Source organism: Kitasatospora sp. NPDC058243 (assembly GCF_042882025.1).
Lineage (GTDB): Bacteria > Actinomycetota > Actinomycetes > Streptomycetales > Streptomycetaceae > Kitasatospora.
On the sequence record NZ_JBHVWW010000045.1, the window covers coordinates 1 to 57,234 of the forward strand.

Here is a 57,234-nt window from a genome sequence, read left to right on the forward strand (position 1 = left end):
TTGCCCCCGCTCTCTCGCGGCGACTCCGGAACTGTACGGGGACAGGCCCGCCACATGCAAATCGCCCCCGCCCGGGGTCCCGGGCAGGGGCGATCAGTGCGACACGGACCAGGTCAGCGGACCTCGGTGATCTCCGGACCGCGGGCGAACGGGTCGAGGGCCGCGCCGCCGAAACGGTTGTCGCCCTCGCCGGCCGCAGCCGCAGCCGCACCGCCGCCGTCGGCGACCATCTGGGCGTCCTCGGGGAGCTTCAGCACGATCGGGTCGCGGGGCGCCATCGGGCTCTCGCCCCGGACGACGACCGTCTGCTGGAAGACCTGCTCCAGGATCCCGGCCATTTCCGGCTGCACGGCGGCCTGGCCCGAGATCACACCGCGCAGGAACCAGCGCGGGCCGTCGCAACCGACGAAGCGCACCAGCTGTACGCCCTGGGTGCCGTCCGGCAGCTGCACCGGAACCTGCGCGCGGAGGTGCCAGCCGAGCGGGCCCTCCTCCTCCTCGATGAGGCCGCCCTGCGCGGTGATGCCGTTGGCGATCTCCTCGCGGACCTCCCCCCAGATGCCCTCCGACTTGGGAGCGGCGAAGGCCTGCAGCTGGATGGCGCTGTTGCCGAGGACCAGGGTCGCGGCGACGATCGCGTCACCGGCGACCTCCACCCGCAGCTCCATGCCCTCGACACCGGGGACCAGCAGACCCCCGAGGTCCACCCGCCCCTCCTCGGGGTTCTCCAGCTCGGAGTGGTCCCACGGACCGTCCGGCCGCGGGGCCGGCGGCAGGCCGACCTTGTCGGACGGGTCCAGCTCGGTCACGTTCTCGCTCTCGGCGGAACCTTCGACGTCATCGGCCGTCTCGTCGGCGCTGATGGCGTCGTCGGCGAGCTGCTCGACAGCGTCCTCGCTCTTCTGGCGACGACGGAACACGGTCACTGTCCTTCCCGGTCCAAGACCGATGCGAATACCTGCTCGGCTTCCTGCGAGGCCGCGGGAATGCTAGACCGCGGCGTGGCCGCCGGTCGACCCGAACCCGCCCTCGGCACGTGCCGACCCAGGCAGCTCGGCCACCTCGTGGAAACGGGCCTTCTCGACCTGCTGGATCACCAGCTGGGCGATCCGGTCCCCTCGGCGGAAGCTGACCCCCTCGCGCGGGTCCAGATTGACGACGATCACCTTGATCTCTCCACGGTACCCGGCATCGACCGTCCCCGGGGCGTTCACGAGGGCAACTCCGCAACGAGCTGCCAGCCCGGACCGGGGGTGGACGAAGGCCGCGTAGCCGTCCGGGAGGGCGATCGCGATGCCGGTGGGCAGGACGGCCCGCTCACCGGGGGCCAGCTCGGCGTCCACGGCGGTGCGCAGATCGGCTCCCGCGTCGCCGGGCTGCGCGTAGGCGGGCAGCGGCAACTCGGGGTCGATGCGCCTGATCAGGACGTCCAGCGGCGGGCGGGGGGTGTTGCTCAAGGGTTCACCTCAAAGGCTCGTGCGCGCTTCATCAGATCCGGGTCGTCGAGGACCTTCTCGATGTCCTCGGGACGACCGTGCGTGGTGAAGTGTTCCAGCTTCACCTGGATGAAGAGCGCCTGCGCCCGCACCGCGACCGGTCCGTCGGGGCCGCCGATGCGCGCCTCGGCGGCGCTGTAGATCTTGCGGCCGTGGACGCCGGTGACCCAGGCGCGCAGGTGCAGCACCGAGTCGACCGGGACGGGGCAGAGGAAGTCGGTCTCCAGCCGGCCGGTGACGGCGGGGGCGTGCAGCAGCCAGTTGAGCGTGCCGAGGGTCTCGTCCATGGCGGTGGTCAGCACTCCGCCGTGGGCCAGGCCCGGGCCGCCCTGGTGGACGTCCCGGACGGCGAACTCGGCGGTGACGTCGAGTCCCTCGCCGGCGACCGCGTCGATCCGCAGCCCGCCGGGGTGTTGCGGTCCGCAGCCGAAGCAGTGCTCGTAGTGGGAGCCGAGCCGGGTGCCGGGGGCGGGCGCCTCGGGGGCGCGCGGCGGCAGTACGGCGTCCGGCGGCGGGGTGGTCGGGGACGGCGGCAGCGCGGGCGCCGGCCGGTCGGCGGGGGCGGTGGGGGTGGTCGAACCGGTCACGGGGCCCCAGCCTACCCAGGGGTAGGCGCGCGGCCGGTGGGGGTGGCGTCCCGGTGCCGGCGTCAGGGCGCCCACAATGGGGGCATGTACGACGAACGCCTCACGGTGCCGCGCTCCTGGTGGCTGCTCCCGGTCGCGACCGGGCTCACGCTCGCCCTGATCCTGCTGCGGGTCGGCGGTCTGGCCGCGCTGGTCGGGCTGGTGGTCGGCATCGCCGCCGGCGCGGTCGCGATCAGCAGCTACGGCTCGGTCCGGATCCGCGTGGTGCAGGGCTCACTGGTGGCCGGGCCGGCCCGGATCCCGGTGGACGCCCTGGGCACCGCGCACCCGCTGAGCCCCGCCGAGGCGGTGGCCTGGCGCGGGCCGAAGGCCAACCCGCGCGCCTTCATGCTGCTGCGCAGCTACGTCCCGACGGCGCTGCGGATCGAGGTGACCGACCCGTCCGACCCGACGCCCTACCTCTACCTGTCGACCCGCTCGCCGATGAAGCTGGCGGAGGCGCTGGAGGAGGCCCGTCGCGGCGCCCGCACCTAGGGGCTCTCCGGCCGATCCTGCCGGACAGCACCTGGCGGAGGGACCCGCGCACGCCCGGGGGCAGCCCCGGACGCGCACAGGCCCGAAAAACGGAGAGGGACGGTTCCGCTGATGCGGGACCGTCCCTACGACTTTGTGCCGGCCGACGTGCTCATGGCCGACTCCGTCCTCCCGGTGCCGTCCGTCAGGACGACTCCCGGACCTGCCGTCCGGCCCCGCTGCCCGGGGCCGGAAGGGGCGCTGTGCCGGCCCCGCGGAAGCCGCGGGTGCCGGGCCCTGTCCGCCGCGGTGCTCAGGCGCCGCAGTCCCGGCAGATCGGGTTGCCGTTCTTCTCGCTGTACAGCTGACTGCGGTGGTGCACCAGGAAGCAGCTCATGCAGGTGAACTCGTCGGCCTGCTTCGGCAGCACCCGGACCGCGAGCTCCTCGTTCGAGAGGTCTGCGCCCGGGAGCTCCATGCCCTCGGCCGCGTCGAACTCGTCGACGTCGACAGAGCCGCCGCCCTTGTCGTTCCGCCGAGCCTTGAGTTCCTCGATGCTGTCTTCGTTGAGCTCGTCGTCGGTCTTGCGTGGGGTGTCGTAGTCCGTTGCCATTGTTCGCTCTCCCCCTCCGGGTTTGTGCGGTGTGTGCGGTATCTCCAGCGCACGTAACGCATGGGGGGTCGGTCTTGTGCCCGACCCGAGGCGGAGATTTTGCCTTACTTCAAGCCCTGTTACTCAATCGACACTCAGCCAGGGGTCCGTTGGGGTGATCCACCAGGCTGCGGGAGGCCTCACGCTGGGCCATCGCCAGCCTCCTCCAGCATCCGCTCGGCGGCCACTCACAGTGAGCACGGGCCGCGCTGACGCTCGTCCATTCCCTTGCCCACCTGGGGTGCCGACCAATCATCCGGCCGGGTACTGACCCGAAATCCGGTCACGGACTGCGATCGGCACCCCAGCTCGGACGATCACTCTCCGAGGTCGAGTGAAGTCACGGAGCGACACGATGTGAGCTTGGTCACGTTCAGAATCTTCCAGGGCAAACCACGGAAAATCCACCCACTTCGACTGCTCCGCCGAACACCCTAGTCTGCGCTCCTGCGCGCTGCCCGGCGGGCCAGGATCGCGGCCTGGCGCTCCTCGAACTTGCGCGCCTGGCCGTCCAGCCCGTCCAGGAAGACGCCGAGCTCGTTCTGCGCCAGCTGGCCCTCCGGGCCGAGGCCGCCGATCTCCATCACGCGCAGGTGGCGCAGCACCGGCTGCAGCACGTCGTCGTGGTGGATGCGCAGGTTGTAGACCCCGCCGAGGGCGATCTGCGCGGCGGCCCGCTCGAAGCCGGGGATGCCGTGGCCGGGCATCCGGAAGTCGGTGACCACGTCGGCCACGGCCCGCATGGCCTGGTCGGGGGCGATCTCCAGGGCGGCCTTCAGCAGGTTCCGGTAGAAGACCATGTGGAGGTTCTCGTCGTTGGCGATCTTCGCCAGCAGCTGGTCGCAGAGCGGGTCGCCGGCGTACTTGCCGGTGTTGCGGTGCGAGATGCGGGTGGCGAGCTCCTGGAAGGCCACGTACGCGACGGACTGCAGCATGCTGTGCGCGTTGTCGGACTCGAAGCCCTCGGACATGTGGCTCATCCGGGCCCGCTCCAGCTCCACCGGGTCGACGGCCCGGGTGGCGAGCAGGAAGTCGCGAATGGCTATCCCGTGCCGGCCCTCCTCGGCGGTCCAGCGGTGCACCCAGGTGCCCCAGGCGCCCTCGCGGCCGAACATGCTGGCGATCTCGTGGTGGTAGCTGGGGAGGTTGTCCTCGGTCAGCAGGTTCACCACCAGCGACACCCGTCCGAGCGGCGTCACGTGGGACTGCTCGACGGCCCAGGCGTCGCCGCCCAGCACGCCGTCGAAGTCGCGGCCCTGGCTCCACGGCACGAACTCGTGCGGCATCCACTCCTTGGCCACGGCGAGGTGGCGGTTGAGCTCCTTCTCCACGACCTCTTCGAGGGCCAGGATCAGCCGGGCGTCGGTCCAGCCGGTCGATCCGAGGGAGGCGCTGCTCTGCACAGGGGCGATGGTCACGGTCTTGCTCCTGGGGGACGGCACGCGCGGGACGGGCGCGTTGGGCGGGCACGTCTGCGGACGCACTTACGGTTCCGTAGGTTACGACACCGTAAGTTGCTCGGGCAGGAAATGACAAGCCGCCCCCGCCAGGCCTTATGTCGTCTTGACGGGCCTGACGGGGGCGGCGGTGAACGGTCGCTTACGGAGCGCGGCGGCGGGGAGGGCACGGCGGGGCCGGGAGGGGCCCGGCGGGCGGGGTCAGGGGTTGGGGATCCGGACCCGCATGGTGAGGCCGCCACCGGCGCGCGCAGTGGCCTCGATGGTGCCACCGTGGGCGCGCACCACCGAGCGGACGATGGACAGGCCGAGCCCGACCCCCTTGTCGCTGCGGGTGCGGTCGGCGCCCTTGACCCGGCGGAACGGCTCGAAGATGTGCTCCAGCTCGTAGCCGGGCACCACCGGGCCGGTGTTGGACACCACCAGCTCGCCGCCGCCGGGCACCTCGGCGGTGGCCAGCTCGACCCAGCCGCCGGGGGTGTTGTACCGGACGGCGTTCTGCAGCAGGTTGAGCGCCAGCCGCTCCAGCAGCACGCCGTTGCCCGCGACCACGGCCGGAGCGAGCTTGGAGCGCAGCTCGACCTCGCGCCGGTCCGCCTCGGCCCTGGTCTGCTCCAGGGCGCGGGTGGCCACCTCGGAGAGCTCCACCGGGCGGCGGTCGGTCAGCTCGTTCTCGCTGCGGGCGAGCAGCAGCAGGCCCTCCACCAGCTGTTCGCTGCGCTCGTTGGTGGCCAGCAGGGTCTTGCCGAGCTGCTGGAGGTCGGGCGAGGCGGCCGGGTCGGAGAGCTGGACCTCCAGCAGGGTGCGGTTGATCGCCAGCGGGGTGCGCAGTTCGTGCGAGGCGTTGGCGACGAAGCGGCGCTGGGAGTCGAAGGACCGGTCCAGCCGGTCCAGCATGTCGTCGAAGGTGTCGGCGAGTTCCTTGAGCTCGTCGTCCGGCCCGTCCAGCTCGATCCGCCGGTGCAGGTCGGAGGAGGCGACGTCGCGGGCGGTGCGGGTGATCCGGCCGAGCGGGCGCAGCACCCGGCCGGCCAGCGCGTAGCCGGCCGCGAAGGCGATCACGGCGAGGCAGACCAGCATCGTGAGCGACTTGCGCAGCAGGGTGTTGAGCGCCGAGTTGGAGCGCAGCAGGTAGTCGCCGGCCTGCTCCTGGTTGAACTGCGCGCTGTTCATCGGGACGCCGTTGACCCGCAGGCTGCCGTCGAACTGGAACGTGCGCGGCGCCAGGTTGTTCACGGCGTCCTGGAAGAACACGTACATCAGCAGCAGCAGGACCACGCCGGCCATCAGGAACATGCCGCCGTAGAGCAGGGTGAGCCGCATCCGGATGGTCGGCCGGAAGGGCAGCCAGGCGAGCATGCCGTCGCCGGGGGTGTAGCGACCGGGCTGGGGCGCGCGCGGGGGGTGCTGGGGCTTGGGCGGTACGGCGCGCGGGCCGCCGGCGGGCGCGCCGGAGGGCCCGCCGGCCGGGGGCGGGGTGGTCATGATGGTCCTCTCGGGGCGTCCGCCGGGGCGGGCGCGGGGTGGGTGGAGTCCGACCGGGCCCGGCGAACGGATCCGGTCCGGTCCGCTCGGATCCGGTCAGGTGGTCCGGCGGGTCCGGTCAGATCCGGTAGCCGGAGCCCGGGACGGTGACGATCACCGGCGGGTCGCCGAGCTTGCGGCGCAGCGTCATCACGGTGACGCGCACGACGTTGGTGAACGGGTCGGTGTGCTCGTCCCAGGCCTTCTCCAGCAGCTGCTCGGCGGAGACGACGGCGCCGCCGGCCCGCATCAGCACCTCCAGGACGGCGAACTCCTTGGGGGCGAGCTGGACGGTGCGGCCCTCGCGGATCACCTCGCGGCGGCCCGGGTCGAGCGAGATGCCGGCCCGCTCCAGCACCGGGGGCAGCGGGACGGTCGCACGGCGGCCCAGCGCCCTTACCCGGGCGACGAGTTCGCTGAAGGCGAACGGCTTCGGAAGGTAGTCGTCCGCGCCGATCTCCAGGCCCTCGACCCGGTCGCTGATGTCGCCGGAGGCGGTCAGCATGATCACCCGGGTGGCCAGGCCCTGTTCGACCACCTTGCGGCAGACGTCGTCGCCGTGGACCAGCGGGAGGTCGCGGTCCAGGACCACGACGTCGTAGTCGTTGACCGCGATGCGCTGGAGCGCGGCCTCCCCGTCGTACACCACGTCGACGGCCATCGCCTCGCGGCGCAGGCCGGTGGCGACAGCCTCGGCGAGCAACTGCTCGTCCTCGACGACGAGAACCCGCACGATCGTTGTCCCTTCTCCAGGCCGGCCCCGGAAGCGGACGCGCGGCTCCGACGGTGCCTCCATCCTGCCTGGTCCGCCGGTAAAGCAGCGATAAGCTGCCGCCCAGGCACGGAGCGTTGGCAGCGGGTGATGACCGTTCGTGTCGGGACCAGTCCGGTTGGACTGTGACACAGGCAACTTTCTCGGGCCGGAAGGTTTCCCCATCTCCCCGGCGGGGAGGACAGCTTCACACCCGCGATCTGGCTGTTGGCCGATCGCACCCACCCGCCGTGCGTTCATCCGCGCCGGCCCTGGGGCTGGGACGTCACCGGGAGCGGCCGAAGGCCGTCTCCGCGCTCGACCGGAGATCCACGACCTGCCGGACGGGGCGCTGCCGCTGGCCACACCTCCTCGGGGCGGAGAACGTACGACCGTGCACGTCCGACACAGTAAGGGGGCCCGTATGGACGCCTTCAAGGCCGGAATCCTGCAGCGCATAGCCAACGCCGAGCAGGATCTGCACCGCGCGATCGAGGCCGGGGACGAGTTCCTCGCCGAGGTGGAGCAGTCCGAGCTGGACGACCTCCGCCGGCTCGCCGCCGAGCACGGCGTGGACACCGTGCTGGAGCGCCACCGCACCGCCGCCTGATCCACCCGACCTTCCGACCCGACGCCGGACCTCCGGCACCAGCGGCCCTGCGGGGGTCGTGCGAAAACCCCAGGCCCTGGCATCCCCCGTATGCCAGGGCTCTTCGCTGTCCAGGACTGAGGACGCGTCCTCAGTCCGCCCAGGCGCGCAGCGCGGCCAGCCGCTCCTGCAGCGGCTGGTACACGCCCGGGGCGGCGGCCACGGTCAGCTCGCCGTCCGGGCCGTGCCCGGGGCGGCCGCCGACCAGGGCCCCGGCCTCGGCGGCGATCAGGCAGCCGGCCGCGCGGTCCCAGGGGGCGAGGCCGCGCTCGTAGTAGCCGTCCAGCCGCCCGGCGGCGACGTCGCACAGGTCCACCGCGGCGGCCCCGCCCCGGCGGATGTCCCGCACCTCGGGCATCAGGGACAGCAGCACCTCGGCCTGGCGGGTCCGCACCGACTGGACGTAGTTGAAGCCGGTGCCGATCAGCGCCTGGCCCCACGGCGGGGCCGGGCGGGTGGAGAGCGGCCGGCCGTCGAGCTGGGCGCCGCGCCCGAGGACGGCGTGGAACAGCTCGCCGCGGGCCGGCGCGTACACCACGCCGACGACCGCCCGGCCGTCCAGCTCGGCGGCCACGCTGACCGCCCAGGAGGGCAGCCCGTACAGGTAGTTGACCGTGCCGTCGAGCGGGTCGACGACCCAGCGCACCCCGCTGGTGCCGGGCCGCTCGGCGCCCTCCTCGCCGAGGTAGCCGTCCTCGGGGCGGCGCTCGGTGATCAGTTCCAGGACGAGCTTCTCGGAGGCGAGGTCCATCTCGGTCACCACGTCGACCGGACTGCTCTTGGTGCCGGCCACACCGAGGTCGGCGGGCCGGCCGTCGCGCAGCAGGGCGCCGGACTGCCGGGCCGCGTCCAGGGCGACCTCCAGCAGGTCGTCGAGGAGCCGGTCGTCGGGCAGGGCGGGGGTGGGCACGGGTCTCTCCTCCGGGGGGAACGGGACGGGCGGTCAGCGCTCGGCGGCGGCCGGGCGGGGGGCTCGCGGGTTGGGGCAGCAGGCCACCGCGCACACGTCGTGGCTGGGGCCGAGCGCGCCGAGGGCGCAGCGGGTCACCGGCTCGCCGCGCTCGGCGGCGGCCCGCTCCAGGACCAGTTCGCGCACCGCGGCGGTGAACCGCGGATCGGCGCCGACGGTGGCGGCGCGGGCCACCGGCAGGCCGAGTTCGGCGGCCTTGGCGACGGCCTCGGTGTCGAGGTCGTACTTGACCTCCATGTGGTCGGAGACGAAGCCGATCGGGACCATCACCACGGCGGGCGCGCCGTCGGCGTGCTGGGCCTCCAGGTGGTCGCAGATGTCCGGTTCCAGCCACGGCGTGTGCGGGGCGCCGCTACGGCTCTGGAACACCAGCTCCCAGGGCCGGTCCGCGACGCCGGTGCGTTCGGCGACGGCCTCGGCGATCAGCCGGGCGACGTCCAGGTGCTGGGCGACGTACGCGCCGCCGGGGCGGCCGCGGGCCGGGTCGTCCGGGGCGCCGGAGGTCTCGGCCATGGCGTCCGGGATGGAGTGGGTGGTGAACGCCAGCCGGGCGCCGGCCCGGACGTCCTCGGGCAGCCGCGCCAGGGCGGCCAGGGTGGCGTCGACCATCGGCTCGACGAACCCGGGGTGGTTGTAGAAGTGCCGCAGCTTGTCGACCCGCAGCTCGGGCAGGCCCTCCGCGGCGAGGGCGGCCAGCGCGTCGGCCAGGTTCTCCCGGTACTGGCGGCAGCCCGAGAAGCCGGCGTAGGCGCTGGTGGCGAGGACGGCGACGCGGCGGTGGCCGTCGGCGGCCAGTTCGCGCAGGGTGTCCACCAGGTAGGGCGCCCAGTTCCGGTTGCCCCAGTAGACCGGCAGGTCCAGGCCGTGCTCGGCGAAGTCCTTGCGCAGCGCGGCGAGCAGTTCACGGTTCTGCTCGTTGATCGGGCTGACCCCGCCGAACAGGAAGTAGTGCTTGCCGACCTCCTTCAGCCGCTCCTTGGGGATGCCGCGGCCCCGGGTCACGTTCTCCAGGAACGGGACGACGTCCTCGGGGGCCTCGGGCCCGCCGAAGGAGAGCAGCAGCAGGGCGTCGTACGGCTGCGGTGCTGCCGGGGCGGCGCCGGACGGTGAGGGTTTGCGCGCGTCGGACATGGCACCGATCCTGCCATTGAGGGGCCGGAGACCCCGTCAGGGCTGCGAGGATGTCCGGAAAATACTGTTTGCCAAGGTACGTAAGCTGTGTTCGCCAGCCTCGTTCCTTACCCCCGCGGAGCTCCCGTGCTGTCCAGCTACCGCCAGATATTCGCCTCCCCCGGCAGTCTGGCCTTCTCCTCCACCGGCTTCGTCTCCCGACTGCCGATCTCCATGACCGGCATCGGCATCGTGACCATGCTCTCCCAGCTGAGAGGCTCCTACGGGGTGGCGGGCCTGGTGTCGGCGACCCTGGCGATCTCCGCCGCGCTGCTCGGCCCGCAGGTCTCCCGGCTGGTGGACCGGCACGGGCAGCGCCGAATAATCGTCCCGGCCATGGCGCTCACCATCGTCGCCGTGGTCGGCCTGCTGCTGTGCGCCCGGTTCAAGGCGCCGGACTGGACGCTCTTCGTCTTCGCGGCCGGCATGGGCGTCATGCCGAGCACCGGCGCGATGGTCCGCGCCCGCTGGGCCCACCTGTACCGCGACGACGCCCCCAAGCTGCACACCGCGTACTCCTTCGAGGCCGTCGTCGACGAGGTCTGCTTCATCGTCGGCCCGATCCTCTCCATCGGCCTGGCCACCTCCGTCTTCCCCGAGGCCGGCGTCCTGCTCGCCGGGGTCTTCCTCGCCGTCGGCGTCCTGCTCTTCGCCGGGCAGCGCGCCACCGAACCGCCGGTCCACCCGGGCGCCCGGCACGCCGGCGGCTCGGTGATCCTCAACCGCGGCCTCCAGGTGCTGATCCTCACCTTCGTCGCCACCGGCGCGATCTTCGGCTCGGTCGAGGTCGTCACCGTCGCCTACTCCGAAACCCAGGGGCACAAGTCCATCGCCAGCGTGATCCTCGCGCTGTGGGCGCTCGGCTCCTGCCTGGCCGGCGTGGTGTTCGGCACCCTCAAGCTCACCGGCTCGATGGCCGGCCGCTTCTTCGCCGGCGTCCTGTTCATGGCGCTCAGCATGGCGCCGCTGCTGCTGGTCGCCGAGTCGGTGCGCGGAGTCGGCGGGCTGATCGCGGTCGGCGGCGCGCTGCTGATCGCGGGCATCGCCATCTCCCCCACCCTGATCACCGCGATGGCCCTGGTCGAACGGCTCGTCCCGGCCGCCCAGCTGACCGAGGGCATGACCTGGACGACCACCGGGCTCGCCCTCGGCGTCGCCGTCGGCTCCTCCGCCGGCGGCTGGGTGGTAGACGCCGCCGGCTCCGCCGCGGGCTACTGGGTGCCCCTGACCGCCGGGGTCTTCGGCGTGGTCACCGCGCTCGCCGGACTGGGCCGGCTGCGCGCCGGACTCGCCGTCGACGAGCCCGCCGAAGCGGCCGAACAGACCGTAGACCTCGAACGGTGAACTGACTAATCTCTCCCTACCCGCGGGCCTACCCGCGGGTAGGGCGGCCCCCACCGCCCCGGACCGCGCCGACCCCGGTCGGCCACGGAGCAGGAGGCGGCGCCATGCCCCAGGCCAGTACCGCGACCCCCACCCGGTGGACCAACTGGGCCGGGAACCAGAGCGCCCGGCCCGCCCGGGCCGCCACCCCCGGCACCGCGGAGGAACTGGCCAAGGAGATCCTGCGCGCCACCGAACAGGGCCGCACCGTCAAGGCCGTCGGCTCCGGCCACTCCTTCACCTCGATCGCCTCCGCCGGCGACGGCGTCCTGCTCCGCCCGCACGCGCTCACCGCCGTCCGCGAGATCGACCGCGAGGCCGGCACCATCACCGTCGAATCCGGCCTCCCGCTCGCCCGGCTCAACCGGATCCTCGCCGCCGAGGGCCTCTCCCTCACCAACATGGGCGACATCGAGGTGCAGACCGTGGCCGGCGCCACCAGCACCGGCACCCACGGCACCGGCCGCGACTCCGGCTCGCTCGCCGCCCAGATCCGCGCCCTGGAGATCGTCCTCGCCGACGGCAGCGTCCGGCGCTGCTCCCCCACCGAGCACCCCCGGCTCTTCCAGGGCGCCCGGCTCGGCCTCGGCGCCCTCGGCGTGATCACCGCCCTGACCTTCGCCGTCGAACCGGCCTTCCTGCTCACCGCGCACGAGCAGCCGATGGCCTTCGACGAGGTGCTGGAACGGCTGGACGACCTCACCGCGGTCAACGAGCACTTCGAGTTCTACTGGTTCCCGCACACCGACCGCTGCGCCACCAAGCGCAACAACCGCAGCCAGGGCCCGGCCGCCCCGCTGACCCGGTTCAAGGAGTGGCTGGAGGACGACTTCCTCTCCAACACCGTCTGGGAAGGCGCCTGCCGGGTCGGCCGGCGCTTCCCCGCCAGCATCCCCGCCATCGCCTCGCTGGCCAGCCGCGCCTGGTCCGACCGCAGCTACACCGACACCGCGCACCGGGTGTTCACCAGCCCGCGCAAGGTGCGCTTCGTGGAGATGGAGTACGCGGTGCCGCGCGCGGCCGTCGCCGGGGTGCTGCGCGAACTGAAGGCCCTGGTCGAGCGCTCCGACTGGAAGATCGGCTTCCCGGTGGAGGTGCGCTTCGCCCCCGCCGACGACCTCTGGCTCTCCACCGCCTCCGGTCGGGACAGCGCCTACATCGCCGTCCACCTCTACCGGGGCACCGCCGACCAGGGCTACTTCACCGGCGTCGAACAGCTGATGTGCGCCCACCAGGGCCGCCCGCACTGGGGCAAGCTGCACACCCGGGACGCCGAGTACCTGTCCGGCGCCTACCCGCACTTCGGCGACTTCACCGCCCTGCGCGACGAGGTCGACCCGCAGCGCGTGTTCGGCAACGACTACCTGCGCCGGGTCCTCGGCGCCTGATCACGGGGTGGCGCCCTGGGTCGGCGCCGCGGGCTGCGGCGGGGCCACGGAGGCGGGGGCATTGCTCGGCACCGGCGGCTGCGGGCTCGCCCCGCCGGAGGTGCCGGAGGGCTTCCCGCCGTCCGCGGTCGGCGACGAACCGGCCGACGGCGTCGCGCTCGGGCCCGCCGAGGGCGAGGCCGTACCGCCGCCGTGCTCACCGGCCCCACCGCTCGGGCTCGTGCTCGGGCCCGTGCTCGGCTCCCGGCTCGGCCGCGTCGTCGGCGGGGCCGAGGCACCGCCGGACGGCGAGGGCTCCGAGCCGTGCCCGCCGCCGGTGGAGAGCCGCTCCGCCGGCGGCGCCTCCCGCGGGGAGGGGGACTTCGGGCTCACCACGCCGCCGAAGGAGGTGCCGTTGCCCGACTCGCCCTTCACCGTCGCCGACACCGGCTGCCCGGTGGCCAGTTCGAACGCCAGGATCGGCGTCATCGCCACCACGAACACCAGCCCCGACACGGCCGCGTAGGTCTTCCAGGTCCACCGCCGACGCGCCCGGACCACCTGCGGCTCGTTCCACTCCGAGGAGATCGCCGACGGCGCCGGCTCCACCGGGCGCTCCGGCACCTGGCGCAGCCCGTTCACGGCGTGGCCGGGCCCCCGGTCCACCACCGCCTCACGCAGCTGCTCGCCGGTGCGCCGGAAGATGTGCTGGAACACCGCACCGCCGGTGGTGGCCCCGACACTGACCACCGCCGCACCCAGGATCGTTCCGTACACGCCGAGTTCGGAGGCGAACAGCGCCCCCACCACCGTGGCCAGCGCACTCGCCGCGACCTGAGCCACACTCAGATCGATCCGCCTGCGCTCCTTCTTGCCGCCCTCCTCGGCGGGGCTCCGCTCCGGCATCAACATCCCTCGGTCCGTACGACTGTTCCTCGAACAAGTCACTCCATCTTGCCCAAAGAAGGACACAAGGGACGAAAATGCGGTTCTCCGGCCCCGATATATGTGAAGATGATCACCGTTCACCCGCCGGTGGTCCGCCGTTGGGGGCATGCGCTCTTGAGATTCCCGTGAATCGCGGGAGACTTGAGCGGCGAGCCGCCCCTTCGGATGCCACGAATGGAGTACTGTTCGTAAAGCCTGAGCCTTGGGTCGACTTGTCGACTGCGCCCACACCGGCAGCTTGACGAAGAGCCACGGAACAGGCACGCACGGCGACGCCCGTCCCGGACCGTCGCGAACACTCCGCGTGCGAGGACGGCCGGGGCACCCAGGCGCGACGTCGACGGATGGCGTGGCAAAAAGGCAACCGTGCCACAGCGGCGTGACCGGGCGTATGCCCGACACGCCGGGGAACTCAGCAAGGTTGTGGCCAGTCGCGAGTGGGCAGGCCACACTCAGTACGGGAGCAGCGACGCAGGTGACGTCGGCAGGCACCACCCGGGAGGTAACCGTGCCCGAACTGCGGGTTGTGGCCGTCAGCAACGACGGCACACGGCTGGTGCTCAAGGCTGCCGACAGCACGGAGTACACCCTTCCCATCGACGAGCGGCTGCGCGCCGCCATCCGCGGGGATCGTCCGCGCCTCGGCCAGATCGAGATCGAGGTCGAGAGCCATCTGCGGCCCCGGGACATCCAGGCCCGGATACGAGCCGGTGCCTCCGCCGAGGAGGTCGCCCAGGCCGCCGGCATCTCCGTCGACCGGGTCCGCCGCTTCGAGGGTCCGGTCCTCGCCGAGCGCGCCTTCATGGCCGAACGCGCCCGCAAGACCGCCATCCGCCGCAACGGCGAATCCACCGGGCCCCAGCTCGGCGAGGCCGTCGCCGAGCGGCTCGCGCTGCGCGGCGCCGAGAAGGACACCGAACGCTGGGACTCCTGGCGGCGCGACGACGGCACCTGGGAGGTCATCCTCGCCTACCGTGCCGACGACGAGGGCCGCAGCGCCTCCTGGACGTACGACCCGCCCCGGCGCCTGGTCCAGCCCAACGACGACGAGGCCCGCGCGCTGATCGGCGAGAACGTCGAGCGCGAGGAGGAGTCGGTCTTCCCGTTCATCCCGCGGATCGCCCGGCTCCCCCAGGACCGGCCGCCCCGCCCGATGATCGACCGGCCCTCCGCCGACCGCATCATGTCCGCCCGCGAAGTCCGCGAGTCCCGCGAGGCCACCGCCGAGTCCAGGGACTCCCTGACCAGCCTGCTCGACGTGGTCCCCGCCTTCCGCGGCGACCTCGCCGTCGGCCCCGCCCCGATCGAACCGGTACCCGCAGAGGTCGCCGAGGAGAGCGAGGAGGCGGCCGCGGCCGCCGCACCGGCGGTCGGCGCGGGCTCGGCCTACGCCGACATCCTGATGCCGCGGGCCGTCGCCCCGCACCGCGAGCGCCTGGTCGGCACCACCGACCGCCAGGCCGAGGCGGACGGCGTCCGGCCCGGCCGCCGGGCCACCGTGCCCAGCTGGGACGAGATCGTCTTCGGCAGCCGGCGCAAGAAGCAGGAGTAGCAGCCCTGACGTCAGGGGCGGGAGGCCGGGCCTCCCGCCCCTGACGCACGCCCGGACTCAGCCCGGCTGGTCGGTCACCGCCACCGGGCGGGCCTCGTCGCTCGACCACTCGCTCCACGACCCCGGGTACAGCGTCGCCGACAGGCCCGCCACCTCCAGCGCCAGGATCTGGTGCGCCGCCGTCACCCCCGAGCCGCAGTACACCGCCGTCTCCCGCTCACCCGCGCCCAGCGCGCGGAACCGCGCCGTCAGCTCCGCGGCCGACCTGAACCGCCCGTCGGCCGCCACGTTCTCGGCCGTCGGCGCCGACACCGCGCCCGGGATGTGCCCGGCGCGCGGGTCCACCGGCTCGCTCTCGCCCCGGTAGCGGTCCCCCGCCCGGGCGTCCAGCAGCAGCGCACCGCGCGCCCAGGCCGCCGCGCCGTCCGCGTCCACCACGGGCAACTGCCCCGGGACCGGCTTGAAATCACCCTCCGCCGGCGCCGGAACCTCCGCCGTCACCGGCAGTCCGGCCGCCGACCAGGCCGCGTAACCGCCGTCCAGCACCCGGACGTCCCGGTGCCCGGCCCAGCGCAGCAGCCACCAGGCGCGGGCCGCCGCCAGCGAGGCCGCGCCGTCGTACACCACCACCGGGCGGTCGGAGTCCACCCCCAGGCGGCGCATCGCCGCGCCGAACTCCTCCGGGTCCGGCAGCGGGTGGCGGCCGCCCCGGCCGGGGGCGCCCGGCGGGGCCGCGAGGTCCCGGTCCAGATCGACGAAGCGGGCGCCGGGCAGGTGCCCGGCCCGGTACTCCTCGACGGCGGTCGGGCCGGACTGCGCGGCACCGACCAGCCGGTAGCGCACGTCCAACAGCACCGGCGGGCGCGCGGAGGCGAGCGCCTGCGCCAGCCCGGCCGCGGAGATCAGCGGGGAACCGTCGTTGTAGGTGGTCATGGCGGCCATTGTCGCGCAGCGCCGCCACCCCGCCGCTCTTTGTGCGCTCTTTGCCGGAATTTCCGCGCGGCCCGAGGGTTCGACGCGCGCCAGAGTGGAAGCATCACCCTCGCGCGCGAGGATTTCCGTGCGCCAACCACCCATTGCGCCAACCACCCATGAGGAGGCCCGCATTGCCCGCGGTGGAACTCCGACTGGCCCAGGGCACCCCCTGCTGGGTCAGCCTGCTGACCGACGACCTGGCCGGCGCCCGCGCGTTCTACGCCGACCTGCTCGGCTGGACCTACACCCCGGGCCCCGGCCAGCTCGGCGCCTACGTCCGCGCCGAACTCGACGGGGCACCGGTCGCCGGCCTCGGCGTCTCCACCGCCACCGGCTTCCCGGTGCAGTGGACCACCTACTTCGCCGTCGACGACGCCGACCACACCGCCCAACTGGTGCGCTCCTGCGGCGGAACCGTGGCCGTCGGGCCGCTCCAGGCCGAACGCGCCGGGCGGATGGCCATCGCCGCCGACGTCTCCGGCGCCGTCTTCGGCCTCTGGCAGGGCGAGGAGCACACCGGCCGGGAGGCCGGGCCCGAACCCGGCGGACCGGCCTGGACCGAACTGCTCACCCCCGACACCGACGGCGCCGTCGCCTTCTACACCGCCGTGCTCGACCGCCCCGTCCGGCACGCCGACGACGAGTCCGCGCTACTCGTGCACGGGCAACCGGTCGCCGGCATCCGGCACCGCGCCGAACTGCGCGGCCATCCGCCCCGCTGGCGGGTCCACTTCGCCGTCCGCGACGCCGACGCCACCGCCCGGCACGCCGTCGGACTCGGCGGCCGCGTCCTGGTCCCACCGCACGACACCGCCCGCGGCCGCGCCGCCCGGCTGTCCGACCCGCAGGGCGGGCACTTCTCGGTGCTGGAACTCCGCTAGCGCGCCCAGGACAGGACTCAGACCTGCTGCTCGAAGGGCAGCACGTCCGGGGAGAGCACCGAGGCCCGGGCCGTCGCGGCGGTCAGCCGGCGGCGGTGGTGCCGGCGGCAGAGCACCTCGTACCCGACCTCGTCCTCGTTCACCGAGATGTCGCCGACCACCACCTGGGCGCCCTCGACCACCATCACCCCGCCCACCGTCCGGGCGTTGTGCGTCGCCCGCGCACCGCACCAGCACAGCGCCTCGACCTGGAGCACCTCCACCCGGTCGGCCAGCTCGATCAGCCGCTGGGAGCCGGGGAACAGCCGGGTGCGGAAGTCCGTGGTGATCCCGAACGTGTAGGCGTCGATGTCGAGTTCGTCCACCACCCGGGCCAACTGGTCGACCTGCTCGGCGGCGAAGAACTGCGCCTCGTCGCAGATCAGGTAGTCCACCCGGCCGCCCGCCGAGAGCCGGTGCACCACGTACGCGTGGAAGTCGAAGTCGTCCGTCACCTCGACCGCGTCCGCCCGCAGGCCCAGCCGGCTGGAGATGGTCGCCGCACCGGCCCGGTCGTGGCGGGTCAGGATGAGGCCCTGCCGGCCGCGGGCGGAGTGGTTGTGGTCCATCTGCAGCGCCAGCGTCGACTTGCCGCAGTCCATCGTGCCCGAGAAGAACACCAGTTCAGCCATGGGTGGAGCAAAGGCCTTTCACATCAGGGGAGTTCGGGCACAGAAGAGTCAAGGACCTGGCTCAGCCGCGAACTTCGAGCAGCGGCACGAACTGCTCGACCGGGGTCATCGAACCGTGCAGACCGATCATCGCGGACTCGCCCGGCTCGTTGCGGGAGGCGGTGATCGCGATGTCGTCCCGCGCCGCGGCCACCACGTCGCCGATCCGCCCGTACACCCGCTCGTCCACGACCGGACCGAACCAGCCCGCCGCGATCGCCTGGTCCCGGGTGGCCACCCACATCCGGTCGCCCAGCACCTCGCTCCAGACCGCGAACACGTCGGCCGCCGCACCGGGCACCGCGTACACGTGCCGGGCCCGGCCCTCGCCGCCCAGCAGGGCCACGCCGGCGCCCAGCTCCCAGTCCTCGTCGAAGTCGATCCGGTCCTCCGGCGCGATGTCGATCATGCCGTGGTCGGCGGTCACGTACATCGCCGAACGCGGCGGCAGCCGCTCGGCCAGCCGGCGGGCCAGCCGGTCCACCGCGTCCAGGGTCATCCGCCACTCGTCCGAGTCCACCCCGAAGCGGTGGCCCGCACCGTCCAGCTCGCTGACGTACGTGTAGACCAGCGCCCGGTCGTGCTCGGCCAGCCAGGAGGCCGCCAGGTCCATCCGCTCCTCGCCCGTGGTCCGGCCCAGGAAGGTGCCGCCGGACAGCGCCACCCTGGTCAGCGGCGTCTGCGAGAACAGCGGGGAGGACACCTGCGCGGTCGCCACCCCGGCGGCGTCCGTCCGCTCGAAGACCGTCGGGTACGGCTGCCAGACGTGCGGGTCGGTGTGCGGCTGCCAACGCAGCTGGTTCATCAGATAACCGGCGCCCGGCACCGCGACCGTGTACCCGGCCAGACCGTGCAGCCCCGGCGGGGTGCCGGTGCCGACCGAGGCCAGCGAGGTCGCCGTGGTCGACGGGAAACCGGCGGTCAGCGGGCGGCCCGAACCACCCATCGAACTCCCGGCCAGCGAGGACAGGAACGGCGCGTACTCCGGGTGCCGCAGCAGCAGCTCCCAGCCCAGGCCGTCCACCAGGAACACCACCACCCGGTCCGCCGGGGCGATCGGCAGGGTCGCGGTGAAACCCGGAACGCCCAGGCCCGCCGCCACCGAGGGCAACAGGTCGCAGAGCGAACCGCTGCCGTACGGGGGCGCGGGAGCCGCGGCCGGGTCGAGGATCTCGAAGGCGTCGAAGCCGCCGGAAGGTGCGAAGGACATGAAACCGGATTCGTAGCAGTCGAAGGCGGCGGCGCTCAGACCCGCGGGCCGTTGCTGATCGTCGCGTCGGAGAGCGCGCGGGCGAACACCAGTGCCTGGGCCACCGTCTCCGGGCCGTCACCGGCCTCGCTCACCCGCAGTGAGAGATCGTCAGCCGTCGCCGAACCCGTGTAGCCGTGGTCCGCCTCGCAGTTCGGGTCCGAACAGCCCGCGGGCTCCAGGTCCAGCCGCTGCACCGCACCCCAGCCGATCGTCAGCACCACCTCGCGCGGCAGCGTCCCCGGCGTGTACGTCTCCGGGTTCGCGACCATCCGGCTCAGCACGACCGAACCGATCCGGTCCAGCCGGACGCTCTCCGTCGACGTCGTCGCGAACGGCACCGCCGGACTGCCCGCGTCCCCCGACTGCTCGTCGGTGTGGCTCACCACGAACCGCGTCGGGGTCAGCACCAGCACCGTCACGTGCCGACGCACCTCGTTGGCGTCGAAGGTCGTCTCCTGGTGCACCAGGTAGGAGCTGATCGGCTCCGGGCCCACCGCGGCCTCGACCGCCTCGGACACCAGGGCCGGGTAGTAACCGCTGCGCTCGATCGCCGAGCGCAGGTCCTGAGTGCTGGTGGTACCGGTCTTCGCCATAACTCCATCCTGGCATGGTCCGCCGACGAAGCGGGCGGCACGGCGCCGAGCTTCGGACAACAGCGCCCACAGGCAGGCGCAACCAAGGAAGGTTACAGGGTGCTCATCGCGCGCGGGCCCAGATCGCTACGGACGGGCAGCGGTGCGATCCGCACCCGCGCCCCCAGGATCGCCAGCCCGTACGGGGCCACGACCACCGGTTCGAGATCCACCGAGGCGATCTCCGGAACGTCGTCCACCAACTGCGACACCCGCAGCAGCAACTCCTCCAACGCGCCGGTGTCCACCGCCTCCGCACCCCGCCAACCGAACAGCAGGGGCGCCGCCCGCACCTCCCGGACCAGCCCGGCCACCTCCTGGTCGGTCGCCGGGACCAAGCGGTGCGCCACATCGCCCAGCAGCTCGGCGGGCGCCCCCGCCAGGCCGAACGACAGGATCGCGCCGACCGCCGGATCCACCGTGGCACCGATCACGGTGTCCACCCCGCGCGGCGCCAGCCGCTGCACCACCAGCTCCGCCTGCGCCGCACCGCCCAGCAGCGCGTCCAGCTCGCGGTGCGCCCGGCGCAGCCCGGGCTCGCCGGTCAGGTCCAGCCGCACGCTGCCCAGGTCCGGGCGGTGGCGCAGATGCGGGGCGGTGGCCTTCAACGCCACCGGATAGCCGAGTGTCGCCGCGGCCCGCACGGCCGCCTCCTCGTCCGGCGCCGGCAGCGCCGGGAAGACGTCGATGCCATAGCGGGCCAGCAGCTCGCGGGCCCCGGCGTCCGGCAGGGTGATCCGGGCGCCGCCCGGCTGCGTCCGCGCGGCGATCGCCGTCCGGGTGCTCAACGCCGCCTCGACCAGCGCGCGGGCGCCCGGCTCGTCGATCCGGTCCAGCTCGGGCACCCGGGCCGTCTCCTCCGCCTCGGCCGTCCGGCGCCGCCACTGCGCGTAGTGCACCGCGTGCGCCAGCGCCCGCACCGCCCGCTCCGGCGCCGCGAACGCCGGCACGCCCCCCGGGCGCAGCCGGACCGGCAGATCGGTCAACGCCAGATGGGCGAGCACCAGCGGCTTGCCCAACTCCCTTGCCCTTCGGCTGGCTTCGAGCAGTGCGTCGGCGATCTCCGGATCGTCCGAACCCATCTCCGGATCGTCCGGACCGGTCAGCCGGCCGCCCATGAAGGCGTGCGCGGACGTGCCGATCGGCGGGATCGCCACCGCGATCACCGCGTCCACCGCCGGATCGGCCAGCGCCACGTCCAGCGCGATCCGGAAGTTCTCGCCCGTCGCGGCCGTGGTCAGGTCCACCGGCGTGCGCGGCCGCAGGCCCGCGCTCAGGCAGGCGTCGTAGGTCAGCAGACCCAGCGAGTCCGAGTTGCCGACCACCGCGACCCGGTCCCCCGGCGGCAGCGGCTGCAGGGCCAGCAGCTCCCCGGTGTCGTACAGCTCGGTGATCGTCTCCACCCTGATCACGCCCGCCTGCTCGAACAGCGCGTCCACCGTCGCGTCACGCAGCCCCGTCGCGGTCGCCGGCACCGCGTGGCCCGGCGGCAGGCTGCCGGTGTGCCGGGCGCCCTTCACCACCACGACCGGCTTCACCGCGGCCAGCCGGCGCGCGATCCGGGTGAACTTGCGCGGGTTGCCGAAGGACTCCAGGTAGAGCAGCACCACCTCGGTGGCCTCGTCCTCCGCCCAGTACTGCAGGAAGTCGTTCCCGGAGACGTCCGACCGGTTGCCCACCGAGGCGAAGGAGGACACCCCCAGGCCCCGGCGGTGCGCCGACTCCAGCAGGGCCACCCCGATCGCGCCGGACTGGCAGAAGATCCCGAACCCGCCCCGGCCCGGCAGCTGCGGGGCCAGCGAGGCGTTCAACGGGCGGTCCGGATCGGTGTTGATCAGGCCGAAGGCGTTCGGGCCGATCACCCGCATCCCCGCCGCCCGCGCCTGGCGCACCAGCGCGCGCTGGCGGTCCCGGCCCTCCGGACCGGTCTCCGCGTACCCGGCGGTCACCACCACCAGGCCCTGCACCCCGTGCGCGCCGCACTCGGCGACAGCCGCCGGGACGGCCCCCTCCGGGACGGCGATCACCGCGAGATCCACCGGCCCGGGAATGTCCAGAACCGAACGGTGCACCGGGACGCCGTCCAGCCCGGTGCCCGGCGGGGCGTTGCGGTTCACCGCGTACACCGGGCGCGTGTCGTCGGCACTGCCCAACAGGTCCCGCAGGATCGCCCGGCCCACCGTCTGCGGATTGCGCGACACCCCGATCACCGCCACCGACCGCGGGGTCAGCAGCCGCTGCACCGACTTCGCCTCCGCCCGGTGCTCGCGCGCCCGCATCACCGCCAGCGAACGGTCCGTCTGCTCAAGATCGAACTCCAGGTGCACCACACCGTCGGTGAAACTGCGGCGCTGCGTGTAGCCGGCATCGGTGAAGACCTTCACCATCTTCCGGTTCTCCGGCAGCACCTCCGCCTGGAACCGGCGGATCCCGCGCTCCTGCGCCACCGCCGCGATGTGCTCCAGCAGCGCCGACGCCACCCCGCGGCCCTGATGGGCGTCCTGCACCAGGAACGCCACCTCGGCGTCCGTCCCGGCCTCGGACGGACGGCCCTGCGCGTCGATCCGGTCGTAGCGGACGGTCGCGATGAAACGGTCCCGGACCACCACCGCCAGCGCCACCCGGTCCACGAAGTCGTGGTGGGTGAAACGGCGGACGTCCTTCTCCGACAACCGGGGATAGGGGGCGAAGAAACGGAAGTACTTGGACTGGTCCGACACCTGTGCGTAGAACTCCACCAGACGCTCCGCGTCCTCCGGCGTGATCGGCCGGATACGGGCCGTACCGCCGTCCCGCAGCAGGATGTCGGCCTCCCAGTGCTGGGGGTAATCCGGTCCGGATTCCCCCCGGTCACCGGGGTCCTGCTCGGGCTGCGCCACTGCGGAGTCGTCCACATTCGTCAGGTTATCCGGCAGCGAGCCGAATGGCGCCGGGCGCACACTGGCAGCAGGGTGGGCAGGGCCGCCGGCCGGGCCTTATGCCCCGAAAAGAAACAATCACAAGTCCCGAACGCGGCGGCTCGCAGGGGCCGCCTGCGTGCAACACTGGTCTAGACAACATGGCCGCTTTCCCCGAGCACGGCCGTAACCAGCTTCACCGGAAAGGCACGTCTCATGGCTGAGCGCCGCGTCACCATCGGTTGGGCCGAGGGCCTGCACGCCCGTCCCGCCTCCGTCTTCGTCCGGGCCGTCACGGCCACCGGCGTGCCGATCACCATCGCCAAGCCAGGCGGCAACCCCGTCAACGCCGCCTCCATGCTCGGCCTGCTCGGCCTCGGCGCCCAGGGCGGCGACGAGGTCATCCTCGCCTCCGACGCCGACAACGCCGACGACGCCCTGGACCGCCTCGCCAAGCTCGTCCAGGAAGGCCTCGACGAGCTCCCGGCCGCGGCCTGAGCCAACTCGACCGACAGAAGCGCCCGGCAGTCCTAACACTGCCGGGCGCTTCTGTTCGCGGAATCGATCGCATCCACACCATTGAGCGAACTGGCGAGCGGTCGCGCTCCTTCGGCGATCGATCGCACAGATGCTCGCCGCATGACATTCTTCGACCTCGAACGACCCGAGCACGCCTACATGTTCGCCTTCCTCCAGGCGGACGGACACCTCACCGAGCAGTCCCGCAACCGCGGCCGGCTCTCCGTGGAACTCTCCGCGCGCGACGCGCCCATCCTGGAGGAGTTCCAGCGGCTCTGCCCGTACAACAGCAGCATCCGGTACCGGACGCGCAGCACGAACTTCAAAGCGGAGCACACCTCGGCGATGTGGACCGTCTGCGCCCGCGAATTCCGCGAGGAACTGCGGGACCTCGGCCTGCCGGTGGGGCGGAAGTCCGAGCTCATCGCACCGCCGACGGTGCCGTTCTCCGAGCGCGACTACCTGCGCGGCCTCATCGACGCCGACGGCTCGGTGGGCCTCACGTCCAAGGAACTGCCCTTCGTCGGCCTGGCCACCAAGAGCGACGCGACGGCCGCCTTCACTGCCCTCTATGCAGAACGCCTCTGCGGAGCCCGGCGCAAGCTCAACCGCAACAAACGCGACAACATCTACAACATCCTCTTCCTCAACGAGGCCGCCGTGGCCCTGGCCACCGACCTCTACTACCCGGGCTGCCTGGCGCTGCTCCGCAAGCAGGCCGGTGCCGATCGAGTCAGCGTGTGGGTTCGTCCATCGACCATGGGATTCGCACCCCCTCGGCGCAGCTGGACCCCGGAGGAGGACGAGGTGATCCTCACCGCACCAAGCATGGAGACGGCCTCCGCGCACTTGGGGCGAACGCTCAAGAGCTGCAAGGTCCGTCACTGGCGACTTGTCGGCCCCAAACGTCCGAGAGTCTTTCCGCAGCGGTGAAGGCGGCCCCCGGCTTCGTCGGGGGCCGCCTCATTCGATCACCCCTTGACGCAGACGACCTGCATGAGGTGGGCGATCGGCTCGACGAGATCGGTCTGCTGTGCCATGACCTTCTCGATCGACTTGTACGCGCCCGGGATCTCGTCCACGACGCCGCTGTCCTTGCGGCACTCCACGCCCTTGGTCTGCTCCACCAAGTCCTGCGTGGAGAACCGCTTCTTCGCCGCGCTGCGGCTCATCTTGCGGCCGGCACCGTGCGAGGCCGAGTTGAACGACGCCTCGTTGCCCAGCCCGCGCACGATGTACGAACCGGTGGCCATGGACCCCGGGATGATGCCGTAGTCGCCGGTCCGGGCGCGAATCGCGCCCTTGCGGGTCACCAGCAGGTCCTGGCCGTCGTACCGCTCCTCCGCCACGTAGTTGTGGTGGCAGCTGATCTCGTCCTCGAAGGTCACCTTCGCCTTCGGGAGCTCGCGGCGTACGACGTCCTTGAAGAGAGCCATCATGATCGAGCGGTTGTGCAGCGCGTATTCCTGCGCCCAGAACAGGTCCTGCCGGTAGGCCGCCATCTGCGGGGTCTCCGAGATGAACACCGCGAGGTCACGGTCGATCAGCCCCTGGTTGTGCGGCAGCGACCGGGCCACACCCATGTGGTACTCGGCCAGTTCCTTGCCGATTCCACGAGAACCGGAATGCAGCGTCAGCCAAACACTTTTCTTATCATCGACACATAGTTCAATGTGGTGATTCCCTCCCCCGAGCGTCCCCATCTGCTGCATCGCCCGCTCGCGGCGCCACTTGACCTCCCCGGCCACGCCGTCGAACCGGTGCCAGAAGTCGTCCCAACCCGCCGTCCGGAGGCCGTGCAGCTTGGTCGGGTCGACGGGGTCGGTGTGGAGGCCGCGGCCGACCGGGATGGCCTGCTCGATCTTGGAGCGGAGGCGGGACAGGTCCTCGGGGAGGTCCTCGGCGGTGAGGGAGGTCTTCACCGCGCTCATTCCGCAGCCGATGTCGACGCCGACCGCCGCCGGGCAGACGGCGCCCTTCATGGCGATGACGGAGCCGACGGTCGCGCCCTTGCCCAGGTGGACGTCGGGCATCACGGCGAGGCCGTGCAGCCAGGGCAGGGAGCTGATGTTGCGCAGCTGCTGCAGGGCCTGGCCCTCGACGGTGGCCGGGTCGGTCCACATCCGGATCGGGACCCGGATTCCGGGCACCTCGGTGTACGTCATGGTTGAACGACCTCCAGCGGTCGGGTGGTTCGGGGAAGGGGGTGCCGCGCGAAGAAGCCCGGTGCGGCTCGGGGAAGTTCGGGGGTGGGGCTCAGGCGCCCTGGGCACAGGGGGAGGACGGCCTTGGGGAGCGTCGGCGTATGGCTCGCTCGACCCGCATGGTGACCGCCTCCCTTCGTTCGTCGTCGTCGTTCGTCGTCGTTCGTCCGTGTGTGCCGGGGATATCTATCCACGGAACGCCGCTGGCCCGCAACGGATTTAACAACGCGACGGCCCGGCGGAGCGGGTGCTCCACCGGGCCGCACGGGAACCGCGGGGTCAGCTGACGACGGTGACCTCGCCGATGCCGAGGGCCCGCACGTCGTCGGCGATGACGGAGGCGTCGCCGACCAGCACGGTGACCAGGCGGTCCGGCGGGAAGGCGGCGACGACGGCCTCGGTGGCGGCGGCGGTGGGCAGTTCGGCGAGCTGCCGGTAGACCTCGGCCTGGTAGTCGTCCGCGAGGTACTGCTCGACCTGGTCGGCCAGGGTGCCGGCGACCGAGCCCGCGGTCTCGTACTTCAGCGGGGCGACGCCGACCAGGAACTGCACGGCCTCGTCGCGCTCGGCGTCGGTGAGGCCCTCGGCGGCGAGGGTGCGCAGGATGGTCCAGGTGTCGGCGAGCGCCGGGGCGGTGGAGGCGGTGTCCACCGAGCCGCTGATGGCGAGCAGCGAGCGGCCGCTGCCGTCGGCGGCGGAGCGCAGCGGCTGGGCGAAGGAGCGGACGCCGTAGGTGTAGCCCTTCTCCTCGCGCAGGACGCGGTCGAGGCGGGAGGTGAGGGTGCCGCCGAGGCAGTAGGTGCCGAGGATCTGGGCGGCCCAGAGGGGGTCGTGGCGGTCGGGGCCGATGCGGCCGATGAGGAGTTGGGTCTGGACGGAGCCGGGGCGGTCGACGATGACGACGCGGCCGCGGTCGTCGGCGGTGACGGGGGCGTGGGCGGAGGGTTCGGCGGTGTTGCCGGTCCAGGTGCCGAGGGTGCTCTCCAGGAGGGCGGGCAGGTCGGTGCCGGTGAGGTCGCCGACCACGACGACGGTGGCGGTGGCGGGGCGCACGTGGGCGTCGTAGAAGGCCTTGACGGCGGCCCGGTCGATGGCCTTGACCGTGTCGGCGGTGCCGCTGCGGGGCCGGGAGAGGCGGTCGGCGCCGTCGAAGAGCTCGGCGTAGAGGGCCTTGGCGGCGCGCCGCGCGGGGTTGGCCTGCTCGTGGACGATCTCGTCGAGGCGGTTGGCGACGAGGCGCTCGATCTCGTCCTCGGGGAGGGCGGGGGCGCGCAGGGCGTCGGCGAGCAGGGAGAGGCCGCGCTGCAGGCGGGAGGCGGGGACCTCCAGGGAGACGCGGATGCAGGGGTGGTCGGCGTGGGCGTCGAGGGTGGCGCCGGCGCGTTCGAGTTCGGCGGCGTACTCCTCGGCGGTGAGGGTGTCGGTGCCCTCGCTGAGGGCGCGGGCGAGGATGGCGGCGATGCCGTCGAGGCCGTCGGGTTCGGCGGCGAGCGGGGCGTCGAGGAGGACCTCGACGGCGACGAGCTGCTGGCCGGGCCGGTGGCAGTGCAGGACGGTGATGCCGTTGCCGAGGGCGGCGCGCTCGGGGGCGGGGAAGGCCCAGGGGCCGGGGGTGCCGGGCTCGGGCTGGGGGTGGAACGTCATGGCGGGGACGTAGTCGGTGCTCATGCGGCGGCACCCTCCTCATCGGTGGCGGCGGGGGCGTCGGTGTCGTCGGCCGTGGTGGGCTCGTAGACGAGGACGGCCCGGTTGTCGGGGTGGAGCCGGGCCTTGGCGACGGCCTGGACCTCCTCGGCGGTGATGTCGAGGACCTTGGGGAGGGCGTCGTTCAGGAGCTTGGGGTCACCGAACAGGACGGCGTAGCGGCAGAGTTCGTCGGCGCGGCCGGCGACGGTGGTGAGCCGGTCGAGCCATTCGCGCTCGATCTGGGCCTGGGCCCGTTCGAGTTCCTCGGGGGTGGGGCCTTCGGCGGCGAAGCGGGCGAGTTCCTCGTCGACGGCGGCGTCGATCTGCTCGATGGTGGCGTCGCCGGAGGTCTTGACGTCGAGCCAGCCGAGGCTGGGGGCGCCGGCGAGGCGGAGCAGGCCGAAGCCGGCGGCGACGGCGGTGCGGTCGCGGCGGACGAGCCGGTTGTAGAGGCGGCTGGACTCGCCGCTGCCGAGGATGGTGAGGGCGAGGTCGGCGGCGTCGGCGTCGCGGGTGCCGTCGTGCGGGAGGCGGTAGGCGGCCATCAGGGCGCGGGAGGGGACGTCCTCGCGGACGTGCTCGCGCAGTTCGCTGCCGATGGTGTCGGGGAGTTCGCCGGAGCGCGGCGGCTGCTTGCCGTCGTGGGAGGGGATGCTGCCGAAGTACTTCTCGACCCAGGCGATGGTCTGCTCGGGGTCGATGTCGCCGACGACGGTGAGGACGGCGTTGTTGGGCGCGTAGTAGGTGCGGAAGAACGCGCGGGCGTCGTCGAGGGTGGCGGCGTCGAGGTCGGCCATGGAGCCGATCGGGGTGTGGTGGTACGGGTGGCCGTCGGGGAACGAGAGCGCGGTGAGCTTCTCGAAGGCGGTGCCGTAGGGGACGTTGTCGTAGCGCTGGCGGCGCTCGTTCTTGACGACGTCGCGCTGGTTCTCCATGGACGTCTCGTCGAGGGCGGCGAGCAGCGAGCCCATGCGGTCGGCCTCCAGCCAGAGGGCGAGCTCCAGCTGGTGGGCGGGCATGGTCTCGAAGTAGTTGGTGCGCTCGAAGCTGGTGGTGCCGTTGAGCGAGCCGCCGGCGCCCTGGACGAGCTCGAAGTGCCCGTTGTTGGAGACGTTGGCGGAGCCCTGGAACATGAGGTGCTCGAAGAGGTGGGCGAGGCCGGTGCGGCCCTTGACCTCGTGCCGGGAGCCCACGTCGTACCAGAGGCAGACCGCGGCGACCGGGGTGAGGTGGTCCTCGGAGAGGACGACGCGCAGGCCGTTGGCCAGGCGGTGCTCGGTGATGGCGATGGCAGCGCCATGTCCTCCGGTGGAGGCGGATGCGGGGGCCGGGTTGGCCATGCGCTCGGGTCCTTCCCGTCGTCGATGTCGGGGTTCGTGTGGCATCCCCCATTGTGGTGCAACGCGCGGGGGGCGTGTTCGTGTCCCGCGCAGACGGGGCGTTCGCCAGGGGCGGAAGAGGGGCGCTGGCCGGGAGTGTCGGCGCGAGGGTCCACAATGGGGGCGCCGAGCCCTGTTGACGGGGGTCGGTGGATGGACGTCAGAGACTGACCGAGACACAGCAAGCGAGACGTAAGGGAGCCCCGCCGCGATGGCCCGCCGCAGTTCGCAGACCCCGCCGCCCGGAGACTTCGAGGAGCGGATCCTCGATGTCGACGTCGTGGACGAGATGCAGGGCTCCTTCCTGGAGTACGCCTACTCGGTGATCTACTCGCGTGCGCTTCCGGACGCGCGGGACGGTCTGAAGCCGGTGCACCGCCGGATCCTGTACCAGGCCAACGAGATGGGCCTGCGGCCGGACCGCGCGCACGTGAAGTGCGCCCGTGTGGTGGGCGAGGTGATGGGCCGGCTGCACCCGCACGGCGACGCGTCGATCTACGACTCGGTCGTCCGGATGGCGCAGCCGTTCTCGATGCGGCTGCCGCTGATCGACGGGCACGGGAACTTCGGTTCGCTGGGCAACGACGACCCGCCGGCGGCGATGCGCTACACGGAGTCGCGGCTGACGGCGGCGTCGATGGCGATGGTGGAGTCGATCCACGAGGACACCGTCGACTTCGGTCCGAACTACGACGGCAGCGAGCAGGAGCCGTTGGCGCTGCCGGCGGCGTTCCCGAACCTGCTGGTGAACGGCGCGACGGGCATCGCGGTCGGCATGGCGACCAACATGCCGCCGCACAACCTGTCCGAGGTGGTGGCGGCGGCCCGGCACCTGATCAAGCACCCGACCGCGGACCTGGACACGCTGATGCGGTTCGTGCCCGGTCCGGACCTGCCGACGGGCGGGCGGATCGTGGGCCTGTCGGGGATCCGGGACGCGTACGAGTCGGGCCGCGGCACGTTCAAGATCCGGGCGACCACGACGGTGGAGGCGGTGACGGCGCGCCGCAAGGGCATCGTGGTGACCGAGCTGCCGTACAACGTCGGCCCGGAGAAGGTCATTTCGAAGATCAAGGACCTGGTCAACGCGAAGAAGCTGCAGGGCATCGCGGACGTCAAGGACCTGACCGACCGCGAGCACGGGCTGCGGCTGGTGATCGAGGTGAAGAACGGCTTCGTGCCGGAGGCGCTGCTGGAGCAGCTGTACAAGCTGACGCCGATGGAGGAGACCTTCGGCATCAACAACGTGGCGCTGGTGGACGGCCAGCCGCTGACGCTGGGGCTGAAGGAGCTGCTGGAGGTCTACGTCGACCACCGGTTCACCGTGGTGCGGCGGCGCAGCGACTTCCGCCGGCGCAAGCGGGAGGAGCGGCTGCACCTGGTCGACGGTCTGCTGGTCGCGCTGCTCGACATCGACGAGGTCATCGCGATCATCCGGTCGAGTGACAACGCGGGGCAGGCGAAGGAGCGCCTGATGGAGCGCTTCTCGCTGTCGGACACGCAGACGGCGTACATCCTGGACACTCCGCTGCGGCGGCTGACCCGGTTCGACCGGGTGGAGCTGGAGCAGGAGAAGGCGAAGCTGAACGCGGAGATCGCGGAGCTGACCGAGATCCTGGACTCCGACTCCCGGCTGCGCAGCGTGGTGTCGTCCGAACTCGGCGCGGTGGCGAAGCAGTTCGGGACGGAGCGGCGGACGGTGCTGCTGGAGGCGGGGGCGGCGCCGTCGGCGGCGCTGTCGGTGCCGCTGGAGGTGGCGGACGACCCGTGCCGGGTGCTGCTGTCGTCGACGGGCCTGCTGGCGCGGACGGCGGACGGGGAGCCGTTCGAGCTGTCGGAGAAGCGGTCGAAGCACGATGTGATCGTGTCGGCGGTGCCGGCGACGGCGCGGGCGGACGTGGGTGTGGTGACGTCGGCGGGCCGGGTGCTGCGGCTGCCGGTGATCGATCTGCCGGCGCTGCCGCCGACGCCGTCGCCGACGCTGGCCGGCGGGGCGGCGGTGGGCGAGTTCCTGCGGCTGGAGGCCGGGGAGCGGGCGCTGGCGCTGACCACGTTGGACGAGTCCTCGCCGGGGCTGGCGCTGGGCACGGTGCAGGGCGTGGTGAAGCGGGTGGTGCCGGAGTGGCCGGCGAACAAGGACGAGTTCGAGGTGATCGCCCTCAAGGAGGGTGACGAGCTGGTGGGCGCGGTCGAACTGCGCACCGGCGAGGAGGACTTGGTCTTCATCGCTTCGGACGCGCAGCTGCTGCGCTATCCGGCGGGGCAGGTGCGCCCGCAGGGCCGTCCGGCGGGCGGCATGGCGGGGATCAAGCTGTCCGACGGGGCGCGGGTGCTGTCGTTCACGGCGGTGGATCCGGCGTCGGACGCGGTGGTGGTCTCGGTGGCGGGGGCGTCGGGGACGCTGGCCGGCGAGGAGCAGACGTCGTGGAAGGTGACGCCGTTCGAGCAGTACCCGCGCAAGGGCCGGGCGACGGGCGGCGTGCGCTGCCAGCGGTTCCTGCGCGGCGAGGACGGTCTGACGTTCGCCTGGGCGGGCGTGGCCCCGGCCCGGGCGGCGTCCGACAAGGGCGCGCCGGTGGACCTGCCGGAGCGCGACCCGCGCCGTGACGGTTCGGGCACGCCGGTGACGGCGCCGATCGCGGTGGTGGCCGGGCCGGCGTAGGGCGCAGGCGTGGTGGAGGAGGGGTGCCGGAGCCGTCCGGCGCCCCTCCTCCGTCGTTCGGGGGCGCGGCGGGTGCCGAGGGTAGCCTTGCCCGGGTGAGCACCTGTGCGACGTTGTCGCGTGAACTGTCGGAGCCGCTGACCGCCACCGCCGCGGTGGCGACCACCTGGCTGCTGGTGGAGCAGAACGGGCCGTGGGGCGCGAAGGCACTCGGGGAGAGTCACCTGGACCCGGCGACGGGGCGGGCGCTGGACGCGGCCGCGGCGGGCACCGGGGTGCGGGTGGCGCTGATCCGGCGGCCGGGGCGGCACGCGGACTGTCTGCCGACGGCGCGGCACGAGGTGGTCGTGGCGCACACGGTGCCGGGTCGCAGCTGGGTGCGCCGGGCGGAGGTGGTCGATCCGGCGGAGCTTCTGGAGCTGGACTTCGCGGCGCTGGGCGTCGGCGACCACGGCGGTTTCGGGGTGGAGCACGTCGGCGGCCCGTTGGCGCTGGTGTGCACCAACGGGCGGCGGGACCGCTGTTGCGCGCTGCTGGGCCGCCCGTTGGCGGCGGAGCTGGCGGCGGCCGGGCACAGCGAGGTGTGGGAGGTGACGCACCTGGGCGGGCACCGCTTCTCCCCCACGATGCTGGTGCTGCCGTACGGCTACGCGTACGGGCGGCTGACGGCGGAGGCGGCCAAGGAGGTGCTGGCGGCGACGGCGGCCGGGCACATGGTGCCGGCCTGGTCGCGGGGCTGTTCGGGCTGGGAGCGTCCGGGTCAGGCGGCCGAGCACGCGGTGCGGCTGGCGACCGGGGAGACCGGGGTGGACGCGCTGACGCTGTCCCAGCGGCCGGACGGCGCGGGCCGTTGGCTGGTCTCGGTGCTGCACCAGGACGGCCGGGCCTGGGAGGTGGACGTGATCGAGGCGGTGAGCGAGCCGGCGCGTCCGGAGAGCTGCGGCAAGGCGGCGGGGACGCCGTCGCGGATGGACGTGCTCTCGGTGCGGGGCCGGTAGCGGGACGGCAGCGCGCCGGCAGGGTCTTCAGCAGGTCGGGAGCGCGCGGGCGGCCCCGCGCCCGTGGGGGTGAGCGCGGGACCGGAGCGCGCGGGCGGCCCCGCGCCTGCTGTCCACGGAGGTGCGCGGGGCCGTCACGTCGGGTGTCGGCTCAGCCGGTGACGGCCTTGCCGACGAACTCGGTGGTGTAGGTGCGGGAGAGGTCGATGGTGCCCTCCTTGCCCTTGACGTCCGGGTGGAAGGCGGCGAGGACGGCGAGGACGGTCTTGGGGCCGTCGGCCGGCATCACCCCGTCGGTGGTGAACATCGGCAGGGTCGCCTTGATCGCGGCCGCGTACTGCTCGGCGCCGCCCTGCGCGTAGTCGGCGGGCATCTTCGCGGCGATCTCCTCGGGGCTGTGCGTGGACATCCACTTGAGGGTCTTGACGAAGGCGTTGGCGAGCTTCTGGGTGGTGTCCTTGTTCTTCTCCACCCAGTCGGTGTTCATGTAGAGCGAGGACGACGGGTAGAGGCCGCCGAGGGCGTCGCGGGAGCCCTCGGGGGTGCGCATGTCGTAGAGGATCTTGCCGAGGCCCTTGTCGAGGACGTTGGCGACGGTCGGGTCGGTGGTCATCCCGCCGTCGATGCTGCCCTGTTGGAGCGCGGCGATGAAGGTCTGGCCCGCGCCGACCGCGATCGGGCTGAACTCGCTGACGGCGGTGCCGTTCTTGACGGCGAGGTACTTGGTGAGGAAGTCGGTGGAGGAACCGATGCTGGTGACGCCGAGCTTCTTGCCCTTGAAGTCGGCGCCGGACTTGATGGCGTCGGCCTGCTTGGTGGAGACGAGTTCGACCTCGCCGGGGGCCTGGGAGAACTGCACCACGGACTCGACGATCTTGCCCTTGGCCTGGAGGTCGATGGTGTGGTCGTAGAAGCCGACGGCGCCCTGGACGTCGCCGGCGAGCAGCGCGGTGGTGGCGTTGACGCCGGCGGGCTCGCTCATCAGCTCGACGTTGACGCCGGCGTCGGCGAAGAAGCCGAGCCGCTGGGTGAGCATCGCGGGCAGGTAGATGACCTTGTCCAGGCCACCGACCATGATCTTGACCTTGGGTCCGTCGACCTGCCGGCCGGCCGGGGCGGCGGCGCCGTGGGTGGTCGTGGCGGCGTCGTTGGCGCAGGCGGAGAGCGGGAGGAGCAGGACGGCGGCGAGGGCGGCCGCGGCGGATCTGCCGATCGGGTTCGGGCGCATGGGTGGGGGGTGCCTCTCTCTGCGAGGGGGGATCAGCGGCACAAGGGGGTTCAGCGGCGCGGGGGGTTCGCGACGCAGGACGGTTCAGCGACGCAGAGGGTTCAGCGACGCAGGGGGTTCAGCGGCCGTCGCCCGCGTCGGCGGGCTTCCAGCGGAACAGCTTCTTCTCGGCGAAGGTCAGCAGCCCCTCGGTGAGCAGCGCCACGACGGCGAGGATGGTCATGGCGGCGTACACGCCGGCCGCGTTGAAGGTGCCCTGGGCGGCGGCGACGAGCAGCCCGAGGCCCTTGGTGGCGCCGATGTACTCGCCGACGATGGCCCCGATCAGGGCGAAGCCGAAGCTGACGTGCAGGCTGGTGAAGATCCAGGTGGTGGCGGCGGGGATGACCACCTGGAGGGTGACCTTTCGGCCGTCGGCGCCGAGGATGCGGGCGTTGGAGACGAGGTTGCGGTCCACCTCGCGGGCGCCCTGGAAGGCGTTGAAGAACACCGGGAAGAACACCAGGACGACGGCGGAGGCGACCTTGGAGGCCGGGCCGAGGCCGAACCAGATCAGGAAGATCGGGGCGAGCACGATCCGCGGGATCGCGTTGAGCACCTTGATGTAGGGCCCGAACACGTCGGCCAGGAAGCGGACCCGGCCGAGCGCGATGCCGAGCAGCACACCGCAGATGACGCCGATCACCCAGCCGGTGAGGGCCTCGTAGAGGGTGTAGCCGATCTGTTCGCCGAGCGAGCCCTGCGCGGTGCCGTGGGTGATCCACTGCCAGATCTGGTCCCAGATCTTCGACGGCTGCGAGAAGTTGAACGGGTCGATGACGTCGGTGCGGGCGCAGACCTCCCACAGTCCGAGGAAGGCGACCAGGACCGCGACCCGGGCCCCGTAGACGGTCAGCCTCCGGTTGCGGGCGGCCCGTTCGCGGGCCTCGGTGCGGCTGGCGGGGGCGGCCGCCGGGGGCTTGTCGGCGACGGCCGATGCGGTCTCAAGCGGCACGACCCGCTCCTCTCTCCCGGGTGATGCGCACCTCTTCGCCGAGCGAGGCCCAGATCTCGCGGTACAGCTCGACGAACCTCGGTTCCAGCCGGACGGCCTCCACGGTGCGCGGTCGTGGCAGGTCGACGGTGAAGATCTCCTTGACGGTGGCCGGTCCGGCCGTCATGACGACGACCCGGTCGGCGAGCGCGATGGCCTCGTCCAGGTCGTGGGTGACGAAGACGACCGACGCGGCGTTCCCGGAGGACCTGGTCCCGGCCCACAGCTCCAGCAGCTGGTCGGACATCAGGGCGCGGGTCTGCACGTCCAGCGCCGAGAACGGCTCGTCCATCAGCAGGATGTCCGGGTCGTTGACGAAGGTCTGGGCGAGCGCGACACGCTTGCGCATGCCGCCGGACAGCTGGTGCGGGTAGCGGTCCTCGAAGGCGGCGAGGCCGACGCGGCCCAGCCAGTCCCGGGCCCGTTCCCTGGCCTCGGCGGTGGGCACGCCGCGGAAGCGCGGCCCGGCCATCACGTTGGACAGGACGGTGCGCCAGGGGAAGACGGCGTCCTGCTGGAAGACGAAACCGACCTTGGGGTGGATCCCGCGGACCGGCTCGCCGTCCACCCGGACCTCGCCCTCGGTGGGCTCCTCCAGGCCGCTGACCAGGGTCAGCGTGGTGGACTTGCCGCAGCCGGTGGGCCCGACGACGGCGACGAACTCGCCTTGGGCGACGGTCAGATCGAGATCACGGACGGCGGTGTGCAGGGCCCCGGACGGGGTGCGGAACCGTTTCGTCGCGCCAGTCAGCTCGATCGCCGGGGTTGTGCTCATTCAATCCTCCCGGGTCTGTGCTTGCCCCGGAAAGGTAGGAGCGGGCGGGGCCCGGGCGGGAGCCTTCTCGGCGTACTGCGGTTTCTCCGCATTGAGGGGTGTTCTGCTCCTTTTGCTTCCGCTACAACTGCGGGGACGCGGCTGACAGAAACACGCCGGAAACGTAGGGTGTCCCGACCCTGACGTACCCGCCCCCCACAGCCGCCGAGAGGAGGCCCGGATGAAGCTGCCCCGCTGGCCCCGCCGGGTCTTCGCGCAACTGCTGCTGAGCCAGACCGTCGTCACCGTCGGTGTCACCACCGTGACCGCCGGCCTGTTCCTGGCCCCGGTCAGCAGCGAGCTGGACCACGACGCGATGCAGCGGGCGCTGTCGATCGCCCAGGCCACCGCCACCGACGAGGCGATCGCCCGGGCCGCCGACGCCCGGGACTCGGCGACCGCGCAGCGCAACGCCGAGCAGATCCGGCTGGCCACCGGCGCGAGCTTCGTGGTGGTCACCGACCTGGACGGGATCCGGCTCTCGCACACCGACCCGGAGCGGATCGGCCACCGGGTCAGCACCGACCCGGAGCCGGCGCTCAGCGGGCTCAGCGTCACCGCGATGCAGCAGGGCACGCTGGGCCGCACCGCACGCGGCAAGGTGCCGCTGCGGGTCGCGGACGGCCGGATCGTCGGCGAGGTGTCGGTCGGCATCAGCGACGACTCGATCCGCCGCCGGCTGCTGAAGATGCTCACCGGGATCCTGCTGTGCGCGGGCGCGGGCCTGGCCGCGGGGACGGTCGCCACGCTGGCGCTGGCCCGGCGGCTGAAGCGCCGCACCCACAACATCGCGCTGGCCGACATCTCGGCGCTGCTGGTGGAGCGGGAGGCGATGCTGCACGGCATCCGCGAGGGCATGGTGGCGCTGGACGAGCGCGGCCGGATCCGGCTGGCCAACGACGAGGCGGCGCGGCTGCTCGGCCTGCCGGAGGACTGCACCGGGCGGCCGATCGACGCGGTGCTGCCGCCGGGCCGGCTGTCGGACGTGCTGACCGGGCGGATCACCGGCGCCGACCTGCCGGCGGTCCGGGACGACCGGGTGCTGGTGGTCAACCGGATGAGCACGGCCGAGGGCGGCGCGGTCGTGACACTCCGCGACCGGACCGAACTGGAGTCGCTGGTCCGGGAGTTGGACACCACCCGCAGCCTGACCGAGGCGCTGCGCGCCCAGGACCACGAGCACGCCAACCGGATGCACACCCTGCTGGGCCTGCTGGAGCTGGGCCGCCACGAGCAGGCGGTGGCGTTCATCTCGGAGCAGTCCGGTTCGCACGCGGTGGTCGCGGCGCGGATCGCCGAGCAGGTGCAGGATCCGCACGTCGCGGCGCTGCTGGCGGGCAAGACGGCGGTGGCGGGCGAGCGCGGGGTGCGGCTGCTGCTGGCCCCGGCGGCGCACCTGCCGGACGCGGTGGTGGACGCGCGGGCGCTGGTGACGGTGCTCGGCAATCTGATCGACAACGCGGTGGACGCGCTCGCGGCAGGTGGGGGCGGCCGGCTGGAGGTGACGCTGGCGGCGGCCGGCTCCACGCTGCTGCTGCAGGTCACGGACAGCGGCCCGGGCGTGCCGGAGGAACTGCGCGAGCAGGTCTTCGAGGAGGGGTGGACCAGCAAGGACGCGCCCGCGCACCGTCCGCGCGGGCTGGGGCTGGCGATGGTGCGGCGGCTGGTCGAACGGACCGGCGGCCGGATCGTGCTCGACGCGGGGCCGCTCGGCGGCGCCCGGTTCACGGTCGAGCTGCCCGAGGCCCTGCTCACCCCTCAGCTCGTGGAGGCCTGATGATCGACGTACTCGTGGTGGACGACGACTTCCGGGTCGCGGACGTGCACGCCGCGTACGTGGCCAAGGTGCCGGGCTTCCGGGTGACCGGCACCGCGCACTCGGCCGGGGAGGCGCTGGCCGCGCTGGAGCGCCGCCCGGTGGACCTGCTGCTGCTCGACCACCACCTGCCGGACGAGACCGGCCTGGCGCTGGTGCGCCGGCTGCGGGAGCGGCAGGTGGCCTGCGACGTGATGATGGTGACGGCCGCCCGGGACGTGTCGACGGTGCACGCCGCGATGCAGCACGGCGCGCTGCAGTACCTGGTCAAGCCGTTCACCTTCGCCGGCCTGCGGGACAAGCTGGTCGCGTACGCGCAGCTGCGGCACGCGCTGGCCGGCCCGGCGGCCCGGGAGGCCGGCCAGGACGAGGTGGACCGGCTGTTCGCCACCCTGCGCAGCGCCGCCGCCCCGGCCGGCCCGCTGCCGAAGGGGCACTCGGCGCCCACCACCGACCTGGTGCTGGGGGTGCTGCGCCAGGCGGGCCGCCCGCTGTCCGCGCAGGAGGTCGCGGACGCCACCGGGCTGAGCCGCTCGACGGCGCAGCGCTACCTCAAGCAGTTGGAGCGGGACAGCCGGCTGCGGCTGACCCTGCGCTACGGCGACACCGGCCGCCCCGAGCACCGCTACGGCCTGGCGGTCCGGGCCTGACACCACGCCCGGACGTGGGGGAACCCCGGCGGCCCCAGGCCCGCCGGGGTTCCCCGGGGCGCGGCGCTCAGGCCGCGCCCGCACCGGTGAGGGCGCGCACCTCCAGCTCGGCGAAGCGGTCCGCGTCGGCGGGCTCGGGCGAGGTGATGGTCCCGATCCAGCCGGCCAGGAAGCCGAGCGGGATGGAGATGATGCCGGGGTTCTCCAGCGGGAACCAGTGGAAGTCGACGCCGGGGAAGAGCGCCACCTTGGTGCCGGAGACCACCGGGGAGAAGACGACCAGCACGATCGCCGGGACCAGCCCGCCGTACACCGACCAGACCGCGCCTCGGGTGGTGAACCGCGACCAGAACAGGCTGTACAGCAGGACGGGCAGGTTGCTGGAGGCGGCCACCGCGAAGGCCAGGCCGACCAGGAAGGCGACGTTCAGCTGCTGGGCGTAGAGGCTGATCGCGATCGCGGCCGCGCCGATCCCGACGGCCGCGAACCGTGCCACCCAGACCTCCTGGCGCTCGCTGGCCTCGCCCGTCGGCTCGGCCTCCGCCGGGTCCCCCGCCTCCCCCGGCCGGGAGGCCGGGACGGCGGCGCGCCGCCGGAAGGGGCGCCGGCGCGGCCGGCCACGCCAGGCGCCGGCCCAGATGTCGTGGGCGAAGGCCGCCGAGGAGGCCAGGGTGAGCCCGGCGACCACGGCGAGGATGGTGGCGAAGGCGATCGCCGAGATCAGCGCGAACAGCACCACCCCGCCGGTGCTGCCGTTGCCGCCGCCGAGCACCAGGGCGAGCAGCGGGACGGCGGTGTTCCCGGCCGAGTTGGCGTGCCGTACCTCCGCCGAGCCGACCAGCGCGGTCGCGCCCAGGCCGAGCGCGATGGCCATCAGGTAGAAGCCGCCGACCAGGCCGATCGCCCACATCGTGGAGCGGCGGGCGGCCCGCGCGGTGGGCACGGTGTAGAAGCGGGACAGGATGTGCGGCAGTCCGGCGGTGCCGAGCACCAGGGCGAGGCCCAGGCTGAAGAAGTCGAGCCGGCTGGTGAAGGTGGCGCCGTACTTGAGGCCGGGTTCGAGGTAGCGCCGCCCGGCGCCGCTGTGCTGGGCGGCCTGGCGCATCAGCTCGCCGACGTCGCCGTGGAAGCGGACCATCAGCAGCACGGTGAGCAGCACCGAGCCGGCGATCAGCAGGAAGGCCTTGACGATCTGGATCCAGGTGGTGGCCCGCATCCCGCCGATCGTGACGTAGACGATCATCAGTCCGCCGACGGCGACGATGGTCCAGGTCCGGGCCTGGGCGCTGTTGGTGCCGAGCAGCAGGGCGACCAGCGAGCCCGCGCCGACCATCTGGGCGACCAGGTAGAGCAGGGTGACGACGACGCTGGCGCCCCCGGCCGCGGCCCGGACCTTGCGGCGGCGCAGCCGCAGCGCGAGCACGTCGGCGAGGGTGTACCGGCCGGCGTTGCGGACCAGTTCGGCGACCAGCATCAGCACCACCAGCCAGGCGACCAGGAAGCCGATGCTGTAGAGCACGCCGTCGTAGCCGTACAGCGCGATCAGCCCGGCGACGCCGAGGAAGGAGGCGGCGGAGAGGTAGTCGCCGGAGAGCGCGAAGCCGTTCTGCAGCGGGGTGAAGTCCCGGCCGCCGGCGTAGAAGTCCTCGGTGGCGCTGCCCCGGCGGCCGACCCAGAGGGTGATCGCCAGGGTGACCAGGACGACGACGGCGAACAGCGCGATCGCGAGGTCGTGGTGGTCGCCGGTGGGGGCGACGGGGGGCGGGGTGGCGGTCGTCATCGCGGTCGTCACCGCGGTCGTGATCGTGGCCGTCATCGCAGCTGGTCCTGGGTGTCCCAGCGCAGGCCCAGGGCGGCGCGGTCGCGCTTGGTCCGGGCGTTGCGGGCGTAGAGCCAGGTGAGCAGGAAGGTGGAGGCGAACTGCAGCAGGCCGAGCAGCCAGGCCACGTTGAGCGGGCCGGCCACCTGGCTGCGCATCAGGCCGGGGGCGGCGGCCTGCGCGGCGACGTACATCAGGAACCAGCCGAGGAAGGCGCCGCTGACCGGGAAGACGAACGACCGGTAGCTGCGGCGGATGTCCTGGAAGGCGTCGCTGCGCTGGACGGCCCGGTACACCTCGGTGCTGTCGGTGGCGGGCGCCAGGGCCCGGGGGGCGGCCGCCGGTTCGGCGGCGGGTCGGGCGGCGGGGGCGGCGACCGGGACGGGCGCCCGCTCGGCCGGTACCGGCTGGACCGCGCGGGTGGGGGTCGACTGGGCCGGCACCGCCGGTTGGCCGGGCACGGCCGACCGGTCGGAGGCGGTGGCGGCGGCCGGAGCGGCCCACCAGTCAAATCGCTGCCCCTGTCCGGGACTGCTCGTCTGCTGCTGTGGCACAACTGCTCCTGGACCGGCGGGCACTCTGACCCCAACCATGATGGCGGCCGCCGGACAGCCCCTCTGACCATTGCCGATACCTTCACTCGATGAGGTGATCGATCATCCGACAGACACTCATCCGACTACTGCTGCGTACCGGTGATCCCGTGTCGAAAGGCGTACGAGACCGCCTGCGCCCGGTCCCGCACCGCGGTCTTGGCGAACAGGTTGTTGATGTGCGTCTTCACGGTGGCCTGGCTGACGAACAGCCGCTGGGCGATCTCGGCGTTGGAGAGCCCCTCGGCGATCAGCGCCAGCACCTCCGCCTCCCGGGCGGTCAGCCCGTCCGGGAGCTCCCCCGGCCGCCCGACCGGCTTCCCGGCCCCCGGCGCGGATCCGGCCGGAGGCCCTGAAAGCCTTTCCAGCAAACGGAGTTGGACCTGCGGCGAGAGCCCGGCCGCCCCCGCGCGGACGTCCGCGATCGCCCGGGCGATCTCCTCACCGCCGGCGTCCTTGGTGAGGTAGCCGCGCGCCCCGGCCTGCAGAGCGGGGAACAGCGAGTCGTCGTCGGCGTAGGTGGTGAGCACCACGACCTCGGTCTGCGGGTGCGCGGCCCGGATCCGCCGGGTCGCCTCGACGCCGTCGACGCGCGGCATCCGCAGATCCATCAGCACCACGTCCGGGTGACACCACTCCACCAGGGCGACGGCCTCCTCCCCGTCCGCCGCCGCGCCGACCACCTCGATGCCGGGCAGCAGCCCCAGCAGCATCACGATGCCCTCGCGCACCACCGTCTGGTCGTCCACCACCAGCACCCTGGTGACCTCTGCCTCGCTCATGCGCCCGCCCCGCTTCGCTCGGCAGTCGCTTCGCGAAATCCGCACCTGCTGATGATGAGCTCGCCGCGCTCGCTCATGCCGGCACCTGCAGCAGCACGCGCCACCCTCCGTCCTCGGGGCCCGCCAGCAGGGTGCCGCCGAGCAGTTCCGCGCGTTCGCGCATCCCCAGCAGACCGTACCCGCTGCCGCTGGCCGACAGCTCCCCGGACGGTTCGCCGCGCGGAGGGCGGGAGTTGCGCACCTCCAGCTCCACCGCCTCCGCCAGGTAGCGCAGTTCGACGGTGCACCGGGCGCCGGGCGCGTGCTTGCGGACGTTGGTCACCGCCTCCTGCGCGGTGCGCCGCACCGCGAGGGCGGCCTCGGCGGCGAGCGGCCGGGGCGTGCCGGTGACGGTGAGCGCGGCCCGCTCCCGCCCGGTCAGCTCCACCAGGAACTCGCCGACCGGGGTGAGTTCGCCGCGCAGCGCGGACAACGCCTGCCGGGTCTCGACCAGCCCGTCCTGGGCCATCCGCCGGGCGGCGACGACCCGTTCGCGGATCTGCTCGCGGTCGGTGCCGGCGTCCAGCATCAACCGGGCCGCCTCCAGGTGGACGAGCTGCGCGGAGAGGCTGTGCGCGAGCACGTCGTGGATCTCCCGGGCGATCCTGGCCCGTTCGGCGAGCGCCGCGCTCTCCGCCTCGGCGGCCCGGGCGGCGCGCTCCTGGGTGAGCAGTTGGCGGGCGGTGCCACGGGCCTCGACGTCCAGCCGCAGCAGGTAGCCGAGCAGGCCGAGCCCGCCGATGGTGGCGAAGATGCTCACCCAACTCACCCAGCTGGCGGCGGTGTACGAGCCCAGCGCGGCCGCCGCGGTGAGCAGGCCGGGCGCGGCCGGCAGCCGGACCACCCCGATCACGGCCAGCCCGCACCAGACGAAGTCGGCCAGCAGGTAGGCCTGCCCCCAGTTGGCCAGCCAGGCGCTGCCGAGCAGGGCGGCGGCCAGGCCGAGCGAGAGCGCCAGGCGCTGTTCCCGGGTGGCGTAGAGGTAGCCGGCGGCCAGGGCGGCGACCCCGAGCAGTCCGGCCGCCGCGATCGCCACCGCCCAGCCCGCGTACTTGCCGCCGGAGAACGTCCCCCAGCAGACGACGACCAGCAGGACGGTGCGGCCGAGCAGGGAGAGGGCCCGCCGCGGCCATCTCCCGGCCTCGCGCTCCAGCCCCTCGCGGGACGGCCAGCGGGTCCAGTACCACTCGGCCACGGGTGCCTCCTCGACGTTCTCGGACAGCGGGCCCGGCAGGCCCCGGGCAAGGCGGTCAGCGCGGTACGGCGGCCTGTTGCGGCAGGTCCAGGGCCCGTGCCCGCCAGTTCACCACGAACGAGCGGGTCAGCAGCAGGACCGCCAGCCCCAGCAGCAGCGCGCTGCCCGCCTGGTGGACGTGCAGTGCCGCGCCGACGCCGTACAGGGCGAGCCGGATGGCGAGCATGCCGACCCAGGCGGCCACCGTGGCCTTGGTGCCCTTGGCCCAGACCGAACCGTCCCCGGCCCGCCACAGCCGCACGGTCCAGCCCCAGACGGAGCCCATCGCGACCACCGCCACCAGGCCGCACCCGACCAGGGTGGCGGACAGCGCGGTGTGCTGATGGTCGATGAGCTGCGGGTCGCGCAGCGCGAGCGCGCCGAGGATCAGCGGCAGCAGCCAGAAGCGGCGCTCGGTGTCCAGGCGCTGGGCGCGCATCTGGCGCTGGACCACGAGGACCATCACCGCGATGATCACGACGATGTTGACGAGGGCGGTCATCGGACTTCTCCGTCCCGACAGGAGGCTTGTACTGACCTCTCCGACGTTACGGATCCGGCGCCCCCGGTTGATCGGCGCCGGGGTGGACCACAGGTGGAACCGGCAGCACGAGGGCCCTCCACCCGTGGGTGGAGGGCCCTCGTGCCGGAGGGATCCGAAGGCCTCAGGCGTCGATGCGGGAGCGGTCCAGGGTGGCCGCCGAGTCCACGATGAACTCCTTGCGCGGGGCGACGTCGTTGCCCATCAGCAGGTCGAAGATCCGCTCGGCCTGCTCCAGGTCGCCCAGGTTGATCCGGCGCAGCGTGCGGTGGCGCGGGTCCATGGTGGTCTCGGCCAGCTGGTCGGCGTCCATCTCGCCCAGGCCCTTGTACCGCTGCACCGGCTCCTTCCAGCGCTGCCCCTTGCGCTGGAACTCCAGCAGGGTGGAGCGCAGTTCGGCGTCGGAGTAGGTGTAGTGGTACTTCTCCTGGCCGCGCTTGGGGCTGGTGAGCTCGATCCGGTGCAGCGGCGGCACGGCGGCGAAGACCCGGCCCTGCTCGACCATCGGCCGCATGTAGCGGTGGAACAGCGTCAGCAGCAGGGTGCGGATGTGCGAGCCGTCGACGTCGGCGTCGGCCATGAAGATGACCCGGCCGTAGCGGGCCTGGTCGATGTCGAAGGTGCGGCCCGAACCGGCCCCTATCACCTGGATGATCGCGGCGCACTCGGTGTTCTTGAGCATGTCGCTCACCGAGGCCTTCTGCACGTTGAGGATCTTGCCGCGGATCGGCAGCAGCGCCTGGAACTCGGAGTTGCGGGCGAGCTTGGCGGTGCCGAGCGCGGAGTCGCCCTCGACGATGAACAGTTCGCTGCGGTCGACGTCGTCGCTGCGGCAGTCGGCCAGCTTGGCCGGCAGCGAGCTGGTCTCCAGCGCGGTCTTGCGGCGCTGGGCCTCCTTGTGCTGGCGGGCCGCGACCCGGGTGCGGGCGGCCGCGACGACCTTGTCCAGCACGGCCCGGGCCTGGAGCTTCTGGTCCTTCTTGGCCGAGGTGAGGAAGGCCTTGAGCTCCTTGGCGACGACGGCGGCGACGATCCGGTTGGCCGCCGAGGTGCCGAGCACCTCCTTGGTCTGGCCCTCGAACTGCGGCTCGGCGAGCCGGACGGTGACCACCGCGGTGAGGCCCTCGGTGGCGTCGTCCTTGGTGATGTCGTCCTCGGCGACGCGCAGCAGCTTGGCCGCGCGCAGCGCCTCGTTGACGGTCTTGGCCAGCGAGCGCTCGAAGCCGGTCATGTGGGTGCCGCCCTTGGGGGTGGCGATGATGTTGACGAAGGAGCGCAGGGTGGTGTCGTAACCGGCGCCCCAGCGCAGCGCGATGTCCACGCCGAGTTGCCGGGTGACCTCGGTGGGGGTCATGTGGCCGAGCTCGTCCAGGACGGGCACCGTCTCCTTGAAGGTGCCCTCGCCGTGCAGCCGCAGCACGTCGCAGACCGGCTTGTCGGGCGCCAGGAACTCGCAGAACTCGGCGATGCCGCCGTCGAAGCGGAAGACCGACTCCTCGACCTGCTCGCTCTCGGTGAGCCGCTCGTCACGCACGACGATGGTCAGGCCGGGGACGAGGAAGGCCGTCTGCCGGGCGCGGCTGTACAGGTGCTCCAGGGAGAGCCGGGCGTCCTTGAGGAAGATCTGCCGGTCGGCCCAGTAGCGGATCCTGGTGCCGGTGCGGGCCTTGGGCACCTTGCGGGCCCTGGTCAGGCCGTTGGCGGGCTCGAAGGGCGCGTCCGGGCTGGCCTCGGTGAAGATGCCGGGGGTGCCGCGGCGGAAGCTGATCGCGTGGGTGTGTCCGCTGCGGTCGACCTCGACGTCCAGCCGGGCGGAGAGCGCGTTGACCACCGAGGCGCCGACGCCGTGCAGACCGCCGGAGGCCGCGTAGGAGCCGCCGCCGAACTTGCCGCCGGCGTGCAGCTTGGTCATCACGACCTCGACGCCGGACAGCCCGGTCTTGGGCTCGACGTCGACCGGGATGCCGCGCCCGTTGTCGCGGACCTCGACCGAGGAGTCCGGGTGCAGCAGGACCTCGATGCGGTCGCAGTGACCGCCCAGCGCCTCGTCGACGGAGTTGTCGATGATCTCCCAGAGGCAGTGCATCAGGCCGCGACTGTCCGTCGAGCCGATGTACATGCCGGGGCGCTTGCGGACCGCCTCCAGGCCCTCCAGGACGAGCAGGTGCCGAGCGGTGTAGTTGGAACCGTCGTCGCCGGCCAGCAGTGCGGACGGCACGGTCGTTTCGGCACTCACGCGGCACTCTCCTCGGTGAAGTTCTGTCTTATCGGTCACATCCGGACGTATCCGGACCATCCGCCAGTGCAGCACGCCGCACCGACAGTCGTCGCCCGGTGTGCTCGCACCCCTCCGCTGGGTGCACAGCACGGCGGGCCGCTCCCGCGCAGCTTGTACGCGCTGCGCGAACAAGGACCGCTCCGGTATCCGGACCCCGGGGCGCCATCTCCTCCCGGTACCACCGGTCCTGGCGGATCGTGGGGCCTGGCACAGGCTCCGGAACTGCCGTTATGCAGGCTACCGGGGCCCGGGGCGGGGCTTATGCTCCAACCCGGCAGAGGATTATGCTACGCGGACCTCGCACCCGGTCCCGATCGGGCGTTCGAGGGACGGGCGGATCCTGGGATTCGGTACGCATGAACCACCGGCCCCCGGGGCACGTCCTCATCAACACAGCAGAATCCTCAGAGAAGAAAAGCCACGAGCGGGAACGTTTTCGGCCTGGTTGGATGTTGACCCTGGTACGACAGCTCGTCGAGCTAGAGAAGAGGCGACGTGACTACTGTTCTGACACCTGCGAGCCCGCTCACCGCGGCTGACCGCTGCGACCGCTGCGGCGCCCAGGCCTACCTGCGCGTCGTACTCGCCAGCGGCGGAGAGCTGCTCTTCTGCGCCCACCACGGCCGGAAGTTCGAGCCCGAGCTCAAGAAGATCGCCGTGGAGATACAGGACGAGAGCGGCCGTCTCAGCGGCACCACCAACGCCACGGCCGCCGAAGAAGAGCGCTGATCCAAGGCGCCACACCAGCAGCCGGCGTCGAGCTGTGTGTCCGGTCGCGCACCACGCGCGACCGGTGAGCCGGGCGACAGGTCCCCTCGGGGCCGGTCGCCCGGCTCTGCTGTTCCCGGAGACCCACACGCTCCGCAGCGATGTGGCTTCAGAACGTGACCAGTTGGCCACCGGCAACGGCCCGGGCGGCCCTCACAGCACCGAGCGCACCGCGTCCGCGACGGACGCCACCCTGGTGTAGACGCCCGGGTGGGCCGCCTCGGCGCAACCCGTCCCCCAGGAGACCAGGCCGACCAGTCGGCCGCCGACGACCAGCGGGCCTCCGCTGTCGCCCTGGCAGGCGTCCTTGCCGCCCTTCTCCTCGCCCGCGCACACCATGCCCCGGGCGTCGAACTTGCCGTCCTGCCCGCCCGGGTAGGCCTGCGCACAGGTCTGGTCCGCGATGACCGGCACCTCCACCCCGCGCAGCGTGGGCGAGTAGTCGCCGTGCCCGGTGGTGTCGCCCCAGCCGAAGACCCGCGCGGCGGTCCCGGCCGCGTACGGCTCGGTCTCGCCCTGGCCGACCAGGTCGATCACCGGCCGGGAGTCCTGGGGGTCGGCGAGGGTGAGCACGGCGACATCGTTCAGGTTGGCGGTGAAGGAGTAGTCGGGGTGGATCCAGACCGACCGCACGGGCACCTCGCGGCCGGCCGAGCTGCGCATGTCGTCCCGGCCGATGACGGCCTTGAGCCCCGGCCGGTCCACCTTGGCACCCCGGGACTCGTCGTAGAAGCAGTGCGCGGCCGTCACCACCTTGGTCGGCGTGACCAGCGCTCCCCCGCAGAACTGGCCGGAGCGGCCGCTGCCGAACTGCTGGCGGCTGGACAGCGCCACCACCCACGGGTGGTCGGCGGTGGTCTCGGCGGTGCCGCCGACCACCCGGCGCTGCGCCCCGGCCGGACCGGCCGCACCGAGCGCGAGCAGCGGGACGGGCACGGCGGCCAGCAGCGCCAGCACGGCGGCCCGTCGGCGGCGGCCCGCACGGGCGGCCGCCGGGCTCGCCGGGGGCGGGGCGGGGGTCGGCAGGGCAGCGCGGTCCGGGTTGGGCAGCACCGTGACTCCAGTCGGCTCGGCAGCAGGCAACCGCCACAGCGTAGGTGATCGACTACGCGGTGCGACCGCTTCCCGCCGCACCGCCACCCGGACGAGGGACAACGGCCACCCGGACGCTGACCCGCCCGGGCCCGGACAGCGGCGAAGGCCCGGAGCCGTGGGGCTCCGGGCCTTCGTCACACGCTTGCGACCGTACCGGCCGGATCAGTCCAGGTAGTCGCGCAGCACCTGGGAACGCGACGGGTGGCGCAGCTTCGACATGGTCTTCGACTCGATCTGGCGGATGCGCTCACGGGTGACCCCGTACACCTTGCCGATCTCGTCGAGCGTCTTCGGCTGACCGTCCGTCAGGCCGAAGCGCATCGAGACCACGCCGGCCTCGCGCTCGGAGAGGGTGTCCAGCACCGAGTGCAGCTGCTCCTGGAGCAGGGTGAAGGAGACCGCGTCGGCCGGGACGACCGCCTCGGAGTCCTCGATCAGGTCACCGAACTCGCTGTCGCCGTCCTCGCCGAGCGGGGTGTGCAGCGAGATCGGCTCACGGCCGTACTTCTGGACCTCGATGACCTTCTCGGGGGTCATGTCGAGTTCCTTGGCCAGCTCCTCCGGGGTGGGCTCGCGGCCCAGGTCCTGGAGCATCTGGCGCTGGACGCGGGCCAGCTTGTTGATGACCTCGACCATGTGCACCGGGATGCGGATGGTGCGGGCCTGGTCGGCCATGGCGCGGGTGATCGCCTGGCGGATCCACCAGGTGGCGTAGGTGGAGAACTTGTAGCCCTTGGTGTAGTCGAACTTCTCGACCGCACGGATCAGACCGAGGTTGCCCTCCTGGATCAGGTCCAGGAAGAGCATGCCGCGGCCGGTGTAGCGCTTGGCCAGCGAGACCACCAGGCGGAGGTTGGCCTCCAGCAGGTGGTTCTTGGCGCGGCGGCCGTCCTCGGCGATGATCTCCAGCTCGCGCTTGAGCTTGGGGGCGAGCTTGTCGGCGGCCGAGAGCTTGTCCTCGGCGAACAGGCCGGCCTCGATGCGCTTGGCGAGCTCGACCTCCTGCTCGGCGTTGAGCAGCGGGACCTTGCCGATCTGCTTCAGGTAGTCCTTGACCGGGTCGGCGGTGGCACCGGCGACGGCGACCTGCTGGGCCGGCGCGTCGTCCTCGTCGTCGTCGGAGAGCACGAAGCCCTGCGACTCCTCCTCGGGCTCCGCCTCCTCGCCGGCCTTGTCGCCGGGCAGCGCGACGTCCTCGAGCAGCTCCTCCTCGCCACCGAGCTCCTCGTCGCCCTTGCCCGCCTTGGCGGCGGTCTTCTTGGCGGCGGTCTTCTTGGCCGGCGCGGCGGCCTTCTTGGCGGCGGCCTTCTTGGCCGGGGCCGCCTTCTTCGCCGCGACCGTCTTCAGCTCGGAGGCGACACCGGTCGTCTCCGAGGTGATCCCGGCGGACACCGTGGGGACGGACGCCGTGGCGGCCGCGACGGCCGGGGCCGCGACGGGCGCACCGGGCGCGATCCGCACGGGCGGCTTGGTCGGGGCCGTGGAGGCGGACGGGCTCCGGGTGGTGACAGCCTTGGTGGCGGTGCGCTTGGTGGGGCTCTTGGCAGCAACGCTCTTGCGCTTGGCGCCGGCCGGTTCGGCCGCGCTGACCATGAGATCCACCCCCTCCTCAATCAGCACCTGGTTGAGGCTGCGCATGACGTTCTTCCACTTGGTGACCGGGATCTGGTCCGCCTCGAACGCCTGGCGCACGTCGTCACCGGCGATCTGCCCCTGGGCCTTGCCCCGCTCGATGAGCGCCAGCAGAGCTGCGGACTCGGCGATCTCGGGGGGAAGTGAACGGGATGTGCTGGCCGACACGAACAACCTCTCGGACGATGAGTGGACTCGAACCCGTACCGGCCGCCCGAGCGGGCGGGGAAGGAAATCGCGCGTCGGACGCGCGGTGTCGATTCCGACCGACTCGGGCTTGAGGACTGGGTTTGCAGGACGGCAGCAGCGCCGCGGACCAACACAGCATTGTGACATGTTGAAGTATTCCGGAGCTGCCCCCGCTCAGGAGACATCGCTGCTACTCGTCAAGTGTTACGCATGGCCTTCGTGTCGCGGGTCACACCACTCGGCGCCCACGGCCACGGGGCCGGAATCCATCATCGCTCACCCGCGCCGAAACCTGTTGTCATGGACGGGGCATCAAGCGTCCGGGTCGGACCGCCGACGTGCAGAAGCCCTCCGGCTGCGCCGCGCGGGTGCGGCCGGAGGGCCCTGGAGGAACGGAGGACGGACGGGGCGCCCGCTCACCGGAACAGCCCGCTCAGTGCTCCCGAGGGGCAGGGACGGACGGCTCGATCTCGGGGTGGACGGTGAGCAGCGCCCGCATCGCGGCCTCCCCCGCGGTGCCGTCGCCGGTGCCCAGCGCGTCCACCAGCCGGGCGTGCAGGCTGACCGAGGACTCGGAGGCGCGCTCGCAGGAGATGGCCGGGCCGCCCGACACCTGCAGCGCGCCGGCGACGATCCCGGACAGGTGCTCCAGCATCCGGTTGCCGGCCATCTGGAGGATCAGGCCGTGCAGCTCGGCGTCGGCCCGGGCGTAGGTGGAGAGGTCGGCCTGGGCGGCGGCGTGGCCCATGATCTCGACCAGCTCGACCAGCCGCTGCTGGACGTCCTCCCGGCCGTGGCCGGCGGCGAGCCGGGCGGCCAGCGGCTCGATCGCCCAGCGGAGCTCGAACAGCTCCCGGCGCTGCTCGTCCCGCTGCGGGCCGAAGGCGCGCCACTCGATGATGTCCGGGTCCAGCAGGTTCCAGTCGGCGACCGGGCGGACCCGGGTGCCGACGTTCGGCCGGGCACTGACCAGGCCCTTGGCCTCCAGGACGCGCAGCGACTCGCGGACGACCGTGCGGGACACCTCGAACCGCTGGCCGATCTCCTCGGGCACGAGCGGACGGTCGGCACCGAGGTCGCCGGAGACGATCATCTGGCCGAGCTGCTGGACCAGCTGGCCGTGCAGACCGCGACCGCGGCTGCTGGTGGTCTTGCGGCCGACCCGGGCGAGATCGGACTCGGCGCCCTCCCAACGGGGCGCCGGCGGAGTCGGCCGGTCGGCGTACGAGAAGCGGTCCAGATCGCCGGGGCCGTGGATGGGTCCGTCGGCGGAACGGGCGGGGGTCATGGTGGGGTGCGCAAGGGTACTCACAGCTCCTTTGTCGGCGATCGGCAGGCGCAGCTTGAGAATTCTCGTGAAAAGCACACGAAAGGGTGATCGACCGCGACTGGATAATTGACTTCTTATCAGGAAGAACCGCGCATTACGGTCACTGCTGGTCGATCTTGATTCTTCGGCGCGACCACCCCCTCGACGCCCGGCGTCAGAGCGCGCGCCGCCGGACCTGCACCAGGAGCGCCGCGAGCAGCAGGACGGCCGCGGGCGCCGCCACCGCCACGAGCAGGGCCGGATCCGTCAGCGCCGCACTCCCGGCCGCCGCCTCGTGCCCCCCGCGGTAAACCCAGCCGTAGGCCCATTCGACGCCGGACTGGAACGGCAGCAGTTCGGCCGCACGGGTCGGCCACGGCCTGTCGGCCTCCCGCAGCAGCAGCGCCACACCGGACTCCAGCAACGGCGGCATCGCGCACAACAGCAGCACCCCGACCGAGGCACTGCGGGTCAGCGACGCCGTCAGCACCCCGGTCCAGCCCGCCACGACGGTCAGCAGGACGAAGGCCAGCAGAGCCGCCGGCACCCCGTGGCCGGCCGCCAGCCCCACCGGGGCGAACACGCCCGGCAGGTCGGCCAGGCCCGGCACGTCTGCCAGGCCGGACAGCCCGGTGGCGGCCAGCGCCTGCGACACCTGGTCCGACAAGGCCGAGGGCTCCGCCCAGGCGGCCACCGTCACCCCGCCCGGCAGTGCCAGCTGCACCGCCACGGCGTCGAGCAGCAGGGTCGCCAGCGCCAGCAGCCCCGCGACGGGACCGACCACCAGCAGCTTGGCCAGCAGCAGCTGCACCCGCCGCGGGTACGACACCCGGGAGGCCGGCAGCCCCGGGTGTCGCACCTCATGCCCGTACGAGAGCGCGCCCAGCACGCCGGCCCCGAACGCGGCGAACGGCAGCGGGATCAGCGGCACGGCGGCGGTCAGCAGCCGCACCCCGGCCGGGGCGGCCAGCGGGCCGGCCGGGGCCTGGCTCGCCAGGACGGCGGCCGTGACGGCGTCGCACAGCAGCACGGCGGCGAGCAACAGCCAGGTGGAACGCAGGCCGCGCAGGCGGCGCAGCTCGTAGGCCAGGACACGCACGGTTCACTCGCTCCGGTGGTCGTCGGGGGTGGCGGGGCTGACGGGACCGCCGGGGACCGGGGGCGCGGCCGGGGCCGGGGCCGGGCGGCCGAGCCGGACGGTGTCGTCGGTCAGCAGGTCGGCGGCGCTCTCGCGGCGGCCCCTGGCCGGGTCGGGCCCGGGATCCCCGGCGCCGGCGCCGGCAGCGGGGGCGGGGACGGGGGTCGGGGCGAGGGCCGACGCGGATCTGGCCAGGGCGCCGGGGCCGCCACGGAACAGCCGCTCCACGGCGACGGTCGGAGTGGGCTCGGCGGGCTCGGCCTGGTGGGGGGTGGCACCAAGGGCGGAGAGGGCGGTCGCGGACAGGGCGGTCGCGGCCGAGGCGGCCGGCAGGGCGCGGGTGGGCAGCGCCGCCTCGTCCCGGTGGTGGGCGGCCGCCGGCCGGGCCTCCAGGCGACGGGCGCCCCGGTGGCGCGGGACGGTGACGGCCGGGGCGTCGGAGGCCGGTTCCTGAGCGGGCTCGGGGCCGGACTCGGGGCCCGGCTCGGCAGCGGTGGGGCCGGACTGGACACGGAGGTGGCCGGAGCGGCCCGACGCGACCGGCAGGGCGGCCCGGGGCGCCGGCTGCTCGACCACCCGGTCGGCCAGCTCGTGCAGCAGGATGCCGTGGCGATAGGCGAGTTCACCGATCTCGGTACGGTCGATGCCCGCCACCGCGAGGCCCGCGCCGCCGTCCCGCCGCACCTCGGCGCCCTGACTGACCAGCAGGTCGGCCAGCCGCGCCATCTGCGGCCCGCGGACGGCCACTTCGGGGCTGAGCCTGGTCCGGCGGAACTCCGCCACCGGCTGGTCTGCCACCAGCCGACCGCGGTCCAGCGTGATGACCCGGTCGGCGAGCTGCGCGGCCTCCTGCGGGGTGCGGGTGGTCACCAGGACCGTCCCGCCGGCGACGCCGAACGAGCGCAGGAAGGAGTGGAACCACTCGACGTTGCGCGGGGACAGGCCCTCGGTCGGCGCGTCCAGCAGTAGCGTGCCGGGGTCGCCGAGCAAGGCCGCGGCCAAGGCCAGCCGGCGGTGCATGCCGGGCGAGAAGCTGCGCAGCCGCTGCCCGGCGACGGCGGCCAGCCGGGTCTGCTCCAGCAGTTCGTCGGCCCGCCGTGCGGGGGCGCCGACCGCCGCGGCCAGCATCCGCAGGTGGCCGTGCGCCTTGCGGCCCGGGTGGCCCGCCACGGCGGCCGCGCCCGGCCCGGGGCCGGGCAGCAGCACGCCGACCTCCCGCTCGGGGCGGCGCAGCCGGCGGTAGGTGCGGCCGTCGAAGAGCGTGACGCCCTGGCCGCGTTCGAGTTCGAGCATCAGCCGCATCGCGGTGGACTTGCCCGCGCCCTCGGCGCCGAGCAGCACGGTCACCATGCCGGGCCGGGCATCGAAGGTCAGATCGAGCACCGCGGGCGGCGCGCCCTTGCGGTAGACCTTGGTCAGTCCGGTGATCTGGATCATCGCTGCCTGCTCCCATGCCCTCGGCCGACCTGCCCGACGCGGGGCGCCCCCTGGTGTGTTGGCGCGTGCCGGCACGGCCCCGCGCCAGCACATTAGGGGCCGGTGGCGGAGATTCCGGGCATTACGGGAGCGGCGCGGGCCCGTCGGCCACCCACCTCACCCGATCAGGGGACGATCCGATCCTGCGATTCCCGGGCCAGGGGGAGTCGGCGGCGGGCCGGGGGCGGCGGGCCGGGGCCGGGTCAGGACTCCGGGCGCAGCATGGGCGGGTTGAGGACGGTCGCGCCGCCCGCGGTGAACAGCTGGGCAGGACGGCCCCCCTGACGGGTCGTCGTGCCGCCGGAGGGCAGCAGGAAGCCGGGGGTGCCGGTGACCTTGCGGTGGAAGTTCCGCGGGTCCAGGACCACGCCCCAGACCGCCTCGTAGACCCGGCGCAACTCGCCGACGGTGAACTCGGTGGGGCAGAAGGCGGTGGCGAGGGAGGAGTACTCGATCTTGGAACGGGCGCGTTCCACGCCGTCGGCGAGGATCAGCCCGTGGTCGAAGGCGAGCGGGACTCCGTCGACCGGGCTCTGGCCGAGCAGTTCGCCGACCGGGGCCCAGCGGGCGCTGCTGGCGTCGCCGCCGGCCCGGGGGGTCGGCAGGTCGGGGGCGAGGACCAGGTAGGCGACGCTGACCACCCGCATCCGGGGATCGCGCTGCGGGTGGCCGTAGGTGGCGAGCTGCTCCAGGTGGGCACCGGCCGCGCCAGGGCCGACCGCCTCGTGGCCGGGGGCTGAGTGCGCGCGCAGGCCGGTCTCCTCCGCCAGCTCCCGGGAGGCGGCCTCGGCCAGGCCCTCGTCCGGGCGGACGAAGCCGCCGGGCAGTGCCCAGTACCCCTGGAACGGCGGCTCGCCGCGTCTGACCAGCAGGGCGCAGAGCGCGTGGTCGCGCACCGTCAGCACCACCAGGTCAACCGTGACAGCGAACGGGGGGAAGGCCGACGGATCGTAGCGCGACATGGCGACGATCATAGTCGTCTCTCTGACGATAAGCACAGGCCCGTACACGGACCGCGCCCGGCCCGCCTGAGGTGTCGCCGGAACCGGGCGGGCCCGGGCAGGGGTGTCAGCGGGCGACCAGTTGCAGCTCCGCAGAGGCCTCCTCGACCATCGCCACGCCGATCCGGCTCACCCGGACCGAGAAGGGCTCGCCCGCGACCCGCAGGCCGGTCAGCTCCAGCTCGCCGAGCGGAGCGGTGCTGGCCGGGCGGACCAGCACCCGGCCACCCGGCACGTCGGGGCGGACCCCCGCGAGCGCGAACACCGCGTGCGCGGCGCCGGCCGCCGAGACCGCCGCCGGGCGGCAGGCGGCCGGGTGCGGCACCGGCGGGCAGCCAGGGGTGCGCTGCTCCCCCGCGTACATCTCGGGCAGCCGCCCCTCGTAGTGGGCGGCCGCGGCGAGCAGGCCCTCCAGCAGGGCGCCGGCCTCGTTCTCGTGGCCGGCTTCGGCCAGCCCGGCGATCGCCAGCGCGGTCTCGTGGACCCGCACCGCGCCGCCGCGGTGGCCCAGCGGGTTGAAGCGGGGGGACTTGGCGCTGAGCGTGCGCAGGCCCCAGCCGCTGTCCAGCTCCGGCGCGGCCAGGCGCTGGGCCAGCAGCCGGGTCTGTTCCCGGTCCAGCAGGCTCTCGTGCCGGCCGCCGTCGGCGGCGAGCCCGGTGTCCAGCAGGTGCACCAGGCAGGAGGCGACGGCCGGCAGTGGCTGGCCGCCCGGGGCCAGCGCGGCGGCGGGGCGGCCACCGGAGAGGTCGTCGATCCAGAACCGCTCGCGGAAGCGCCCGCGCAGTTCGGCGGCCCAGCCGCGCCACTCCTCGGCGCCGGGGCGGCCGAAGGCCTCCAGCAGTTCGGCGCCGTGCAGGGCGGCGCGGTGGGCCTGCGCCTGGACCTCGGCCCGGGCGGCCACCGGGTGGGCGGTGCGGTCCTCCGCCGGACGGCTGAGGTCGGTGACGAAGCCGTCGACCAGGCCCTCGCGAAGGGCGGCCAGGGCCCGCTCGGCGGCCGGGAGCAGGTCGGCGGTCTCCGCGCGGGGCAGGCCCCAGCGCCAGGCCTCGGCCAGCACGGTGACGAACAGCAGGGTGGCCTCGGTGGCGGTGCAGGTGGGCGGCAGCTCGGGGCCGCCGTGCCGGAGGGCACCGGGCAGCAGGCCTTCGGTGCGGCCCGGGGCGGCGGCGGGCTGCTGACGGCGGGCCAGCGCCCGGAGGGTGCCGGCGGCGAGCCGGGTGCCGAGCGGCAGGGTGAGCCGGGCGGCCCAGAGCGCGTCGGCCGGGGCGAGGCCGAAGCGCCAGGGCGCTCCGGAGGCCGGGTAGAGGTCGGTCGGGCGGTCCGGGTCGGCGAACAGCAGCCCGCCGAGGGCGTCCAGGGAGCGGGTGACCAGCAGGGCGGCCCGGGCGTCGTCGCTGCGGACCTCCGGTTCGGCCCAGGGCAGCGGCACGCCCGTGCCCCGCCCGCCGGGCGGCCGCGGGCCGGGGGCGGTGCTCTCCAGTTCGGCGCGCAGCTCGACCGACCAGCGGGCGCCGGGTTGCACCTCCAAGTCCCACCGGAGCACCCCGGCCCCGGCCAGCACCGCGTGCGGGGAGGGCTTGGCGCTGACCACCGCGCTGTGCGCCGGGCCGGCCCAGCGCAGCCCGGCGGACTGCACCTGGCCCGGCAGGTCGGCCGGGCGGTGCCCGGCGGCGATCTCGGCGACCGGGCCGAGGTCGGTGCCGAGGGCGATCTCCATCGGCAGCCGGGCGGGCCGGCCGCCGGTGTTGCGCACGATGACGGTCTCCACTCCGTCCGCGTGGCGCAGCCGCTCGACGGTGAGCGCCGGGTCCGGGTCGAGGTCGCCGGGGAGCCGGACGGCGCCGAGGAAGCGGGCCTGCGCGGTGCTGGTCAGGGCGCCCTGGAGCGGCAGCGGCTCCATGCCGCCCAGGCGCAGCTCCATCCGGGCGAGCACCCGGACGCCGTTGCGGTAGAAGCCGTGCAGGCCGTGGCCGCGCAGCTGACCGTCCGGTCCGGAGGCGGCCATCGCGGGGGCGTTGACGCAGAGCACCGCGTGGTGGACGGCGGGGGGCTGCGGCCTTGGCGGGGCCGCGAGCCGACTCGGGCCGACGGACGCCCCCGCCGGTCCGGCCGTCTGGACCTGGTCGGGGCGGCCGACCGGTCTCGGCGCGCCGACCACGCTCTCGGCCGGCATGGCCTGTGGTGGCCTCATGGCGGTCACCGGACTCTCCTCCCCTCGGCGGTCCGGTGGCCTGGTCAGGCCGGTGGGCCGCGAGCACGCTCGATCGCGTGCTGATGGTGCCGGGCCGGCGGGGTGCCCCGTCGGCGGGTGTGCCGTGTCTGGCCGTACCCGGTGCCGGGCCGTGCCATGCGGTGCGCGGTACCGGGCCGGTACCGGCGCGCCGCGCCTTCGCGTCGGGCCCGACGCGGCGCCCGGCGCGTCGTCAGGTCCGGTGGCCCGGCCCGCCGGTGGCGCCCGGCCCGTGGGCCGCGGCAACAGCCGGGCCTGGTGACCCGAGCGGGCCCCGCACGCTCCGGTGCCCCGGCGCCGTGGCCACCCCGCTCGGCGGGCGGTCCGCCCGGAACCTGCCGCCGGACGGGCGTCGGCCGGTCGCCGGCCCCCCGGGGTGAACGCCGCGCACCGCCTCCAGGTCACGCCCGGCGACGGGTGCGGCCCGTCGAGCCCGGCCCGCCGGGCGGTCGTGCCGCAGCCGTCGAACCGTCACGGTCGGGCCGTCACCGGGCTGCCACCAGGGCGGCGCGGTCTCGCCGTCGGGTGGCGGCGGCTGTGTCCGGGCCTGCGGCCTGCCGTGCAACCCGCCCCGGCCCGGCATCGTATGCCTGGCCGAGTGGGCGGTGGCCGTCGAACCGGTGCCCGACCGCGGTCAGGATACGGTGCGGGGGTCGCGGCGCCCGCACCCGGTGACCCCGTGAGCCGCGACCTGACCGCTGTGACCAGCAGAGACCGAGGAGTTGCATGTCCACCGTCAGCCGGCTGCCCGGGATTGTTACGACCGACCACGTCTTCCAGGCCCCCCTCGACCACACCGACCCGCAGGGCGAGCAGATCGAGGTGTACGCCCGCGAGGTGGTGGCCGCCGGCCGCGAGCAGGCCGACCTGCCCTGGCTGGTCTTCCTCCAGGGCGGGCCCGGCGGCAAGGCCGCCCGCCCGCTCGGCCGCGACGCCTGGCTGGACCGCGCCCTCGACGACTACCGGGTGCTCCTGCTCGACCAGCGCGGCACCGGTCGCTCCACGCCCGCGACCCGGCAGACCCTCGCCCGGCGCGGCGGGGCCCAGGAGCAGGCGGACTACCTGGCGCACTTCCGCGCGGACTCGATCGTGCGGGACGCCGAGCTGATCCGCCACCAGCTGCTCGGCGCGGACCGGCGCTGGAGCGTGCTCGGCCAGAGCTTCGGCGGCTTCTGCACCCTCACCTACCTCTCCTTCGCCTCCGAGGGCCTGGCCGAGGCCTTCATCACCGGCGGCCTGTCCGGCCTCGGCAGTTCGGCGGACGACGTCTACCGCGCCGCCTACCCGCGGGTGGTCCACAAGAACGAGGACCACTACGCCAGGTTCCCGCAGGACGTCGAGGCGGTACGGCGGATCGCCGCGCACCTCGCCGCCGCCCCCGCGACGCTGCCCGACGGCGGACTGCTGACCGTCGAGGCGTTCCAGGCCCTCGGGCTGATGCTCGGCGGCGGCAGCGGCTCCGGCACCCTGCACTACCTGCTGGAGGAGGCCTGGGTGGACGGCGCGGCCGGCCCCGAGCTGTCCGACACCTTCCTGGCCGGTGCCCAGGCCAAGCTCTCCTTCGCGGAGGGACCGCTGTACGCCGTGCTGCACGAGTCGATCTACGGCCAGCGCTCGGTGGACCAGGGCGGCACCGCCTGGTCGGCCGAGCGGGTCCGCAAGGAGTTCCCGCAGTTCGACGCCCGGGCCTCGCTGGACTCCGGCGCACCGGTGCTGTTCACCGGGGAGATGATCTACCCCTGGATGTTCGACACC

At 73.3% G+C, this 57,234-nt stretch carries 48 protein-coding genes (1 of these 48 only partly in view); 14 read left to right on the forward strand and 34 right to left on the reverse strand.

What is annotated here, in order from left to right; genetic code table 11:
• Positions 1–113: 113 nt before the first annotated feature.
• The 3 genes from ACFVX9_RS25925 to ACFVX9_RS25935 form a co-directional block, all read right to left on the reverse strand.
• Positions 114–920 (reverse strand): DUF3710 domain-containing protein, encoded by an 807-nt coding sequence (locus ACFVX9_RS25925; RefSeq protein WP_363374242.1) that lies wholly within the window; start codon positions 918–920, stop codon positions 114–116.
• A gap of 69 nt (positions 921–989) precedes the next feature.
• Positions 990–1,457: a dUTP diphosphatase gene (gene dut, locus ACFVX9_RS25930; RefSeq protein WP_063349388.1), complete on the reverse strand. Its 468-nt coding sequence runs from the start codon at positions 1,455–1,457 to the stop codon at positions 990–992.
• Positions 1,454–2,032, reverse strand: coding sequence for a PaaI family thioesterase (locus ACFVX9_RS25935; protein ID WP_063351415.1), 579 nt, complete (start codon positions 2,030–2,032; stop codon positions 1,454–1,456). Before ACFVX9_RS25935 ends, dut begins: the two co-directional genes overlap by 4 nt.
• 135 nt (positions 2,033–2,167) lie before the next feature.
• Between ACFVX9_RS25935 and ACFVX9_RS25940 the strand changes: the two genes are divergently transcribed.
• A complete protein-coding gene (locus ACFVX9_RS25940; RefSeq protein WP_063349387.1) occupies positions 2,168–2,617 on the forward strand; it encodes a DUF3093 domain-containing protein in 450 nt (149 codons plus the stop codon).
• A 292-nt stretch (positions 2,618–2,909) separates the two neighbouring features.
• On the opposite strand, the gene ACFVX9_RS25945 is transcribed toward ACFVX9_RS25940, so the two are convergent.
• The 4 genes from ACFVX9_RS25945 to ACFVX9_RS25960 form a co-directional block, all read right to left on the reverse strand.
• The gene (locus ACFVX9_RS25945) at positions 2,910–3,209 is read right to left on the reverse strand and encodes a DUF4193 domain-containing protein (protein ID WP_030057692.1); all 300 of its coding nucleotides are present in this window, start codon (positions 3,207–3,209) and stop codon (positions 2,910–2,912) included.
• 473 nt (positions 3,210–3,682) lie between these two features.
• Positions 3,683–4,666, reverse strand: coding sequence for an acyl-ACP desaturase (locus ACFVX9_RS25950; RefSeq protein ID WP_380375589.1), 984 nt, complete (start codon positions 4,664–4,666; stop codon positions 3,683–3,685).
• Positions 4,667–4,906: 240 nt separating this feature from the next.
• A complete protein-coding gene (locus tag ACFVX9_RS25955; protein ID WP_063349385.1) occupies positions 4,907–6,190 on the reverse strand; it encodes a cell wall metabolism sensor histidine kinase WalK in 1,284 nt (427 codons plus the stop codon).
• Between the two features lie 118 nt (positions 6,191–6,308).
• Positions 6,309–6,962 (reverse strand): response regulator transcription factor, encoded by a 654-nt coding sequence (locus tag ACFVX9_RS25960; RefSeq protein ID WP_063349384.1) that lies wholly within the window; start codon positions 6,960–6,962, stop codon positions 6,309–6,311.
• 442 nt (positions 6,963–7,404) lie between these two features.
• Here ACFVX9_RS25960 and ACFVX9_RS25965 point away from each other — a divergent pair, with 442 nt between their 5' ends.
• Positions 7,405–7,590 carry a hypothetical protein gene (locus ACFVX9_RS25965; protein ID WP_030057688.1) on the forward strand — a complete coding sequence of 62 codons (186 nt, stop codon included), beginning with the start codon at positions 7,405–7,407 and terminating at the stop codon, positions 7,588–7,590.
• Between the two features lie 130 nt (positions 7,591–7,720).
• On the opposite strand, the gene ACFVX9_RS25970 is transcribed toward ACFVX9_RS25965, so the two are convergent.
• Entirely contained in the window at positions 7,721–8,539 is an 819-nt protein-coding gene (locus ACFVX9_RS25970; protein WP_380480684.1) for an inositol monophosphatase family protein, read from the reverse strand.
• A gap of 33 nt (positions 8,540–8,572) precedes the next feature.
• Entirely contained in the window at positions 8,573–9,730 is a 1,158-nt protein-coding gene (locus ACFVX9_RS25975; protein ID WP_063349382.1) for a ferrochelatase, read from the reverse strand.
• A 126-nt stretch (positions 9,731–9,856) separates the two neighbouring features.
• Here ACFVX9_RS25975 and ACFVX9_RS25980 point away from each other — a divergent pair, with 126 nt between their 5' ends.
• Positions 9,857–11,113, forward strand: a complete 1,257-nt coding sequence (locus tag ACFVX9_RS25980) for an MFS transporter (RefSeq protein ID WP_063349381.1) — start codon at positions 9,857–9,859, stop codon at positions 11,111–11,113.
• A gap of 104 nt (positions 11,114–11,217) precedes the next feature.
• Positions 11,218–12,540 (forward strand): D-arabinono-1,4-lactone oxidase, encoded by a 1,323-nt coding sequence (locus ACFVX9_RS25985; protein ID WP_387983669.1) that lies wholly within the window; start codon positions 11,218–11,220, stop codon positions 12,538–12,540.
• Here ACFVX9_RS25985 and ACFVX9_RS25990 read toward each other — a convergent pair whose 3' ends face one another.
• Positions 12,541–13,425 (reverse strand): hypothetical protein, encoded by an 885-nt coding sequence (locus ACFVX9_RS25990; protein WP_387983670.1) that lies wholly within the window; start codon positions 13,423–13,425, stop codon positions 12,541–12,543.
• Between the two features lie 517 nt (positions 13,426–13,942).
• Between ACFVX9_RS25990 and sepH the strand changes: the two genes are divergently transcribed.
• A complete protein-coding gene (sepH, locus tag ACFVX9_RS25995; RefSeq protein WP_079135886.1) occupies positions 13,943–15,019 on the forward strand; it encodes a septation protein SepH in 1,077 nt (358 codons plus the stop codon).
• Positions 15,020–15,076: 57 nt separating this feature from the next.
• On the opposite strand, the gene ACFVX9_RS26000 is transcribed toward sepH, so the two are convergent.
• A complete protein-coding gene (locus tag ACFVX9_RS26000; RefSeq protein WP_380375594.1) occupies positions 15,077–15,952 on the reverse strand; it encodes a sulfurtransferase in 876 nt (291 codons plus the stop codon).
• Positions 15,953–16,134: 182 nt separating this feature from the next.
• Between ACFVX9_RS26000 and ACFVX9_RS26005 the strand changes: the two genes are divergently transcribed.
• Positions 16,135–16,875, forward strand: a complete 741-nt coding sequence (locus ACFVX9_RS26005) for a VOC family protein (RefSeq protein ID WP_347878564.1) — start codon at positions 16,135–16,137, stop codon at positions 16,873–16,875.
• Between the two features lie 17 nt (positions 16,876–16,892).
• Here the strand turns inward: ACFVX9_RS26005 and ACFVX9_RS26010 are convergent, their stop codons facing one another.
• The 4 genes from ACFVX9_RS26010 to ACFVX9_RS26025 all read right to left on the reverse strand — a co-directional run bounded on the left by ACFVX9_RS26010 (position 16,893) and on the right by ACFVX9_RS26025 (position 22,348).
• Complete coding sequence (locus ACFVX9_RS26010; RefSeq protein ID WP_063349376.1) at positions 16,893–17,546, reverse strand: thymidine kinase; 654 nt, start codon at positions 17,544–17,546, stop codon at positions 16,893–16,895.
• A 61-nt stretch (positions 17,547–17,607) separates the two neighbouring features.
• Entirely contained in the window at positions 17,608–18,795 is a 1,188-nt protein-coding gene (locus ACFVX9_RS26015) for an alkaline phosphatase family protein (protein WP_063349375.1), read from the reverse strand.
• 35 nt (positions 18,796–18,830) lie between these two features.
• Positions 18,831–19,430: a DUF5998 family protein gene (locus tag ACFVX9_RS26020; protein ID WP_063349374.1), complete on the reverse strand. Its 600-nt coding sequence runs from the start codon at positions 19,428–19,430 to the stop codon at positions 18,831–18,833.
• A gap of 92 nt (positions 19,431–19,522) precedes the next feature.
• A complete protein-coding gene (locus ACFVX9_RS26025) occupies positions 19,523–22,348 on the reverse strand; it encodes a GNAT family N-acetyltransferase (protein ID WP_380375618.1) in 2,826 nt (941 codons plus the stop codon).
• A 234-nt stretch (positions 22,349–22,582) separates the two neighbouring features.
• On the opposite strand from ACFVX9_RS26025, the gene ACFVX9_RS26030 reads away from it, so the two are divergent.
• Both ACFVX9_RS26030 and ACFVX9_RS26035 read left to right on the forward strand, forming a co-directional pair.
• The gene (locus tag ACFVX9_RS26030) at positions 22,583–22,864 is read left to right on the forward strand and encodes an HPr family phosphocarrier protein (protein ID WP_063349373.1); all 282 of its coding nucleotides are present in this window, start codon (positions 22,583–22,585) and stop codon (positions 22,862–22,864) included.
• A 141-nt stretch (positions 22,865–23,005) separates the two neighbouring features.
• Complete coding sequence (locus ACFVX9_RS26035; protein WP_380375595.1) at positions 23,006–23,818, forward strand: LAGLIDADG family homing endonuclease; 813 nt, start codon at positions 23,006–23,008, stop codon at positions 23,816–23,818.
• A gap of 38 nt (positions 23,819–23,856) precedes the next feature.
• Here the strand turns inward: ACFVX9_RS26035 and ACFVX9_RS26040 are convergent, their stop codons facing one another.
• The 3 genes from ACFVX9_RS26040 to ACFVX9_RS26050 all read right to left on the reverse strand — a co-directional run bounded on the left by ACFVX9_RS26040 (position 23,857) and on the right by ACFVX9_RS26050 (position 28,115).
• Positions 23,857–25,050 carry an RtcB family protein gene (locus ACFVX9_RS26040; protein ID WP_380375596.1) on the reverse strand — a complete coding sequence of 398 codons (1,194 nt, stop codon included), beginning with the start codon at positions 25,048–25,050 and terminating at the stop codon, positions 23,857–23,859.
• Positions 25,051–25,368: 318 nt separating this feature from the next.
• Positions 25,369–26,733: a pitrilysin family protein gene (locus tag ACFVX9_RS26045; protein ID WP_063351412.1), complete on the reverse strand. Its 1,365-nt coding sequence runs from the start codon at positions 26,731–26,733 to the stop codon at positions 25,369–25,371.
• A 20-nt stretch (positions 26,734–26,753) separates the two neighbouring features.
• Positions 26,754–28,115, reverse strand: coding sequence for a M16 family metallopeptidase (locus tag ACFVX9_RS26050; RefSeq protein WP_387983673.1), 1,362 nt, complete (start codon positions 28,113–28,115; stop codon positions 26,754–26,756).
• 250 nt (positions 28,116–28,365) lie between these two features.
• Here ACFVX9_RS26050 and ACFVX9_RS26055 point away from each other — a divergent pair, with 250 nt between their 5' ends.
• Both ACFVX9_RS26055 and ACFVX9_RS26060 read left to right on the forward strand, forming a co-directional pair.
• Positions 28,366–30,816 carry a DNA topoisomerase (ATP-hydrolyzing) subunit A gene (locus tag ACFVX9_RS26055; RefSeq protein ID WP_380336341.1) on the forward strand — a complete coding sequence of 817 codons (2,451 nt, stop codon included), beginning with the start codon at positions 28,366–28,368 and terminating at the stop codon, positions 30,814–30,816.
• Between the two features lie 95 nt (positions 30,817–30,911).
• Entirely contained in the window at positions 30,912–31,814 is a 903-nt protein-coding gene (locus ACFVX9_RS26060; RefSeq protein ID WP_380375599.1) for a sucrase ferredoxin, read from the forward strand.
• A 151-nt stretch (positions 31,815–31,965) separates the two neighbouring features.
• Here the strand turns inward: ACFVX9_RS26060 and ACFVX9_RS26065 are convergent, their stop codons facing one another.
• The 3 genes from ACFVX9_RS26065 to ACFVX9_RS26075 form a co-directional block, all read right to left on the reverse strand.
• Entirely contained in the window at positions 31,966–33,042 is a 1,077-nt protein-coding gene (locus ACFVX9_RS26065; protein ID WP_063349368.1) for an ABC transporter substrate-binding protein, read from the reverse strand.
• A 118-nt stretch (positions 33,043–33,160) separates the two neighbouring features.
• Entirely contained in the window at positions 33,161–34,036 is an 876-nt protein-coding gene (locus ACFVX9_RS26070; RefSeq protein WP_063349367.1) for an ABC transporter permease, read from the reverse strand.
• Positions 34,026–34,850 (reverse strand): ABC transporter ATP-binding protein, encoded by an 825-nt coding sequence (locus ACFVX9_RS26075; RefSeq protein WP_063349366.1) that lies wholly within the window; start codon positions 34,848–34,850, stop codon positions 34,026–34,028. Before ACFVX9_RS26075 ends, ACFVX9_RS26070 begins: the two co-directional genes overlap by 11 nt.
• A 220-nt stretch (positions 34,851–35,070) precedes the next feature.
• Between ACFVX9_RS26075 and ACFVX9_RS26080 the strand changes: the two genes are divergently transcribed.
• Both ACFVX9_RS26080 and ACFVX9_RS26085 read left to right on the forward strand, forming a co-directional pair.
• Positions 35,071–36,666 (forward strand): ATP-binding protein, encoded by a 1,596-nt coding sequence (locus ACFVX9_RS26080; RefSeq protein ID WP_380480664.1) that lies wholly within the window; start codon positions 35,071–35,073, stop codon positions 36,664–36,666.
• Complete coding sequence (locus ACFVX9_RS26085) at positions 36,666–37,355, forward strand: response regulator (RefSeq protein WP_063349364.1); 690 nt, start codon at positions 36,666–36,668, stop codon at positions 37,353–37,355. Before ACFVX9_RS26080 ends, ACFVX9_RS26085 begins: the two co-directional genes overlap by 1 nt.
• 67 nt (positions 37,356–37,422) lie before the next feature.
• Here ACFVX9_RS26085 and ACFVX9_RS26090 read toward each other — a convergent pair whose 3' ends face one another.
• The 6 genes from ACFVX9_RS26090 to ACFVX9_RS26115 form a co-directional block, all read right to left on the reverse strand.
• Positions 37,423–39,135 carry a cation acetate symporter gene (locus ACFVX9_RS26090; protein WP_387983701.1) on the reverse strand — a complete coding sequence of 571 codons (1,713 nt, stop codon included), beginning with the start codon at positions 39,133–39,135 and terminating at the stop codon, positions 37,423–37,425.
• A gap of 32 nt (positions 39,136–39,167) precedes the next feature.
• Positions 39,168–39,728, reverse strand: coding sequence for a DUF485 domain-containing protein (locus tag ACFVX9_RS26095; protein WP_387983676.1), 561 nt, complete (start codon positions 39,726–39,728; stop codon positions 39,168–39,170).
• Between the two features lie 125 nt (positions 39,729–39,853).
• Complete coding sequence (locus ACFVX9_RS26100) at positions 39,854–40,549, reverse strand: response regulator (protein WP_387983678.1); 696 nt, start codon at positions 40,547–40,549, stop codon at positions 39,854–39,856.
• Between the two features lie 73 nt (positions 40,550–40,622).
• Positions 40,623–41,783 (reverse strand): sensor histidine kinase, encoded by a 1,161-nt coding sequence (locus tag ACFVX9_RS26105; RefSeq protein ID WP_387983679.1) that lies wholly within the window; start codon positions 41,781–41,783, stop codon positions 40,623–40,625.
• A 55-nt stretch (positions 41,784–41,838) separates the two neighbouring features.
• Positions 41,839–42,324, reverse strand: coding sequence for a CcdC protein domain-containing protein (locus ACFVX9_RS26110; RefSeq protein WP_380375609.1), 486 nt, complete (start codon positions 42,322–42,324; stop codon positions 41,839–41,841).
• 163 nt (positions 42,325–42,487) lie between these two features.
• On the reverse strand, positions 42,488–44,599 hold the full coding sequence (locus ACFVX9_RS26115; RefSeq protein WP_063349360.1) for a type IIA DNA topoisomerase subunit B: 2,112 nt from the start codon (positions 44,597–44,599) through the stop codon (positions 42,488–42,490).
• A gap of 537 nt (positions 44,600–45,136) precedes the next feature.
• Here ACFVX9_RS26115 and ACFVX9_RS26120 point away from each other — a divergent pair.
• Entirely contained in the window at positions 45,137–45,370 is a 234-nt protein-coding gene (locus tag ACFVX9_RS26120; RefSeq protein WP_063349359.1) for a hypothetical protein, read from the forward strand.
• Between the two features lie 192 nt (positions 45,371–45,562).
• Here ACFVX9_RS26120 and ACFVX9_RS26125 read toward each other — a convergent pair whose 3' ends face one another.
• The 7 genes from ACFVX9_RS26125 to ACFVX9_RS26155 form a co-directional block, all read right to left on the reverse strand.
• A complete protein-coding gene (locus tag ACFVX9_RS26125) occupies positions 45,563–46,366 on the reverse strand; it encodes a S1 family peptidase (RefSeq protein ID WP_380480693.1) in 804 nt (267 codons plus the stop codon).
• Between the two features lie 300 nt (positions 46,367–46,666).
• Positions 46,667–48,310 carry an RNA polymerase sigma factor gene (locus ACFVX9_RS26130; RefSeq protein ID WP_380480656.1) on the reverse strand — a complete coding sequence of 548 codons (1,644 nt, stop codon included), beginning with the start codon at positions 48,308–48,310 and terminating at the stop codon, positions 46,667–46,669.
• Positions 48,311–48,758: 448 nt separating this feature from the next.
• On the reverse strand, positions 48,759–49,691 hold the full coding sequence (locus ACFVX9_RS26135) for a FadR/GntR family transcriptional regulator (RefSeq protein WP_063349357.1): 933 nt from the start codon (positions 49,689–49,691) through the stop codon (positions 48,759–48,761).
• A 118-nt stretch (positions 49,692–49,809) separates the two neighbouring features.
• Positions 49,810–50,733, reverse strand: a complete 924-nt coding sequence (locus tag ACFVX9_RS26140) for a hypothetical protein (RefSeq protein ID WP_387983680.1) — start codon at positions 50,731–50,733, stop codon at positions 49,810–49,812.
• Between the two features lie 3 nt (positions 50,734–50,736).
• Positions 50,737–52,209, reverse strand: coding sequence for an ATP-binding cassette domain-containing protein (locus ACFVX9_RS26145; RefSeq protein ID WP_387983681.1), 1,473 nt, complete (start codon positions 52,207–52,209; stop codon positions 50,737–50,739).
• Between the two features lie 242 nt (positions 52,210–52,451).
• Positions 52,452–53,210, reverse strand: a complete 759-nt coding sequence (locus tag ACFVX9_RS26150; protein ID WP_063351408.1) for an NUDIX domain-containing protein — start codon at positions 53,208–53,210, stop codon at positions 52,452–52,454.
• 106 nt (positions 53,211–53,316) lie between these two features.
• Positions 53,317–55,440 carry a glycogen debranching N-terminal domain-containing protein gene (locus ACFVX9_RS26155; protein ID WP_380375623.1) on the reverse strand — a complete coding sequence of 708 codons (2,124 nt, stop codon included), beginning with the start codon at positions 55,438–55,440 and terminating at the stop codon, positions 53,317–53,319.
• A 765-nt stretch (positions 55,441–56,205) separates the two neighbouring features.
• On the opposite strand from ACFVX9_RS26155, the gene ACFVX9_RS26160 reads away from it, so the two are divergent.
• Positions 56,206–57,234, forward strand: partial view of an alpha/beta fold hydrolase gene (locus ACFVX9_RS26160; RefSeq protein WP_387983683.1) — the 5' portion only. Its footprint extends 285 nt past the window's final position; 1,029 of the gene's 1,314 nt are visible here — the first part of the coding sequence; its start codon is at positions 56,206–56,208; its stop codon lies off the right edge, out of view.

Coding starts and splice junctions, on each gene's coding strand:
- ACFVX9_RS25940 (WP_063349387.1), top strand. CDS start 2,168: ATGTACGACGAACGCCTCACGGTGCCGCGCTCCTGGTGGCTGCTCCCG.
- ACFVX9_RS25945 (WP_030057692.1), bottom strand. CDS start 3,209: ATGGCAACGGACTACGACACCCCACGCAAGACCGACGACGAGCTCAAC.
- ACFVX9_RS25955 (WP_063349385.1), bottom strand. CDS start 6,190: ATGACCACCCCGCCCCCGGCCGGCGGGCCCTCCGGCGCGCCCGCCGGC.
- ACFVX9_RS25965 (WP_030057688.1), top strand. CDS start 7,405: ATGGACGCCTTCAAGGCCGGAATCCTGCAGCGCATAGCCAACGCCGAG.
- ACFVX9_RS25975 (WP_063349382.1), bottom strand. CDS start 9,730: ATGTCCGACGCGCGCAAACCCTCACCGTCCGGCGCCGCCCCGGCAGCA.
- ACFVX9_RS25985 (WP_387983669.1), top strand. CDS start 11,218: ATGCCCCAGGCCAGTACCGCGACCCCCACCCGGTGGACCAACTGGGCC.
- ACFVX9_RS25990 (WP_387983670.1), bottom strand. CDS start 13,425: ATGCCGGAGCGGAGCCCCGCCGAGGAGGGCGGCAAGAAGGAGCGCAGG.
- ACFVX9_RS26000 (WP_380375594.1), bottom strand. CDS start 15,952: ATGACCACCTACAACGACGGTTCCCCGCTGATCTCCGCGGCCGGGCTG.
- ACFVX9_RS26010 (WP_063349376.1), bottom strand. CDS start 17,546: ATGGCTGAACTGGTGTTCTTCTCGGGCACGATGGACTGCGGCAAGTCG.
- ACFVX9_RS26015 (WP_063349375.1), bottom strand. CDS start 18,795: ATGTCCTTCGCACCTTCCGGCGGCTTCGACGCCTTCGAGATCCTCGAC.
- ACFVX9_RS26020 (WP_063349374.1), bottom strand. CDS start 19,430: ATGGCGAAGACCGGTACCACCAGCACTCAGGACCTGCGCTCGGCGATC.
- ACFVX9_RS26030 (WP_063349373.1), top strand. CDS start 22,583: ATGGCTGAGCGCCGCGTCACCATCGGTTGGGCCGAGGGCCTGCACGCC.
- ACFVX9_RS26035 (WP_380375595.1), top strand. CDS start 23,006: ATGACATTCTTCGACCTCGAACGACCCGAGCACGCCTACATGTTCGCC.
- ACFVX9_RS26040 (WP_380375596.1), bottom strand. CDS start 25,050: ATGACGTACACCGAGGTGCCCGGAATCCGGGTCCCGATCCGGATGTGG.
- ACFVX9_RS26045 (WP_063351412.1), bottom strand. CDS start 26,733: ATGACGTTCCACCCCCAGCCCGAGCCCGGCACCCCCGGCCCCTGGGCC.
- ACFVX9_RS26050 (WP_387983673.1), bottom strand. CDS start 28,115: ATGGCCAACCCGGCCCCCGCATCCGCCTCCACCGGAGGACATGGCGCT.
- ACFVX9_RS26055 (WP_380336341.1), top strand. CDS start 28,366: ATGGCCCGCCGCAGTTCGCAGACCCCGCCGCCCGGAGACTTCGAGGAG.
- ACFVX9_RS26065 (WP_063349368.1), bottom strand. CDS start 33,042: ATGCGCCCGAACCCGATCGGCAGATCCGCCGCGGCCGCCCTCGCCGCC.
- ACFVX9_RS26075 (WP_063349366.1), bottom strand. CDS start 34,850: ATGAGCACAACCCCGGCGATCGAGCTGACTGGCGCGACGAAACGGTTC.
- ACFVX9_RS26080 (WP_380480664.1), top strand. CDS start 35,071: ATGAAGCTGCCCCGCTGGCCCCGCCGGGTCTTCGCGCAACTGCTGCTG.
- ACFVX9_RS26085 (WP_063349364.1), top strand. CDS start 36,666: ATGATCGACGTACTCGTGGTGGACGACGACTTCCGGGTCGCGGACGTG.
- ACFVX9_RS26090 (WP_387983701.1), bottom strand. CDS start 39,135: ATGACGACCGCCACCCCGCCCCCCGTCGCCCCCACCGGCGACCACCAC.
- ACFVX9_RS26100 (WP_387983678.1), bottom strand. CDS start 40,549: ATGAGCGAGGCAGAGGTCACCAGGGTGCTGGTGGTGGACGACCAGACG.
- ACFVX9_RS26110 (WP_380375609.1), bottom strand. CDS start 42,324: ATGACCGCCCTCGTCAACATCGTCGTGATCATCGCGGTGATGGTCCTC.
- ACFVX9_RS26145 (WP_387983681.1), bottom strand. CDS start 52,209: ATGATCCAGATCACCGGACTGACCAAGGTCTACCGCAAGGGCGCGCCG.
- ACFVX9_RS26150 (WP_063351408.1), bottom strand. CDS start 53,210: ATGTCGCGCTACGATCCGTCGGCCTTCCCCCCGTTCGCTGTCACGGTT.
- ACFVX9_RS26155 (WP_380375623.1), bottom strand. CDS start 55,440: ATGAGGCCACCACAGGCCATGCCGGCCGAGAGCGTGGTCGGCGCGCCG.